At 41.6% G+C, this 57,671-nt stretch carries 51 protein-coding genes (1 of these 51 running past the window's edge); 25 read left to right on the top strand and 26 right to left on the bottom strand.

Translation table 11 applies throughout. The features are described from left to right. A protein-coding gene (locus ACM0OX_RS02550; RefSeq protein ID WP_335007588.1) for a CbtB domain-containing protein crosses the window boundary here: on the bottom strand, positions 1 to 30 show its beginning. 162 nt of this gene lie to the left of the window's left edge; only the first 30 of its 192 coding nucleotides appear in the window; its start codon is at positions 28 to 30; its stop codon lies beyond the left edge, outside the window. Positions 31 to 733: 703 nt separating this feature from the next. Here ACM0OX_RS02550 and ACM0OX_RS02545 point away from each other — a divergent pair. The 4 genes from ACM0OX_RS02545 (at position 734) to ACM0OX_RS02530 (ending at position 4,702) form a co-directional block, all read left to right on the top strand. Beyond that, on the top strand, positions 734 to 1,759 hold the full coding sequence (locus ACM0OX_RS02545) for a multicopper oxidase domain-containing protein (RefSeq protein WP_414512813.1): 1,026 nt from the start codon (positions 734 to 736) through the stop codon (positions 1,757 to 1,759). A gap of 171 nt (positions 1,760 to 1,930) precedes the next feature. Further along, positions 1,931 to 2,968 carry a ComEA family DNA-binding protein gene (locus ACM0OX_RS02540; RefSeq protein ID WP_414512811.1) on the top strand — a complete coding sequence of 346 codons (1,038 nt, stop codon included), beginning with the start codon at positions 1,931 to 1,933 and terminating at the stop codon, positions 2,966 to 2,968. 172 nt (positions 2,969 to 3,140) lie between these two features. Beyond that, positions 3,141 to 3,575 carry a ferritin-like domain-containing protein gene (locus ACM0OX_RS02535; protein ID WP_322663110.1) on the top strand — a complete coding sequence of 145 codons (435 nt, stop codon included), beginning with the start codon at positions 3,141 to 3,143 and terminating at the stop codon, positions 3,573 to 3,575. 158 nt (positions 3,576 to 3,733) lie between these two features. Beyond that, positions 3,734 to 4,702, top strand: coding sequence for an FTR1 family iron permease (locus ACM0OX_RS02530; RefSeq protein ID WP_414512809.1), 969 nt, complete (start codon positions 3,734 to 3,736; stop codon positions 4,700 to 4,702). Positions 4,703 to 4,808: 106 nt separating this feature from the next. On the opposite strand, the gene ACM0OX_RS02525 is transcribed toward ACM0OX_RS02530, so the two are convergent. Next, positions 4,809 to 5,744: an ABC transporter substrate-binding protein gene (locus ACM0OX_RS02525; RefSeq protein ID WP_414512807.1), complete on the bottom strand. Its 936-nt coding sequence runs from the start codon at positions 5,742 to 5,744 to the stop codon at positions 4,809 to 4,811. A 116-nt stretch (positions 5,745 to 5,860) separates the two neighbouring features. Continuing rightward, complete coding sequence (locus ACM0OX_RS02520) at positions 5,861 to 8,998, bottom strand: DNA polymerase I (protein WP_414512805.1); 3,138 nt, start codon at positions 8,996 to 8,998, stop codon at positions 5,861 to 5,863. 552 nt (positions 8,999 to 9,550) lie between these two features. Between ACM0OX_RS02520 and ACM0OX_RS02515 the strand changes: the two genes are divergently transcribed. Next, positions 9,551 to 10,258: a choice-of-anchor E domain-containing protein gene (locus ACM0OX_RS02515; protein WP_414512803.1), complete on the top strand. Its 708-nt coding sequence runs from the start codon at positions 9,551 to 9,553 to the stop codon at positions 10,256 to 10,258. A 317-nt stretch (positions 10,259 to 10,575) separates the two neighbouring features. Continuing rightward, positions 10,576 to 11,427: a Cof-type HAD-IIB family hydrolase gene (locus ACM0OX_RS02510; protein WP_414512801.1), complete on the top strand. Its 852-nt coding sequence runs from the start codon at positions 10,576 to 10,578 to the stop codon at positions 11,425 to 11,427. A gap of 180 nt (positions 11,428 to 11,607) precedes the next feature. Here ACM0OX_RS02510 and ACM0OX_RS02505 read toward each other — a convergent pair whose 3' ends face one another. Then, positions 11,608 to 12,468 (bottom strand): DALR anticodon-binding domain-containing protein, encoded by an 861-nt coding sequence (locus ACM0OX_RS02505; RefSeq protein ID WP_414512799.1) that lies wholly within the window; start codon positions 12,466 to 12,468, stop codon positions 11,608 to 11,610. A 312-nt stretch (positions 12,469 to 12,780) separates the two neighbouring features. Between ACM0OX_RS02505 and ACM0OX_RS02500 the strand changes: the two genes are divergently transcribed. Beyond that, positions 12,781 to 13,500, top strand: a complete 720-nt coding sequence (locus tag ACM0OX_RS02500) for a Crp/Fnr family transcriptional regulator (protein ID WP_012412419.1) — start codon at positions 12,781 to 12,783, stop codon at positions 13,498 to 13,500. 79 nt (positions 13,501 to 13,579) lie between these two features. On the opposite strand, the gene ACM0OX_RS02495 is transcribed toward ACM0OX_RS02500, so the two are convergent. From ACM0OX_RS02495 to ACM0OX_RS02475, 5 genes are all read right to left on the bottom strand, one after another. Next, positions 13,580 to 14,626, bottom strand: a complete 1,047-nt coding sequence (locus tag ACM0OX_RS02495; RefSeq protein ID WP_414512797.1) for a PstS family phosphate ABC transporter substrate-binding protein — start codon at positions 14,624 to 14,626, stop codon at positions 13,580 to 13,582. Positions 14,627 to 14,913: 287 nt separating this feature from the next. Then, positions 14,914 to 16,311: an ABC transporter substrate-binding protein gene (locus ACM0OX_RS02490; RefSeq protein WP_414512795.1), complete on the bottom strand. Its 1,398-nt coding sequence runs from the start codon at positions 16,309 to 16,311 to the stop codon at positions 14,914 to 14,916. A 66-nt stretch (positions 16,312 to 16,377) separates the two neighbouring features. After that, positions 16,378 to 17,424, bottom strand: coding sequence for a PstS family phosphate ABC transporter substrate-binding protein (locus tag ACM0OX_RS02485; RefSeq protein WP_414512793.1), 1,047 nt, complete (start codon positions 17,422 to 17,424; stop codon positions 16,378 to 16,380). Between the two features lie 28 nt (positions 17,425 to 17,452). After that, entirely contained in the window at positions 17,453 to 18,880 is a 1,428-nt protein-coding gene (locus tag ACM0OX_RS02480; RefSeq protein ID WP_414512791.1) for a protein kinase domain-containing protein, read from the bottom strand. Positions 18,881 to 19,185: 305 nt separating this feature from the next. Next, positions 19,186 to 20,199 carry a LysR family transcriptional regulator gene (locus ACM0OX_RS02475; protein ID WP_414512790.1) on the bottom strand — a complete coding sequence of 338 codons (1,014 nt, stop codon included), beginning with the start codon at positions 20,197 to 20,199 and terminating at the stop codon, positions 19,186 to 19,188. 212 nt (positions 20,200 to 20,411) lie between these two features. Between ACM0OX_RS02475 and ACM0OX_RS02470 the strand changes: the two genes are divergently transcribed. From ACM0OX_RS02470 to ACM0OX_RS02460, 3 genes are all read left to right on the top strand, one after another. Beyond that, positions 20,412 to 21,128, top strand: a complete 717-nt coding sequence (locus ACM0OX_RS02470; protein WP_335007606.1) for an NnrU family protein — start codon at positions 20,412 to 20,414, stop codon at positions 21,126 to 21,128. A 595-nt stretch (positions 21,129 to 21,723) separates the two neighbouring features. After that, positions 21,724 to 22,110 (top strand): thioredoxin family protein, encoded by a 387-nt coding sequence (locus ACM0OX_RS02465; RefSeq protein ID WP_414512788.1) that lies wholly within the window; start codon positions 21,724 to 21,726, stop codon positions 22,108 to 22,110. 199 nt (positions 22,111 to 22,309) lie between these two features. Next, positions 22,310 to 24,409, top strand: a complete 2,100-nt coding sequence (locus ACM0OX_RS02460; protein WP_414512786.1) for an NAD(P)H-quinone oxidoreductase subunit 5 — start codon at positions 22,310 to 22,312, stop codon at positions 24,407 to 24,409. A 40-nt stretch (positions 24,410 to 24,449) separates the two neighbouring features. Here the strand turns inward: ACM0OX_RS02460 and ACM0OX_RS02455 are convergent, their stop codons facing one another. The 3 genes from ACM0OX_RS02455 to ACM0OX_RS02445 all read right to left on the bottom strand — a co-directional run bounded on the left by ACM0OX_RS02455 (position 24,450) and on the right by ACM0OX_RS02445 (position 27,735). Next, complete coding sequence (locus tag ACM0OX_RS02455; protein WP_414512784.1) at positions 24,450 to 27,074, bottom strand: DEAD/DEAH box helicase; 2,625 nt, start codon at positions 27,072 to 27,074, stop codon at positions 24,450 to 24,452. Positions 27,075 to 27,146: 72 nt separating this feature from the next. Beyond that, on the bottom strand, positions 27,147 to 27,473 hold the full coding sequence (locus tag ACM0OX_RS02450) for a type II toxin-antitoxin system RelE/ParE family toxin (protein ID WP_414512782.1): 327 nt from the start codon (positions 27,471 to 27,473) through the stop codon (positions 27,147 to 27,149). Between the two features lie 4 nt (positions 27,474 to 27,477). After that, a complete protein-coding gene (locus ACM0OX_RS02445) occupies positions 27,478 to 27,735 on the bottom strand; it encodes a hypothetical protein (RefSeq protein ID WP_414512780.1) in 258 nt (85 codons plus the stop codon). Between the two features lie 332 nt (positions 27,736 to 28,067). Between ACM0OX_RS02445 and ACM0OX_RS02440 the strand changes: the two genes are divergently transcribed. Then, positions 28,068 to 29,645, top strand: coding sequence for an NAD(P)H-quinone oxidoreductase subunit 4 (locus tag ACM0OX_RS02440; protein WP_414512778.1), 1,578 nt, complete (start codon positions 28,068 to 28,070; stop codon positions 29,643 to 29,645). A 182-nt stretch (positions 29,646 to 29,827) separates the two neighbouring features. Here ACM0OX_RS02440 and ACM0OX_RS02435 read toward each other — a convergent pair whose 3' ends face one another. Both ACM0OX_RS02435 and ACM0OX_RS02430 read right to left on the bottom strand, forming a co-directional pair. Then, on the bottom strand, positions 29,828 to 30,778 hold the full coding sequence (locus ACM0OX_RS02435) for a DUF4351 domain-containing protein (RefSeq protein ID WP_414512776.1): 951 nt from the start codon (positions 30,776 to 30,778) through the stop codon (positions 29,828 to 29,830). Positions 30,779 to 30,804: 26 nt separating this feature from the next. Beyond that, entirely contained in the window at positions 30,805 to 33,405 is a 2,601-nt protein-coding gene (locus ACM0OX_RS02430; RefSeq protein WP_414512774.1) for an ATP-binding protein, read from the bottom strand. A 406-nt stretch (positions 33,406 to 33,811) separates the two neighbouring features. Here ACM0OX_RS02430 and ACM0OX_RS02425 point away from each other — a divergent pair, with 406 nt between their 5' ends. From ACM0OX_RS02425 to ACM0OX_RS02415, 3 genes are all read left to right on the top strand, one after another. After that, positions 33,812 to 34,534, top strand: coding sequence for a Uma2 family endonuclease (locus ACM0OX_RS02425; protein WP_414512772.1), 723 nt, complete (start codon positions 33,812 to 33,814; stop codon positions 34,532 to 34,534). A 151-nt stretch (positions 34,535 to 34,685) separates the two neighbouring features. Then, positions 34,686 to 35,408 carry a hypothetical protein gene (locus ACM0OX_RS02420; RefSeq protein WP_414512976.1) on the top strand — a complete coding sequence of 241 codons (723 nt, stop codon included), beginning with the start codon at positions 34,686 to 34,688 and terminating at the stop codon, positions 35,406 to 35,408. A gap of 143 nt (positions 35,409 to 35,551) precedes the next feature. Then, entirely contained in the window at positions 35,552 to 35,785 is a 234-nt protein-coding gene (locus tag ACM0OX_RS02415) for a DUF433 domain-containing protein (RefSeq protein WP_414512770.1), read from the top strand. 16 nt (positions 35,786 to 35,801) lie between these two features. On the opposite strand, the gene ACM0OX_RS02410 is transcribed toward ACM0OX_RS02415, so the two are convergent. Continuing rightward, on the bottom strand, positions 35,802 to 36,062 hold the full coding sequence (locus ACM0OX_RS02410; protein WP_414512768.1) for a type II toxin-antitoxin system HicB family antitoxin: 261 nt from the start codon (positions 36,060 to 36,062) through the stop codon (positions 35,802 to 35,804). Positions 36,063 to 36,088: 26 nt separating this feature from the next. After that, on the bottom strand, positions 36,089 to 36,217 hold the full coding sequence (locus ACM0OX_RS02405) for a hypothetical protein (protein WP_414512766.1): 129 nt from the start codon (positions 36,215 to 36,217) through the stop codon (positions 36,089 to 36,091). Between the two features lie 144 nt (positions 36,218 to 36,361). Between ACM0OX_RS02405 and ACM0OX_RS02400 the strand changes: the two genes are divergently transcribed. From ACM0OX_RS02400 to ACM0OX_RS02385, 4 genes are all read left to right on the top strand, one after another. Continuing rightward, positions 36,362 to 37,336 (top strand): hypothetical protein, encoded by a 975-nt coding sequence (locus ACM0OX_RS02400; RefSeq protein WP_414512764.1) that lies wholly within the window; start codon positions 36,362 to 36,364, stop codon positions 37,334 to 37,336. A 2-nt stretch (positions 37,337 to 37,338) separates the two neighbouring features. Then, a complete protein-coding gene (locus ACM0OX_RS02395; protein ID WP_414512762.1) occupies positions 37,339 to 37,830 on the top strand; it encodes a hypothetical protein in 492 nt (163 codons plus the stop codon). A 184-nt stretch (positions 37,831 to 38,014) separates the two neighbouring features. After that, positions 38,015 to 38,257 carry a CopG family ribbon-helix-helix protein gene (locus ACM0OX_RS02390; RefSeq protein WP_335160280.1) on the top strand — a complete coding sequence of 81 codons (243 nt, stop codon included), beginning with the start codon at positions 38,015 to 38,017 and terminating at the stop codon, positions 38,255 to 38,257. Beyond that, positions 38,247 to 38,525, top strand: a complete 279-nt coding sequence (locus tag ACM0OX_RS02385; protein ID WP_414512761.1) for a type II toxin-antitoxin system RelE/ParE family toxin — start codon at positions 38,247 to 38,249, stop codon at positions 38,523 to 38,525. Before ACM0OX_RS02390 ends, ACM0OX_RS02385 begins: the two co-directional genes overlap by 11 nt. A 32-nt stretch (positions 38,526 to 38,557) precedes the next feature. Here ACM0OX_RS02385 and ACM0OX_RS02380 read toward each other — a convergent pair whose 3' ends face one another. The 4 genes from ACM0OX_RS02380 to ACM0OX_RS02365 all read right to left on the bottom strand — a co-directional run bounded on the left by ACM0OX_RS02380 (position 38,558) and on the right by ACM0OX_RS02365 (position 41,056). Then, complete coding sequence (locus ACM0OX_RS02380; protein ID WP_414512759.1) at positions 38,558 to 39,001, bottom strand: DUF29 domain-containing protein; 444 nt, start codon at positions 38,999 to 39,001, stop codon at positions 38,558 to 38,560. Continuing rightward, positions 38,998 to 39,204: a DUF433 domain-containing protein gene (locus ACM0OX_RS02375; RefSeq protein WP_414512757.1), complete on the bottom strand. Its 207-nt coding sequence runs from the start codon at positions 39,202 to 39,204 to the stop codon at positions 38,998 to 39,000. The genes ACM0OX_RS02380 and ACM0OX_RS02375 overlap by 4 nt, the downstream gene beginning before the upstream one ends. Positions 39,205 to 39,217: 13 nt before the next feature. Further along, positions 39,218 to 39,493, bottom strand: a complete 276-nt coding sequence (locus ACM0OX_RS02370; RefSeq protein WP_322650706.1) for a LapA family protein — start codon at positions 39,491 to 39,493, stop codon at positions 39,218 to 39,220. Between the two features lie 138 nt (positions 39,494 to 39,631). After that, on the bottom strand, positions 39,632 to 41,056 hold the full coding sequence (locus tag ACM0OX_RS02365; protein WP_414512754.1) for a phosphoglucomutase/phosphomannomutase family protein: 1,425 nt from the start codon (positions 41,054 to 41,056) through the stop codon (positions 39,632 to 39,634). A 146-nt stretch (positions 41,057 to 41,202) separates the two neighbouring features. Here ACM0OX_RS02365 and ACM0OX_RS02360 point away from each other — a divergent pair, with 146 nt between their 5' ends. The 3 genes from ACM0OX_RS02360 to ACM0OX_RS02350 all read left to right on the top strand — a co-directional run bounded on the left by ACM0OX_RS02360 (position 41,203) and on the right by ACM0OX_RS02350 (position 43,640). Next, positions 41,203 to 42,066 (top strand): PD-(D/E)XK nuclease family protein, encoded by an 864-nt coding sequence (locus tag ACM0OX_RS02360; protein ID WP_414512752.1) that lies wholly within the window; start codon positions 41,203 to 41,205, stop codon positions 42,064 to 42,066. 97 nt (positions 42,067 to 42,163) lie between these two features. Continuing rightward, positions 42,164 to 42,880, top strand: a complete 717-nt coding sequence (locus ACM0OX_RS02355) for a hypothetical protein (RefSeq protein WP_414512750.1) — start codon at positions 42,164 to 42,166, stop codon at positions 42,878 to 42,880. A 64-nt stretch (positions 42,881 to 42,944) separates the two neighbouring features. Further along, entirely contained in the window at positions 42,945 to 43,640 is a 696-nt protein-coding gene (locus ACM0OX_RS02350) for a hypothetical protein (protein WP_414512748.1), read from the top strand. Between the two features lie 60 nt (positions 43,641 to 43,700). On the opposite strand, the gene ACM0OX_RS02345 is transcribed toward ACM0OX_RS02350, so the two are convergent. Together ACM0OX_RS02345 and ACM0OX_RS02340 are read right to left on the bottom strand one after the other, a co-directional pair. Further along, positions 43,701 to 44,192 (bottom strand): hypothetical protein, encoded by a 492-nt coding sequence (locus tag ACM0OX_RS02345; RefSeq protein WP_414512746.1) that lies wholly within the window; start codon positions 44,190 to 44,192, stop codon positions 43,701 to 43,703. A 436-nt stretch (positions 44,193 to 44,628) separates the two neighbouring features. Further along, positions 44,629 to 46,299: a transglutaminase domain-containing protein gene (locus ACM0OX_RS02340; RefSeq protein WP_414512744.1), complete on the bottom strand. Its 1,671-nt coding sequence runs from the start codon at positions 46,297 to 46,299 to the stop codon at positions 44,629 to 44,631. Between the two features lie 438 nt (positions 46,300 to 46,737). Between ACM0OX_RS02340 and ACM0OX_RS02335 the strand changes: the two genes are divergently transcribed. Further along, a complete protein-coding gene (locus tag ACM0OX_RS02335) occupies positions 46,738 to 49,620 on the top strand; it encodes a cation-translocating P-type ATPase (RefSeq protein WP_414512974.1) in 2,883 nt (960 codons plus the stop codon). Positions 49,621 to 49,763: 143 nt separating this feature from the next. Next, positions 49,764 to 50,885: a DNA replication/repair protein RecF gene (recF, locus tag ACM0OX_RS02330; protein ID WP_414512742.1), complete on the top strand. Its 1,122-nt coding sequence runs from the start codon at positions 49,764 to 49,766 to the stop codon at positions 50,883 to 50,885. 62 nt (positions 50,886 to 50,947) lie between these two features. On the opposite strand, the gene ACM0OX_RS02325 is transcribed toward recF, so the two are convergent. Further along, positions 50,948 to 51,418 carry an MgtC/SapB family protein gene (locus tag ACM0OX_RS02325; protein WP_414512740.1) on the bottom strand — a complete coding sequence of 157 codons (471 nt, stop codon included), beginning with the start codon at positions 51,416 to 51,418 and terminating at the stop codon, positions 50,948 to 50,950. 684 nt (positions 51,419 to 52,102) lie between these two features. On the opposite strand from ACM0OX_RS02325, the gene ACM0OX_RS02320 reads away from it, so the two are divergent. After that, positions 52,103 to 54,451 (top strand): putative PEP-binding protein, encoded by a 2,349-nt coding sequence (locus ACM0OX_RS02320; RefSeq protein ID WP_414512739.1) that lies wholly within the window; start codon positions 52,103 to 52,105, stop codon positions 54,449 to 54,451. Positions 54,452 to 54,621: 170 nt separating this feature from the next. After that, positions 54,622 to 54,786, top strand: coding sequence for a hypothetical protein (locus ACM0OX_RS02315; protein WP_414512737.1), 165 nt, complete (start codon positions 54,622 to 54,624; stop codon positions 54,784 to 54,786). A gap of 255 nt (positions 54,787 to 55,041) precedes the next feature. Here the strand turns inward: ACM0OX_RS02315 and ACM0OX_RS02310 are convergent, their stop codons facing one another. From ACM0OX_RS02310 to ACM0OX_RS02300, 3 genes are all read right to left on the bottom strand, one after another. Next, entirely contained in the window at positions 55,042 to 56,214 is a 1,173-nt protein-coding gene (locus ACM0OX_RS02310) for a hypothetical protein (protein WP_414512735.1), read from the bottom strand. Between the two features lie 229 nt (positions 56,215 to 56,443). After that, positions 56,444 to 57,100 (bottom strand): DUF1361 domain-containing protein, encoded by a 657-nt coding sequence (locus tag ACM0OX_RS02305; protein ID WP_334835254.1) that lies wholly within the window; start codon positions 57,098 to 57,100, stop codon positions 56,444 to 56,446. Between the two features lie 185 nt (positions 57,101 to 57,285). Continuing rightward, a complete protein-coding gene (locus ACM0OX_RS02300; protein ID WP_334895740.1) occupies positions 57,286 to 57,510 on the bottom strand; it encodes a hypothetical protein in 225 nt (74 codons plus the stop codon). Positions 57,511 to 57,671 lie beyond the last annotated feature (161 nt).

Genomic DNA, 57,671 nt, shown 5'->3' with positions numbered 1-57,671 from the left:
CAATAGTGAAATATGAGAAAAACTAGTCATTTTTGACCTCCTAATAATAAATTTCGGTAGTTCATCAATCAAAGGGCATAACGCCGCTTGATTGCAAAAAGATATACCATCAACTTTGTATTTGACAAGTGTGTATCAAATGTCTTGTGTAATTCGACTTTAGTGAATACTATACTATCCTTTGACATCGGCCGATCGCGATGCAGAAATCTACACATAAAGTCCATACAAATAACAAAAGAATGACACATGATTTTGAGTGACGGCATTTTCAGCGCTGCTAACACGAAGGTAACAGATAAAAATTAAAAATTAAAAGTTCTTACGTTGCCAAGCATTCAAAAATTCTTGAATAAAGGTAACTTATGTTATCTCTAAACCAATTCAATACACTAGAGATTAGCAATAGTTTTTTGCTTGTGTCCATATTCAAGGTGTTATTATACTCATTGTTTATACTGTAAGTATTGCTGAAGCAATAAGTATATCAGGAATATGTATGAAACAGCTAGTTTTGTGTGAAGGTTATTTATACATAACTAAGCGTATAACTACAGTTAAAATCACGAAAATATTGCGATAGTTTTTAGAGTTCGCTCTAGATTTAACAACTTAACTGGCAATTTAGAAGTACTGAAAAATTATTGACAATAATTATTAATTCCTCTAATATCTAAAAGCAATTGCAAATCTTTTGCAATTCTTTTTTAGCGGTAACTGTAACTAAAATGTCATGCCCAACAACTTCGCTCTAGGTAACGGAAAACCTTGGAGCCGCCGTCAATTGTTGAAGCTGGGCCTAGCAGGTGCTGGAATAACTGGTGCAGCTGGACTTTGGCAGATGCTAAATCTACAAAGTAAGTCAATCGTTAAAGTGCCACCATTCGATAGGTCAGCACCAGACGATGTTACTAACCCAATGAAGATGTTGAGAGATTTTGATTATGGGACGGTAAAGCAAGAAAATGGGCGGACTATCCGGGAATTTCAGTTAACTGCTGGTTCATCCATCATAAAACTCAATAGTGCTGTCTCTTACAACATCTGGGATTTAAACGGTCGCATACCAGGGCCAACGCTACGGGCAAAACAGGGCGATCGCATCCGGGTACTATTTCTCAACAACGCTGGACATTCTCACTCTTTGCATTTTCATGGCGTTCATCCAGCAGAAATGGATGGTGTTCGTCCAATCAGCAATGGTAATGCCACAATCTACGAATTTGATGCTGAACCCTATGGCGTTCATTTATACCACTGCCATATTGAACCAGTCACCCGCCACATTGCCAAGGGGCTATACGGAATGTTTATCATCGATCCACCTACTCCCCGTCCCCCGGCTGATGAAATCGTACTAGTGATGGGTGGGTATGACGTGAATGATGATAGCCATAATGATTATTACGCCTTCAATGGTCTGCCCCACTATTACATGCATCATCCCATTGGCATTTACAAAGATCAGTTGATTCGGCTGTATGTCCTCAACATCATTGAATACGATCCGGCAGTGACGTTTCATCTCCACGCCAACTTCTTTGATGTCTATCGCTCTGGCATGACTATGACTCCTAGCGAGAAAGCAGATGTGATTACGATGGGTGTCGCAGAAAGGCACATCTTAGAATTTGCTTTTCGTTACCCAGGTAAGTATATGTTCCATCCCCATCAAGATGCGATCGCAGAAAACGGTTGCATGGGTCAATTTGAAGTACTTGCTGAGAGTAACTCTCAAAATAATGTTAAACATTCCTGACAATATTCTTAGTAATTTGTAATTAATTTATTAAAATTTTAGCAAACTAGTTGATAAAAAATCTCATTATATGCAACAGTAAAATCTATGACAATCTGTCAAACAAACTACTTTCTAGTAATAGTTTGAAATGTTTCAATTAATACCTTTTAATTAGTGTGAGGAGCAAAAATGATAAAACTTCGTTATATATGTTTAGCAGCAGCAGCAGCGGTAATAGTTACCTTGAGTTCCTGTAGTAATACCCCAACCGCAGAAAATCCATCAGCACCAGTTGCTAGCACTCCCGCTACAGAGGCAGTAAGTAATAACAGTCATAGTGGTCACGGTAGTAAAGAAAAAATTAACATTAATAGTGCTATCTTGTCAGAATTAGATAAGTTTGAAGCCAAGCTAGGTATCCCGGCTTTATCAAACAAAATCCAGGCAAATCGTCCCTACGGTAGCCCAGAAGATTTAGTTACTAAAAAAGTAATTACTCAAGAACAGTTCGACCAAATTAAAGACCAGGTTGGCGTTCAGGAAGTAGTACTCACAGGTGAAGCAAAAGATGTTGATTATATGTCTAAATTAGGCTTGATGAAAGGGCATCTTTTGGTAGCCAAAGAACTGCTAGATCAGAATCAACCGAAACAGGCAGAACCTCATATTGGACATCCAGTTGAAGAGATTTACGTTGATGTAGAAGATCAACTTAATGAACGCAAAGTTAAAGAATTTAAGACAACTTTGGTAAGTTTGCAAGATTTAGTGAAATCTAGTCCAAAGGATAGCAAAGTTAAAACTAATTTTGCTTCTTCAGTGCAAGCAGTTGATGGAGCGATCGCAGCTTTGCCAGAAGCTCAACGCTCAAAACCAGGATTTACGCTACAGGTAATTAACGAACTACTAGATTCAGCCAACTCCGAATATGGCGCGGCGATCGCAAATGGTAAAGTAACCGCGCCAATTGAGTATCAAGACTCTCGTGGTTTTGTCTTTTACGCCAATGAATTATACAAAGGAATTTCTAGTCAAGTAGCTCAAGCAGATCCCGAAGCACACAAAGCGATCGATACTAGTTTCGCTGAACTCATAAAAGTTTGGCCCGCCGCCATCCCACCAGCAAAAGCAGTCAAAACACCTAATGATGTTACCAAACTGGTGAAAACCATTGAGGAAAACTCTCAAAAAGTGGTTGATAAATCAAATACCCAAGCACAGCGATAACACTTTAATTTAATGGAAAGTATAGGTTAAGGAGTTTAAAATAGTTAGGAGTTAAGAGTTATGAATTATGAGTTATGAGTTATGAATCCAAAACTACTAACTCCTAACTTTTAACTCCTAACTTCTAACTCCTAACTAATTACACTCCCTTCGTTACTTTAACTAACAACTGATGCAAGAACTTGACCATAAAAAGACTATTGACCTGCTGAACGCCATCATGGAATTTGAACTAGCAGGAGTAGTACGCTACACACATTATTCTTTGATGGTAACTGGCCCTAACCGGATTCCAATTGTGGCTTTTTTCAAAGCACAGGCAAGTGAATCTTTACTTCATGCCGAACAAGTGGGAGAAATTCTCACTGGTTTAGATGGGCATCCTTCGCTGAAAATTGCCCCAATGGAAGAAACCTACCAGCATAAAGTCAAGGATATCTTGGAAGAAAGTTTGTCCCATGAAAAAAAAGCATTGGATCTGTATAAAAAATTGCTCGAAACTGTCACCAATGCCAGCATTTACCTTGAAGAATTCGCTCGCGGTATGATTGGACAAGAAGAGATGCATAATCTCGAACTGAAAAAGATGCTACGCGATTTTGGTTAATAGTCATTAGTCATTAGACATCTGTGAAAAAAAATGTAGAGACGTAGCACTGCTACGTCTCTACAACAGTTCTGTATAAAGCATCATTAATTTCTGGAGATATCTATTGGTTATTGGCTAGAGACTAATGACAAAGGACAAAAGACAAAGGACAAAAGATGAATTTTAGTACTGCTCTACCTACTTTTGTAATAACACTTCGAGAAGGAGTGGAAGCTGCCCTTGTTGTTGGGATTGTGCTAGCTTTGCTAAAAAAAGCTAAACAATCCCGACTTAACTCTTGGGTATATGCTGGTGTTGGCGTTGGGATTGTCGTCAGTGCCTTAATAGGCGTGTTATTCAGTTGGATAATTCAAGTACTGGGAGCCGCGAATCCTCAATACACCACTGTCGTTGAGCCAGCGTTAGAGGGTGTGTTTAGTGTATTAGCGATCGCAATGCTCAGTTGGATGCTAATCTGGATGACTAAACAAGCCAGATTCATGAAAGCGACAGTTGAGGGAGCAGTAACAGAAGCGCTGACACAAAACTCAAATGCTGGCTGGGGTGTTTTTACTTTAATTTTAATTGCCGTTGTCCGCGAAGGCTTTGAAACTGTTCTCTTCGTTGCAGCTAATTTTCAACAGGGATTAATGCCAGCGTTGGGCGCTATTGCTGGTTTAGTAGCTGCATCTGCCATTGGAGTGCTGCTATTTAAATGGGGTGTCAAAATTAACATCCGCCAGTTTTTCCAGGTAATGGGCATTTTATTAGTGTTGATTGTCGCTGGGTTGGTAGTTTCAGCCTTGAAACACTTTGACGAAGCAGTAGCTAACCTTGCCCTTAGCAGTCGTGCCACAGAAAGCCTTTGTTTCTATTACGAACGTTTTACAAAAGTCCACTCCTGTATTTTGGGGCCTATGGTTTCCAATACTTCCACAACCTTACCTGACGAACAGTTTCCTGGGATTATTCTCAAATCTTTATTTGGCTATAGAGACAATCTCTATCTTGTACAAGCAGTGGGATACGTGGGATTTTTACTCACCATTGGAGGATTGTATTTCCGCAGCCTTGGCGGTGCTTCTCCTGAAGGTAGAAAAAATATCCGTTTTGCTCAAAAACCAATTAGTTCTGCAAAAGATTAAAAGTCAACTTAACGTGCCTTGTTCCCAGTCTCAGACTGGGAATCCCTATTGGGAGGCTCCGCCTCCCCTTGATATTTATTTATCAAAATTTATTCAACTCACCTACTTAAGTGCCCTGTGCTGTAAACAACGCTTGCTTAAGCTGCTGACAAGCCTTTTCAATTGCATCTATACTACCTGGATTCACCAAACCAAAATAATCAAACACATAGACTCGGTTATTTTTAGTTGCTCGCAGTTGCTGCCAAAAAGCTTCCTTTTTCAACGAATCTAAAAGCGCCGCTTCCGAATTTCCTTGTGGAGGATTAACTAAAATTATCACTTCTGGATTTGCTTCTAAAACTTTCTCCGCCGAAAGTGTCACATAGCCACCAACTGGACTTTTACCTTGTAAATCTGCTGCTATATTTTTCGCCTGAAACTTCGCCAGCAAATCCCCTGCCCAACTATTTTTGTTTGGCGCTAAAATTGGTTGACGACTGACCAGTGCTAGAGTAGAAGGACTCTGAGTTGGCTTATTTGGCAAGAAAGTTTTATAACGATTTAACAAAGGCTGAGGATCGGCATTAATTGACTGAGCCAGTTTTTTAGTAAGTTCTTGTAGAGATTCCCAGCTATTCACCTTAGTAAGCAAAGTTTGAATACCTAGCTGCTGAAGTTTTTGAATTGGAATGTTAGAAAAACCTTCAGCACCAATAACTAAATCTGGTTTGAGTGCTACTACTTTCTCTAAATTTGGCGGACTTTGACCTTCGCTAACGCGAGGAATATCCTTGAATCTTGAGTCATTTTTAAATAATTTACTACCAGTGATTCCAACAATTTTTGTTTCATCGAGTCGAGAGATAATATCAGCAGAAAGAGAAGAAAGAGCAACCACTCTTTTTGCCGATCCTTTTGGTAATTGCTGAGAGTTCGTGTTAGTCGCCTCAGTGGTATTTTCCACTTGGGTTTGTGGTTGCTGAGTATTTGCAGTGGTGCAAGCAACTAAAACTATACTCAACAAAATTGCTAAAGCAGATAAGAGCCAACGGCGATGCATATTAAAATTCCTTCTGGGGTAAGAATAGTATAAGATTGATATCGAGTCAGGCTGTAGTAACTACTAACACAGATATACGCCTATCCCAATGTAATAGTCCTAATCCCCAGTTAAACTTACTTTGTCTCCATCCAATTGTCACCGACACGCGCATCCACCAACAACGGCACACTCAACTGCACTGCATTTTCCATCACCGACTTAATTTGCAGTTGTAATTCTTCCCACTCATTAGGGGGGATTTCAAACACTAATTCATCGTGAACTTGCAACAATAAACGCGCCTGATAGTTCTTCAAAACCTCATGTAATCTCACCATTGCAATTTTGATAATATCAGCGTTAGAACCTTGAATTGGTGCATTAGCCGCGGAGCGTAACAAACCTGCATCAAAAGCACCCAAATTCTTCAATTTACTCAGATCGATATCTTCTGGGTTACTGCCTTTTAATTTGCGTAAACTGTTATTAGTAAATTCAAAATAACGACGACGACCGAAAATAGTTTCTACATAACCAAGAGCGATCGCTTCTTTTTTCACTCGCTCCAAATATGCAAATACTTTCGGATATCGTTCATTAAACCGCTTAATGAACTCGTTGGCAATGGTCTTATCTATCCCAGTTGAGCGCGAAAATCTGAGAGAACCCATTCCATAAATCACGCCAAAATTGATAGTTTTGGCTAACCTTCGTTCATCTGGTGTTACATCTTCTTTTTCAAACACTAACCGCGCCGTAACAGTGTGAACATCTTTATTTTGCTGATATGCTTCCACTAATATCGGCTCTTGACTCAAATGAGCCAAAATCCGCAACTCAATTTGTGAATAATCAGCCGCTACCATTAACCAGCCTGGTTCCGGTAAAAATGCCTTACGAATTTGGCGACTAAAAGTCGTACCGATAGGAATATTTTGCAAATTCGGATTAGAAGAAGACAGACGGCCAGTATCTGTCACAGTCTGATTAAAATCTGTGTGCAATCGCTGCGTGTCTGAACGTACTAGCTTGGGAATAGCTTTCACATAGGTAGAATAAAGTTTGTGCAAGGTACGATATTCTAGGAGGGCATCGATAAAGGGGTGATCTCCTTGCATATTTTCTAGTATGTCAGCAGCGGTAGAGTAATAACCCTTACTAGATGTTTTGCGGGACTTTTTGCTATTTAGCCCAAGTATGTCAAATAGTAATTCACTTAACTGTTCAGGTGAGTTTAAATTGACGATATCACTTGGTAAGACATCAGTAATTCTCTGCTTAATATCAAGCAAATCTATTTTTGGCAATTCTTTGAGTATTTTTTGGAAATAGGCTTTTAAGATTGGACTAGGTAAAGTATCGTATTTTTTTTGTTTAATAGATACTAAATCAGGTTGATTTTGATCCCATATAGTTTCAAAATAGCCTTTTAACTCAGAAGCAGGTATAGAACCATAGGCTATTTGCTCAATCTGTGCTAAATCATTTTCTAACTGAACCGAAAATTTGTGCAGATAAGGTAAATCAATACGAACGCCTGTGTATTCCATTTCGGCTAAAACTGCTTCTAGTGGCTGTTCCACTTCCACTAATAGTTTAGACAAAGTTGGAAATTGATCCAGTTCTTCACGCAATTTCGACACTAAACCAAAAGTAGAATAAGCATCCATACCGCAGTAATCTGCTACCGCAGGAATATCTATATCAGCGATGGTTTTACCTGTAGGAACTAAATCTGAGTAACTTTTGGCCGTCAATCCCAAATATTTATTTGCCAAATCCATTAAATTATGGCTAGAAGCTGGATTTAGAATGTAACTTGCCAACATGGGATCAAAGACGACTCCCGCCAAATTAATTCCTTGACATCTGAGAACTAAGCGGTCAAATTTGGCATTTTGTAAAGCTTTGGGATAATCGACACTTTCGAGAATTGGGCGTAATGCTTCTAGCACAAAATCTTTATGCAAATTTTCCCCAGTTTTGTGCCCCACAGGAATATAGGCTACTTCATCTGGTTGCATTCCCCAACAGCAACCGATACCTACTAACTCAGCGTCTCTTGGTTCTAAATCAGTGGTTTCAGTGTCCCAAGCAACCGGTGTTTCTGGATTAGTGAATTTTTGCAAAAGTTTCACTAACTCAGTTAATTTTGCTTCGGTATTAATGATGCGTGGTGTAATTGGAGAAGTAGATTGTTGTGGAACTGCGGCTGTATCACTGGCACTGAAAAACCACAAATCATTATCTTCATCAGCGCTGAATTCTAAGTTATTAGAGTTGGGATTATTTGCGTCTGTTTTGGTTTCTTGATTTTCTTCAATTTTCCCACCAAAACGTTGCTGAAGGTCGTTGATCCTGCCTAAAAAAGACTTAAATTCTAATTTTTCTAAAATTGGTGATAAGACGCTTGTATCAAACCCTTTTAATTTGCATTCTTCTAAATCAAATTCTATAGGAACATCTAAAACGATGGTTGCCAAATAGCGAGACTTCTCGGCATCTTCTTTACCGACTGCAAGTTTTTTCTGAGTTGCGCCTTTAATTTCATCTAACGCAGCATAAACATTCTCAAGTGAACCATAGGTATTCAGCAGCTGCACTGCTGTTTTTTCCCCAATTCCCTTGACACCAGGAATATTATCCGATTTATCACCACAAAGAGCTTTGAAATCAACAATTTGTGAAGGTAAAACGCCCATCTTCTCTTTGACTTGTTCTGCTTCAAATTCCGTGATGCTATTTGTAGAGCGCTTTAGGGCATCTGGACTAAAATTTAGAACAGTGATTTCTTTCTCAGAGTCGATTAGTTGAAATAAATCGCGATCGCCAGTCAGAATCTTCACTTTATACCCAGCAGCAGTTACTCGTTGTGCTAAGGTTCCCAAAACATCATCAGCCTCAAAACCAGGGGCAGTGAAAAAGGGTAGATTGAAGCCATTCAGCAACTCATGCAGGTTTTCTAAGTCGGGAATGAAGTCTTCTGGCGTTTCTGGGCGATCGGCTTTATAAGTCTCGTCTGCTTCGTGGCGAAAAGTTGCCTCAGCCAAATCAAAAGCGATCGCCATTGCTTGAGGCTGTTGTGTTGCCATTACCTCCAACAGGCACTTCACAAAACCAAAACATATACTCGTAGGAATCCCTGCTTTAGTACGCAGTCCTCCATCTCGCCCTTTGGCGAAAGCAAAGTATGAACGATAAGCCAGCGAGTGCCCATCTACGAGGATGAACGTGGGGCGTGTTGCAGTTGCAGAAGTGAAAGTTTCAGACATAGCCCTATTTTAGCCAGAAGCTTTGTCACATAGTTAGCAATTTCAGATGCTTGTTCTGCTTGGCTTTGGTGACAATAGCCCAGTTTTTGCGTACCAATTGCTCTTGAGTATGATTTTAGACAAATTTATATTTACGCATTTGCAACTTTAGTACGGAAGGCAAGTAGAACCAACTTTTGGCAGAGATACCAGCTCAATTAAGTACGTGAGTATAAGCATAGTAACCGGATAGTAACTCAATCCTCAACTTATCACCAGAAGCCGGGAATCTATCTCCTGAGCGTTTTATGTTTAATTAGGTTGACCTAGCTTACATCTCAGGAACCAACAAAAACTAGCTTAATATTTCGACATAATATTACTACCATCAAAACCTCTTGCCTTAATAAAACTTTATATGTACCAATCAAAAAGTCTATTTATCGAAGGAATTTGAACATAATAACTTTACATAAAGTTACGTGTATTTATCAAGACTACAAGCAAAGTTTCAGAGTTAGAAATAGGTTAGTAATCCCGTAATGATTCGTTTCAGAAAAGCATATTCTATCCATGACAACAAAACTATTCAACACTCTAGCTGCTGCCACAACCTTGGCAGGAATTGTTGCAACATCTGGAGCAGCTAATGCAGCTTCTCTCTCCTACGCTAGTTCCACTAATTACGATTTCACAAATATCATTGATGCACCTCTGAGCGTCCAAAAATTTAACTCATCTCTGGGTACACTCAAGGGTGTAACGATAAGTTTTACTGGCGACATACTTGGAAATGCAGGTTTTGAAAACAGGAGTCCAACCCCGACTCAGGTGACAGTAAATCTTGCTAGTCAACTCAGCTTAAAACTAAATAATCAGTCTCTGTTTGCGCTCAATCCACAAGATATATCGAGTTATCAAGCTGCTAAATATGATGGTACTACTGATTATAGTGGCACCTCTGGAAAGACTATTTCTAACTTAACTGCCACACAATCTGCAACTCAGTCTTTCACCAATACCCAATTCTTGCAGTCTTTCACTGGTAATGGCGACATAGACTTTTTGTTCTCAGCTTTAGCCAATTCAGTAGTTACGGGTTCGGGCAACATGAGATCCTATATTGATACTTATGCCAAAGCAGGTATCAAAGTAACTTATGACTACGATGAAGTGAAATCAGTACCTGAATCCTCTGCCACACTTGGAATTGGTTTAATTGCTGGGCTTTGTCTATTGTCACAACGCAAAAAAAGCTGGATCAAGGTATCCAATTCATAGACTTTCTTGAATATGTAGGTTTTTCCCATTTTATCTATCGATCAGGCTATCTAATTTAAATAAAAAAACCCGATTATCGAAAAAATCGGGTTTTTTATTGCGCTATTAGCCATAGTTTTTAAACCTTTTTAAATAAATCCAAAATCCTCAAAGCAAGTGTATTGCTCGCTGGGGTCAATCTAAAATCTAAAATTGTGTAAGTCAACATCCTCACGGTAAGGAAATTAGATTGACTAGAGATGCCAATTTTTTCTACTACTCCCCACTGGTCACTAGAGCCTGTTAACCTCTTACTGGAACTTAAAATCTAGGAAATCATGCAGAAAGCATCTACTGACAATCAGGCTGCTGCAAAAGACATTAAGCTACTAGTTTTGGATATAGATGGCACGATCGCAGGACACTCTAATACCATTAGCGAACCTGTAAAGCAAACAATCTTTGCAGCGCAAGCACGAGGAATTCAAGTGGCGATCGCTACAGGTAGAATGTATCGTTCAGCCTTGCGCTTCCACCAAGATATCGGCTCTACGCTACCATTAATGGCCTATCAAGGAGCCTGGATTCAAGACCCAATCACCCAAAAAATTCATCGCCATTGGGTTGTTTCCAGAGAAATCGCCCACCAGTTACTCGACTATTTTGAAAAGCCTGAGTTGCGATCGCTTCTATCTGTTCACTTTTACATCAACGATCAACTATACGTCCGTGAGTTAACCAGAGAAACCAAAATTTATGCAGAACGTTCTGATATTATTGCGATTCCTGTAGGTGATTTGCGTCAAGCCTTAACGAATGAACCGACAAAAATTCTTGCTTTATCTGATGACACTGACCTAATCGATAAGTTATTGGGAAATTTGCGCCGCCAATACACACCCGCTGAACTTTATATGACAACCTCTGTTGCTACCTTTTTTGAAGCAACTAACGCCTCTGTAAATAAGGGGACTGCTATACGTTACCTAGCCGAAGAATTGCTGGGATTACAGTTAGCCAACGTTATGGCGATTGGCGATAACTTTAATGATGTGGAAATGCTGGAGTATGCCGGACTTGGTGTAGCTATGGGCAACGCACCAGCAGGAGTGCAAGCGATCGCTAAGTGGGTAGCTCCTAGCGTAGAAGAAGATGGGGCAGCAGTAGCAATTGAAAAGTTTTTGCTGTAGTGAGGGCACTTTTTAAAATCTAACCCATACAAATCAGAAAGGACACCGACGACTGGCCGTGTTTCGTCTCGGTGCCCTAGCTGGTTCGCTCCTCACACACCTGCTAATGTATCCGAGGTGGTGCATTGAGTCAATAGCTATATAAAAAGTTTTTATTTTTGCCTAAGCGACATTACCGATTTATAGCTCCAAAGGCGCAAAAACCCCCAGATTTTCCTCTAGGACAAATTTTAATACTGACTGAGTAGCCATGAGCAATCCGAGTCTAGCTTGGGCCCGCTCTGGTGACGTAATTTTCACCTCACCCCAAATCCGGCAATTAGACCAAAACTTTTCAAAAGCTTGGCTCAAATTCAGCGCTACTTTTTCCCATTTCACAGAACCGCTAACATCAGGGCATTCTATGTTGTCTACCACTTGTATTAATTCGCCAATTAGACGACGCTCATCTGGGTGATTGAGTTGTAGTGTTCCGTCGCAATTAAGCCAAGGTAGTGGGTTAGGAGAGATAACATCCCAAAAAGCTGGACTAGTATTTGGAACTGGTTCTCTAAGTTTAATCAACCCCTCTCGATGAGCCAGCAGCACCAACGAACAGCAGCGTGCATGAGCATATTCAACAGCAAACAATGAATTAAGCATTGGGGATTGGCCATCAATTGTCTCCTCTGCTCTCCCTAAACTCCCCACTACGAGACTTTGTAACCAAGTCGCTAAGGTTGAGTGAGTTAATTCAAAATTTATCCAACCAGGGGGAACTATTTGGATGCTAAAAACGCCATCACAAGTCCCTGATAAATCTGAAGCGATCGCACTAGCAAGCTCCATCGCTTTTCGATTCTGAGATTTTGATAGTCGCAGAGACACACTTGAGGTATAGAAAACTCTATTGTCATCTCTACCTTTATATAGAGGAATTTTTTCCCCTTTTGTGCATATATTTTCTGGATTATAAGTATCAATGCTTATCGATTTTATTAGATAACTATATAATAGCTGTTTGATTGACGTATACTTGCTAACTGGTAATTTAGAATGCACGTAATATTATTTAAATAGTCATGTAAGATATATTTGTTACATTTCTGTCATCTGTCTTGCGGTATAAATTTAATTTAGATGAAGAAAAATGAGAAGAGGATAAAATTTGATGAATAATCGATGAATAGTAAGTAAACTTTACTACCACCATTGTACAGTAGGAAGTATAACAAAAGAGTAGAGAGTAATTTGCTTTCTATTCTTTGGATTGGCTGGCGCTGTTAGGCGTTAAGCCTGCCTCGTCAACACAAAGACACTCCTTGCACCCTTTTATTTACGTCTTTGTCTTCAGCCGAACGCTCTTTGTTACCTATGCAATCTCCATCCTCCTTTTCTGAGGCATCACGGCCTTTTTTGACTTGGCAACGCATTCTTGACTGGGCTCAAGAACACTATCGCTGCCGCACCTTTAGCAAAGATGAGCGCATTCCAGCCCGGCCTGGATTGCTGTATTTGGTGCAAAGGGGTGCGATCCGCATGGTAGGAACCGCCCAAGTTAGTGCGACTGCTAGTCAGCTAACGTCTCGACGAATCAACAGAACTCCAGAAGAAGCGTTCTTGGGTTTTGTAGGAGCGGGACAGCCATTTGAAATTGTTGCCCAATCACCATTCACACTCCAGGCTTACGCCCATGTGGATCAAACTGCGGTGCTGTGGATGTACTGGCACGATTTAGACAATTGGCCTCACTTCCGTCGCGAAGTTATGGATGCCTTTAGGTATCAGCACCAGCGTAAGCTGCTGTGGTTGAGTGCCTTGGGACAACGCCGCACAATTGACCGACTTTTAGGATTTCTCACATTGTTAATTGAGGAATATGGAGAGCCAGCAATGAGCGACACCGATCCTGATGTGATTCGCGGTTATTGTCTGCCCTTTCCCCTCACTCATGCCCAAATTGGTAGCGCGATTGGTTCCACTCGTGTCACCGTCACCCGCTTGATGGGTAAGCTGCGTCAACGTGGTTTAATCTTGACTCAAGGGGATAATCTCATTTGCTTGCCAGCAGAGTCGATTAATAGAGCTGGTTAAGGTACAGTTCAGAGCGGCGATTTCCGCCACTCTGTCTTGAGTGCGATGGGCTACGCCCCGCCACAGGCGATCGCAGGTGTCAGCGAATTTTGACAAATCCCGCTTGGGTAATCAGTTGCTGTCCCTGCTCAGTCAGCAGTAAGTTGGCGTAAGCGACACCTGCTTGCTGCTCATTCTGACCATTCTGTTTGACCACCACAAACAGATTGCGGGTAATCGGGTATTTTCCTGATTGGAAGGACTCAATGTTCAACTTGTTCCGTTTACCAGGACATTCAGACGGGAGGACAGAAGGTTCTTGGTATGGAGCAATGTATTGTCCTTGTGTGCGCCCCAACGGCAAGGCCTTGATTGAGCATTGAGGAATCACCTCTGGGGCAGAAGCGTAATAGATGCTACCAGGACTATCAGCCAATTTTTGCAAGGCTTGGGTGGTTGTGGAGATAAATTCTACATTGGAGCTGAAAGCTTGACCACCCAAGATGTCTTGGACAAAAAGTTCGACAGTACCGCCATCAGCAATGCGGCGGGAATAGGGCTTGATCGGGATATTGGGGCCGCCCACCTGGCTCCAATTATTGATTTTGCCTGTGTAAATTGACTTTAACTGTTCTACTGTTAGTCCTGGAATATTCAGGTTGGGGTTAACTGCAACCGCTAAACCATCAATTGCCACAGGAATTTGTTTCAAACTGAACCCACGCTGTTGGGCACGGCTTAATTCCTGATCTAGAACTGGTCGGGAGGACTGGGCAAAAGCTAGTTGACCGTCTATCAAGGACTGAATGCCAGTACCAGAACCAGGCGATGCATTGCTGGGTTCTACATAGCGCAGCCGTAACTCTGGCCGTGCGGCTTGAATTGCTGGATCGACTACTAGTCGAATCGGTGCCCAAGATGTACTGCCTCCGTAATTAAATAATCCTGTAGGAACATCCTTTACTGAAGTGAAAGTATTACCAGTGGGTTGTTCTGAGACAGTTTGGGGCGTTTTGGTGTTACCAGAATTAATTGTATTTAGATCGACACCAGATTTTCTAGTAAACCACCAAAAACCGCCAGCTATTAGCCCGACGGTAATGAAGATAGATAATACAAGAATGGTTGTTTCATTTTTTTGAGACATAGTATAATTACCCGTGCGTCCATTCAATATAAGTGCCTGACTTGACAAGTGCTTGCTACTTGAGATTGTATTTGGAGGACGGGGATTTTGTTAGCAAATCCTAACTTCTGGGTAATTTAGAAGTCAAGGTATAATAAATTTCATTTGGATTATTCGTCTCTTATCTCAAGGTTTGAGTGGTGGTAAGAATAAATTGACAGTAAGATTTTTCCCCATAAAGCTCAATTTCCCATCTTGAGAGGTTTTCCAGGTTAAGTATTGGTTAATTTTTAATTTTTTATTGCTGATTAACGCACTGGTTCAAAGTCATAACCAGTGCGGGAGCGAGAACCAGGAACAATTTTTACAAGTTGAACTGGCGCATTGCGATCGCCTGATGCTAAAAACCGAATTGTACCAGAAGCACCACTGCTAGAAAAGTCAGAGGACGTTAATGCTTGTTGGACTCCATCTCGTGTAGGATTACGTTCTAATGCCGCAATTAGAGCTACAGTGGCATCATAACTAAGGGCGCTTCGCCAACTCACATCACCGCCCCATAACTGCCGCGATTTCTGGGGAAAATCTAACTTAGGATCGCTATCAATATGCCAGGGAACTGCTACTACCATCCCCACAGCTTGTTCTCTGCCAATTTCCAAAGTTTTAGCAGTGTAAACATCATCTCCTGCCAACAAAGTTAACTTTTTTTGATTAATTTGAATTACTTGCAGCGCTTTATCGAGAGTTTCAGTGTTAGCAGCTAACATCAAAACTTCTGCACCTTGTTTAGTTGCTTGTTCTAGACTTTTAGCTGCACTAAAATCCGCCTTGGATAAGTCAAATTCGCTGGCTACCTGTCCACCCTCTAGGGAAACTGATGAAACAAACTCCGACTTTAAAGACTGGCTATAGTTACTCTGAGAATTAAAGAAAACCACTGCATTTTTTTTCTGCAAGGTTCTCACCATGTAGTTGGCTAAACTTCTCGCAGCCATAAAATCACTGGGAACTGTGCGAAAAACGTAGCGGCTAAAGTTAGAAATTTTGACAGACGTACTAGTGGGAGATATGGCTACAAGTTGTCCAGAAGTATAGATAGTACCTGCGGCTAAGGTGGAATCGCTAGTATTCGGCCCGACTACACCCAATACTTCGGAATTGCTGACTAGGTTGGAGGCGATTTGCTTGGCTATTTCTGGATTGTCGTCATCACTAGCTATCCCTACCCTTAAAGGTACTTCCTTGATTCCTCCAGAGCTATTAACTTGATTTTGAGCTTGAGCTATCCCACGTAAAATTTCTAAAGAAGTATTGGGGTCAGTGCCAAATGGTACAGAAGCCACGATGGTATAGCTTTTGGAAGAACCGATTCGGGCATTATTAAGAAAAATTAACGTTTCTGGATCGTTACGGTTGAGTTTTAGAGCAGCTGTGAAATTGGCGATCGCTTTATCATAACTTTTAGCTGCGATCGCCTCTATTCCTTCTTTTTTTACTGGAGAAATATCACCTGGAGTAAAAGATTTTTCCCCAAAACTAATACGGTCTTGCAAGGATGAATTGTTGCCTGGTTGTTGATTTTGAATGTTGGTATTACCAATTCTGACCCCATTGTTAGTAAACCACCAAAAACCACCGCCAACAATGCCAACTGTCAGCAGCAGGGCCAAAGCTAAAATTGTGGTTTCATTCTTTTGTGACATGAACAAGTTTAAATAAAGTAAAAATATTTATATATTTGATTATTTGGCTAAATATAACCATTTTGCTCATTTAATTCTAACGAATCCAGCTTTTTCGATCAGTTCTTGACCTTGAGGTGTCAGCAGCCAATTTGCATAAGCTTCGCCAGCTTGCTGATCTGTTTGACCATTCTGTTTAACGATTACAAATAAATTGCGGGTAATTGCATAGTCTCCACTACGAAATGCTTGACTATTCAACTGGTTACGTTTGCTGGGACATTCAGATGGAGATACAACAGGTTGTTGGTAAGGAGGCACAAATTGACCGCTGATTCGCCCTAATGGTAGCGACTTAATAGTACATTGTGGTACAACCTCTGGGGCAGAAGCATAATAAATTGCGCCACTATTCGCGGCTACTTTTCGTACTGCTTCTGTGGTTGTGCCAACATAACTAACGTTAGTACCAAAATTTTCTTTATTTAAAACATTTTCGATAAAGAATTCTACTGTACCGCCAGCTTCTTTGTTGCGAGAATAGATTTTAATTGGTAAATTTGGCCCACCCACTTGTTGCCAATTAGTAAGCTTGCCAGTGTAGATGTCTTTAAGTTGGGCGACGGTTAAACCAGGGATATTGAGATTGTAGTTAACCGCGATCGCAATACCATCAATCGCCACAGGAATTTCTTTCAAACTAAATTCTTTTTGTTTAGCTTCGGTATTTTCTTCAGCTTTAACTGAGCGGGAAGATTGAGAAAAAGCTAATTGATTATCTATCAACATCCTAATACCAGTTCCAGATCCTGCTTGACCTGAAGCAGGTTGAGTATAGCGTAAAGTAAATTGAGGACAAAGGCTTGCTAGTACGGAGTCTACGTCTTTACGGATGGGTGCCCAGGTTGTACTACCACCATAGTTGAATGTTCCTTTTGGAAGGTTTGGGACGTTACATCTGTTGTTGACAAACTGGTTTATGGGATTACCTGTGTTACCATTCTCAGAAGTTTTAGGAACAGTTCCAGTTAATTGCGCCCACCGTTCCATAAGAAACCATAGACCACCAAAGATTAAACCAATAGTGGTGACAACGGCTAAAAAAAGACTAAGTGTTTCGTTTTTCTGAGACATTTATGTCGCTGTTAGCACCAGAAGTTTTTTAAAGTAAGAGAGATAATAATTTATAAATAAGTCGAAATACAGCTGTTAATGAAATAGCTACTAACCCTGCTCCAACTGCTAAAATCACCACTGACGGAAGGTCAAGTCCTCCCCGTAAAAAGGGAATAAAAAAAATAATTGCAAAAGTAATTATGGGAATAATTAATAAATCGAACTTTTCAATCCACCGCCTGGTTTGAGCAAAAATTAGTATACCTAAAATCAGGGCGGAAGTAGTCAAAGTAACTATTGGTGATTTTACTAGACTGAAGAGGGCGATCGCGATCAATGCACCCTGAAATCCACTAAATGCCGCCCCACCCAATAATTCCAATGTCGAAAACGCTGGTTGAGTTGGTGGACGACGGGGAACAACAGGGCTAGAACCTTGGGGTGGTTGTGGCGGGAGGGTTACAGAGGGCGAATTAAGTTGTGTAGCGGCTTGAGCCGCCTGTGAGTTAAGTGCGCGTAGAACCTCCTGAGCTGACTGGAAGCGCTGATTAGCCGCAGGTAGCAGCATCTTGTCTAAAATGTCAGCAAGGTGAGGGTTGACAGTCACTTGCGTTGGCGAAGCCTGCACTACGTGCATTCGCCATTTCCACTGGTTACTGTAAGCATCAAATAGTTGAATTGCTTCCTTATTTGTTAACAAGGTAATCAGAGTTACAGCTAAAGCGTATAAATCTGTAGATGGAAATACTTGGCCCCCAGCCATCTGTTCAGGCGGTGCAAATCCCATAGAATAAATTCCTGTGGAAGAAGCAGCAGAACCAAGTGCAGCATTGGTTACTTGCTTGACTGCGCCAAAGTCTAGTAAGAAAAGTTTACCATCACGACGACGCATAATGTTTGAAGGTTTGATATCTCTGTGGATAATGCCTCTGTCATGGACAAACTCTAGTACCCTCAAAATTCCTTGTAATACTTCTAATACTTGTTGTTCAGAAAATTTGCCTTGTTGAGCTAATTCTTCTTCTAGGGTTTGCCCATCAATGTATTCTTGCACCAAGTAGAAAAATTGGTCTTGCTCTCCTGGTTGCAAACTATTAACTATCACTGGAAAGAAGGCAAACAAGTCAGGAATTTGCTCGTGATCGTTACCAAGTTGTGCTAAAACTTCTGCCTCTCTCTCAAACATCAACTGTGCTTGTTGCAGTTGATTTAAGGTTAAATTTCCTGCTGGTTGAAACTGCTTAACCACGCATTGACGCATTCCCGGTATTCGGCGATCGCGTGCCAAAAATGCTGCTCCAAACCCGCCTCTTCCCAGCAGTTTACTTGGCACATATCGACCATCTAGCATCAATGGCATACCACAGGTAGTGCAATACTTTTGCTGGGTTGTTTTTAGTGTCGTAACATCATCTAAATCGACAAAATAGTTTTGTGGGCGTGGACAACGCGGACGAGTGCAGTAAACTTCCATTTTCGTGATTAGTCAAAATAATTCGTAATTGATAATACTCGCCTTCTCTACGAGATGCTACGTGAATGGCAAGAAGCAAGCTACGTAATTCGTAATTAGTTCAGGTTACAGAGAAACTAAATTTGTTAATGGGGAACACGAAACTTTTTTCCTGATGTCAAACCTTTGGTTTACCTACAGCACCCTGCACGAACACAATGGGTTCATAATTACGAATTAAGTTAGCGACAGAGGAGCGTGATTACGAATTATTTGGTCATTTACAAAAAACGAAGGACAAATGACAAGGGACTAATAACCTGATTTTAGTCTTCGCCAGATGACGTGGGTGTTGCTACCTCCAATGTAGTTAACACTAGACTTTTTTGTGTCAATTTTAACACATCTTGATTCCATCCTGGGTTAGCAAACTGGGGCAAAATTTCTTGACTAAAGGCTTCTGCGGCCTTGGATCTATAGCGATTGGGATTACAAATCAGCCACAGCGTCCGTTTGACGACAACGCCTTCAATGGGAGTACGGTGCAAAACGCCCATTTGTAACTCTTTAGCGATCGCACTAGTTGAAACAAAGGCAGCCCCTAAACCAGACTGCACAGCATTTTTAATCGCTTCAATGGAATTCAACTCCATTTCAACTTTAAAACGTCTGGTATCAATCTCGCAGCGTCCTAGCACTTGGTCTATTACTTTGCGGATAGTCGATTGGGAATCTAGGGCAATGAATTGTAATTTATATAGGTCTTCTTTCTGGATTTTTTCAAGTTTGGTAAAAGGATGAAAAACAGGTAAAATCAGCGCTAGCTCGTCCTCAGCGTAAGGAATAACTTCTAAAGATTCTGACAGTTCGCCGGGAATTTCACCACCGATAATTGCCAGATCGACTTGTCCGTTAGCGACACTCCAAGCAGTCCGCCGGGTAGAGTGGACGTGTAATTGCACTGCCACATCTGGATATTTTTGTCGGAACATACCGATCATTCTGGGCAAAAGATAAGTGCCGGTGGTTTGAGAAGCACCGACAATCAAAGTACCACCTTGGAGATTTTGTAAATCCTCGATCGCGCGGCAAGTTTCTTGACAGAGACTGAGGATTTTTTCACCGTAGTTTAAGAGTAGATGCCCGGCTTCGGTTAATTGGGCGCGTCGTCCTCCGCGATCGAATAAGGGGACATCGAGCTGCCGTTCGAGATTTTGGACTTGCAAACTAACAGCGGGCTGGGAAACGTAAAGACTATCAGCGGCACGCTTGAAGCTTCCTTCTTGAGCGATCGCTTTCAGGATACGTAACTGATCTAAAGTGAAAGGAAGGTCAGACATAAGGCTCAACCCACAAACTTTTAAAGGAGCAGATGCACGTAATAAATCCGGTTTGGCAGCAATCAGCCGGACATGATTTGTTGCATATTAAACTTGAAGGCTTGACTCGAAAAAGACAGTAGCACAACATCTTGACTAAAGTCCCCTTTTGAATACTTTGTGGTATTGGTTGTACTGAATTCAGTTTTCTTTAAATTACTTCACCTGTGTATATGCTGCTGATTTCTTGGTTGACACCCAGTCATTTTGTCATACTGGGGTTACAAATAGTTTTTGCGATCGCTCACAGTGGAGGCGCTGCTTTACGCCCTTGGGCAGAAAAATATATTGGCCCAAGGTTTTATCGCATTCTCTTTGCATTAGTCAGCCTACCGTTGGCTGTGATATTAATTATTTACTTTTTTGGGCACCGTTATGATGGTTTGCAAATTTGGCAGGTACAAGGGGTGCCAGGAGTCCGAGAATTTGTTTGGCTGCTATCAGCAATCTCGTTCTTGTTTTTATATCCTGCTACCTTCAATCTACTAGAAATTGCTGCTATTCAAAAGCCCCAAGTTCATCTCTACGAAACAGGAATTATTCGGATTACCCGTCATCCCCAGATGGTGGGACAAATAATTTGGTGTGTTGCCCACACTCTCTGGCTGGGTACTACCTTTACCCTTGTGACTTCCATTGGATTGATATTGCATCACTTGTTTGGGGTTTGGCACGGGGATCGCCGCTTGAGCGATCGTTATGGGGAAGCTTTTGAAATTGCTAAACAGCGGACTTCAATTATTCCCTTTAAAGCAATTATTGACGGGCGTCAATCTCTCAAATGGCAGGAATTTCTCCGCCCTGCTTATTTGGGAGTTGCCATTTTTATAGCTTTGCTTTGGTGGTCGCACCCTCTGTTACTGGAAGCAACTAGTAGGATAGGATGGTAACTTTAGACGATCCCCAGTGTCAGCAGAAAATCCGAAATAGATGGAAATTTCAGCTTATCAATTGCCCCAAATCAATGTAGGATAAATTCAAACATATATTCAGTGGAGGGTGCGTTCAGCCAGCTTGAGATTTTATATTGGTAGTCATTGGTCAGTTGCCTTTCCTTGAAAGAAAGTGGCAGATTAAGTCAAATCCCTAGGCGGTCAAGGCAATCAAGAGTTTAACATCCAAAAAAGCCAACGCGACTTCTAAGGTAGCTTTTCTGTCAGAGACACATTAACGCGCTCAATTTTTGCCAATTATTCTGTGTCCTGAATATTTGTGTCCTGAATGCATCTATCGGCAGTTACTGACTTGCCAATCCTCCACTGAAGCAGTAGCTGAGTTCTGAGTAAAAGCAACTTAGTATTCATTGCTTGGCAATTAGTCCCAATCCCCGCTTTACTCTAAGAAAAAAAAGAAACGAGTTCCTCATTCAATCCGCTAACTTTAGTTATGGACTTCTACTCAGCAACCAGAACTCGGAACTCAGCACTACTCAATTCAGTACTGATAGCTAGTTTGATATAAAAACCTTATAATCCAAGAGGCGTCATGGTGTTGTCGGTTAGTGAGCGGACATTTACTCAAGAAGTTTTAGAATCTCCTATTCCTGTTTTAGTTAACTTTGAGGCACCTTGGTGTGGCTTGTGTCGAGTTATCCACCCGCTATTGTTGCAATTTCAAGCCCAGTGCGGGGATGAAATTAAATTAGTTGGGGTTAACGCCGATCAAAATTTTAAATTGTCTACTACCTATAGGCTAAAATCACTACCCACTTTACTATTGATTGAAAATGGCACTATTCGCCATCGCTTGGAATGCTTTCGTGGCAGAGAAGATTTGCGTCTAGCTTTAGAAGAGATTAAAGCCAGCTACAGCAATTACCCCAAAATCCACAAAAATTCAAAAATAGTGGACTTAGAATGTCGATCTGCCTGATGGATATTGGGTATGGGGCATGGGGCATTGGACAAATGACCAATGACTAATGACCAATGACTAACGACCAAATCTAAAACCATGCTTAATACCCCACCCAATCAGTCTTGGGTGGGTTATTTTATCCTAAAGGGTGTGTGTCACAATTATTAACAGTTTCGACACGCTAAATCAAGAATTCTAAAAGTAGGCGTCAGTGATGGAAGTAATCTATCAGTATGCCTGGCTGATTCCGGTGTTCCCTCTTTTTGGGGCGATGCTGGTCGGTCTAGGGTTAATCTCGTTGAATCAGGTGACAAACCGCCTACGGCAGCTTAACGCTGTGGTGATTATCTCCATGATGGCAGCAGCTATGGGGCTGTCGTTTGCCTTGTTATGGAGTCAAATTCAAGGACACGCGCCTTATCTCCGCACCTTTGAGTGGGCGGCAGCAGGTAATTTTCACCTGAGCATGGGCTACACTATTGACCACCTGACAGCCCTTATGCTGGTGATTGTCACAACGGTAGCCTGTTTAGTCATGGTTTACACCGATGGCTACATGGCTCACGATCCCGGCTACGTGAGGTTTTATGCCTATCTAAGTTTGTTTGGCTCCTCAATGTTAGGTCTGGTGGTCAGCCCCAACCTAGTACAGATTTATATATTCTGGGAACTAGTCGGGATGTGTTCCTACTTGCTGGTCGGCTTTTGGTACGATCGCAAGTCAGCAGCCGATGCCGCTCAAAAAGCGTTTGTGACCAACCGCGTAGGCGACTTTGGTTTGTTACTCGGCATTTTGGGGCTGTTCTGGGCAACAGGAAGCTTTGATTTTAATATCATGGGCGATCGCCTTGCCCAACTTGTCGAATCAGGTTCTATCAGCAATTTTCTCGCTGTCCTGTTTGCGATTTTAGTTTTCTTAGGCCCAGTAGCAAAATCAGCCCAATTCCCCCTCCACGTCTGGCTACCAGATGCGATGGAAGGCCCCACCCCCATTTCTGCCTTGATTCACGCGGCAACAATGGTGGCGGCTGGTGTTTTCCTCATTGCCCGGATGTACCCAGTATTTGAAGGCGTTCCAGCCGCAATGAATGTCATTGCTTTTACTGGAGCGTTTACGGCGTTTTTGGGGGCAACCATTGCCATTACCCAAAACGACATCAAAAAGGGCTTGGCTTACTCCACCATTTCCCAACTTGGTTACATGGTGATGGCAATGGGAATAGGTTCCTACAGTGCTGGACTATTCCACCTGATGACCCACGCCTATTTTAAGGCGATGCTGTTCTTGGGTTCAGGTTCAGTAATTCACGGTATGGAAGGTGTCGTTGGACACGACCCCGCCTTAGCTCAAGATATGCGCTTGATGGGTGGACTACGAAAGTATATGCCTGTCACAGCAACTACTTTTTTGATTGGTTGCTTGGCAATTTCTGGTATTCCACCCTTTGCTGGTTTCTGGTCAAAAGATGAAATTCTAGGGAAGGCTTTTGAGGCTAATCCACTCCTCTGGTTCATCGGCTGGCTAACTGCCGGGATTACTGCTTTCTATATGTTTAGAATGTATTTCTCGACATTTGAAGGCAAATTCCGGGGTACTGACGAGAAAATCAAGGAAAAACTTAAGAAGGCGGCGACAATTGTTCTGGAGTTAGAGTCAGAAGAACTAGCCCCGAATTTTGGGCCTGGGGCAATGAAGAAAGGAGAATTGGCTGCCACTGGTGAACACCATGACTCTCATGACTCCCACGGACATCACAGCGACTCGCCTCACGAATCGCCGTGGACAATGACTCTGCCATTAGTATTTTTGGCTGTGCCTTCGATTTTCATTGGTTTGGTGGGAACTCCCTACGCCAATTATTTTGAAGAGTTTATCTTTCCTCCTAGCGAAACTCTCACCGAAGTTCTAGAAAAGGCTTCCGAGTTCAATCCGACGGAATTCTACATTATGGCAGGTGCCTCAGTGGGAATTTCCTTGGTTGCGATTACCTTAGCTTCGCTGATGTATTTGCGCCGTAAAATTGACCCGGCTGCGATCGCTGCTAAAATCCAACCACTTTACGAGTTATCCCTCAACAAGTGGTACTTTGATGACATTTACCATCGGGTTTTTGTCCTTGGCTTGCGTCGCCTAGCCAGACAAGTTATGGAAGTTGACTTCCGCGTTGTAGATGGTGCTGTTAACCTCACAGGCTTTTTCACCCTTGTTAGCGGTGAAGGTCTGAAGTACCTAGAAAACGGTCGCGCTCAATTCTATGCCTTGATTGTGTTTGGGGCGGTTTTGGGCTTAGTGATTGTTTTTGGTGTTACCTGATTTTCATAGGGGTGGGCGATCGTCCACCCCTACCTCTCAACTATCCACTAATTGGGAGATTAGCTAATTTATGATCGCGTAAATTTTTTGCTAAGGATGCTGGGTCAAGACGATTATCTTGATAAGCTTGCATAGCACGTTTTCTCCATTCCAAGTTAGCTTCACCAGGAAAACTACGTTTTAGCTCACGTACTACATTGATTGCTTTTTCAGCCCAGGCTTGGAATTTCTGCTGATTCCAATAACACACATCTTGTGTATGATTTTCTGCACCACTGGTGATACTTTTACAAGGTGTAACCACAACAGGTATGATTTCTGATTCTTTGCGAAGTAACGGAATATTCTTTTTAATCCAGTTAGGATGTGAAGCGGCTTGTCTAACTTTATTTGCTCCTAGCGGATTTCCATGATTATCAGTTGAATGGTCTTCAAATACAATACAAAAGTCATCATAAGCAATCCACCAGGGATCTGGATCAGCATCTCCGTTTGAATTTGCAGCTTGATAACCCAATAAACGCCCTAATTTTTCATGACCATTTTCAAAGGCTTTGGAGTCTTGCTGAGTATCTTTCACTCTCTGGAGATTCTCAAGAATTACTTTTACCTCTACTTCAAATTTTTTATCGTTGAAATTGCCATATAGTGACAATTGTGATTCTAGTCCTTCAATAACAGAAGTCAGCCTCAATTTATCAGCTTGATTTTCTTGATCTTCTTGCATACTCAACTTAGAGAGTTGATAAAGCCAACTAACTCCTTCAGTAGTAGAGGCAGCACGCTTAAAGAAATCACGTGCTACTCCTTCCATAGAATCAGTACCACGTTGTGCTGCTATCCAGGCTGCACTTCCAGCAAGGTAGCACCAAAAAGCTCTATATCCTTTAACATCATCTCCACTAAGTGAACTTAATACAGAACGACATTCTTCAACTGCCTTTTCAAAATTGCCGCTCCAAAGTGCATTTTGATATCTAACTTCATGAGCAACAGATGCCTGTAATTTTTCTATGCCTGGAAGTTGAGATTGTTCTAATTTATCTCTCAAATCTATAATATCTTTCTCTGCTTCATTCCAGTCTTCTTTATGTGTTAAAAAAATTTGCAAATTCTCAATAAATCCTGATGGTTGAACATCTTTAGATTGCTCAATTCCATACTCTATTTCAGCTTGAATTTCTGGATGTAAAAATTTCCTTTTATGCTTATCTAGTAAATAATTATTCAATTCTTCTCCAATTACTACTACTGCGGAATAGTCGTTATCTGCTCTTGTACAACGGCCAATTGCCTGAACAATTCTAGTTAATACACGGTTATTAAAAAGAATATTTGCCGGCATTCGCGTCACAAGAAATTTTTCTTGAAGATTTGTTACTTTTTGCATACCTTTTATTATTAATAGACGACATTCATCGCCTCCCAAATCAATACCATCATATCGGTTTGCAACTATAGCTACTGCTTTTGATTCAGATATAAAAGTCTGCTTTGAATTCTCGATTTCCCTAGCATTGAATATTTTATAACTAGTTGTTGTAGATATCTGTGTTGCAAGTTTCTTTGCAGTAGGATCATCTGGGACAAGGACGAGTGTTCTTGGTGTTTCTTTGATCATATCTATAGCTACCTTGAGTGCAGCTTCTTCATTAAGTGATCTTTCTGGAAAAAAGAAAAAGCGACGCCCAATGCCCTGTTGATCCCATCCATCTGGAACTGGTAAACGAACTATTTTTTCTGTACCTGCAAGTCTTTCTAGTTCGCCTCCTTCTCCTAATGTAGCAGACATATATATGCGTTGTTTCGGAGTAGAAAATGGTTGATGAGTACGAGTAGGTGGTAAAATAGGTCGAATTAATATAAAGTTATAGCTGCTGTATATATGGCATGAAAATAAATGATCCTTTATGACAGACCAAGAATATTTTAAATCCTTTATATCATTAATATGTGTATCCAGTATTGTAGTTATTTCTTCAAGTCTTTCATACATGGACGGAGTAGGTATCTTTTGAACCCATTGGAGGTCTCCTAAATCAGGAGAAGAGTTAGACATCAACCTAGAGTAGTTTGGATCGAGAACAATCTCACGCATAACCGCTACTAAAACTTTAAAAAGAGTGCTGTGTTCGGGATTATTGCGCTCAATTGAAAGAGACCAATATTTTGCTATGTAATTTTCAGCAGAATGGGCATCATCAAGAATTATTATGTCGGCGTTCTTAAAGAAAGGATTTGTGTTAAATAAACTACTATAAGTAGTGACAGCAATAGTTTCTGCATTAGTATACTCAGCCTTGATAGTAGGGGCATATTCGGTCTGTTGACCTGTAAAAGCATTTGCTTTTATTCCAAAAATAGTTGATGATTGCTCAACTACCTGATTCACAAGCTGAACAGTAGGGCATAGATACACTACTTTTTCATTAAAACGGCAACGCCGCCATTCTGCAATCAAAAGCCCGACTCCTGTCTTACCACTACCTGTTGGAAGTTGTAAGGCAACATCTGGTAGATTGAGAGTTTCTGGCTGACAGTATTTTCTAAGTATGTCAGCTTGGTGAGAAATCAAACCTTGAGATTTTTTATTTTTAATATCTCGGAAAAGTGCTTCAGGGGTTTCGGCAGAGGTGTGAGAATGACTAACTTTTTTGAGTGCCATGTCTTTGAGATGCTTAGTATCTGGTGATCACACTGTTGTAACATAAACGAAATGCTCCCAGAATATGATTTTTTATGTCTTTTTAATTGCATCTTCAATCTCTTCTAAGCTCACATCTGCCTGATCCGATTTTGCATAAATTAGTAGAAGTAAGACGCATTCAGGCGAGACAACCCGATAAATCACCCGATATCCACCACTTTTACCCGTCGGGATATCACTGTTTTTTGCTCTAATTTTAAAAACAGTCAAGTCTATCCCAGAAATTTGATCGCCGATAAAATTCCCAGCCTGTAGCTGATCAATAATGAGTTGAATGTCAATTTGAATTTGCCGATAGCGTTTAGTCAGAGTCTTGAGACGGCGTTTGAAGGGAGGTGTAAAGCGAACTTCTGCCATAAATCTAGGCTTCGATATCGTCCCAAAGCTCTGAAACTGGGAAAGTTTCTCCTGCTGCTGCTTGTCGCACGGACTCTTGCAAATCGGCTAATATTTGTGCTTTTGGCTCTTGTTCATCAATCCAAGCTAAACCACTGACGTTATCAGAATTTATGGAACTTATAAGCTGTTGCCAAAGTTCTACAGGGACGAGTACATCTGTTGTATCTCCATTTACGTTGGTCACATAACGAATCTGACTTTCAATTTGTGCGATTATCATTATGTTTAGTTCTCCTGTGATGATTTTTTGTAGCAAATCGCTTTTTTCAACAACCATCAAACAGCATTTTGTATTTTTAGGGTTGGACTACGCGATCGCACCGCTAAAATTCTAGTTTACCAACTTTTTTAGGGTAAATTGTTGACTTCACTGGGAGTATCACAACCCACATTCCGCACACCCAAAGGTCAAAAGAGACTCCCAACAGCAGAAACGGGGGATTGCCAATTTAATTAAATCAACCTAACGAGGAAGACGAAATCCCCAAAAAGCTGTTACTTAATAACTAGTGACTTTTTGCCAAACATGATTTTGATAGCAGACGAATTGTGATGAATATAGCTAATTTTCCGTGGCTGACGACGATTATTCTGTTTCCGATAGCCGCGTCGCTACTTCTTCCCGTCATTCCTGATAAAGAAGGCAAAACAGTGCGCTGGTACTCCCTTATCGTGGGGCTGATAGATTTTGCACTAATTGTTTATGCTTTTTATACTGGGTATGATTTCTCCAATCCAGATTTGCAGTTGGTGGAAAGTTACCCTTGGGTACCACAATTGGGTTTGAATTGGTCAGTAGGGGCTGATGGCTTGTCCATGCCCCTAATTATTTTGACTGGATTCATTACCACGCTGGCGATTTTAGCAGCTTGGCCTGTCACCTTCAAGCCCAAGCTATTTTACTTCTTGATTTTGGCGATGTATGGCGGTCAGATTGCCGTGTTCGCTGTCCAGGATATGCTGTTATTTTTCCTGGTGTGGGAACTGGAACTAGTACCGATATACTTTCTGCTGTCGATTTGGGGAGGCAAAAGGCGGCAGTATGCAGCGACTAAATTCATTTTATACACCGCCGGCGGTTCCCTGTTTATTTTGCTGTCTGCCCTGACAATGGGATTTTACGGCGATACGGTGACGTTTGACATGAGAGCGATCGCCCTCAAAGATTTCGCCCTGAATTTCCAACTAGCGCTTTATGCTGGCTTCCTGATTGCCTACGCCGTCAAGTTGCCGATTATTCCTTTGCACACCTGGCTACCTGATGCCCACGGTGAAGCTACAGCCCCCGTACACATGTTATTGGCAGGTATTCTCCTGAAAATGGGCGGTTATGCCTTAGTTCGGATGAATGCCCAAATGCTCCCCGATGCCCACGCTTATTTTGCACCAGTTTTGGTGGTTTTGGGGGTAGTTAATATCATCTACGCTGCCTTGACATCCTTTGCCCAGCGCAACCTAAAGCGAAAAATTGCCTACTCCTCAATTTCTCACATGGGCTTTGTGATGATTGGTATTGCCTCCTTCACCGATTTGGGATTGAGTGGGGCAGTATTGCAAATGGTTTCCCACGGGTTAATTGGGGCGAGTTTGTTCTTCCTTGTAGGGGCAACTTACGATCGCACGCACACCCTGATGTTGGATGAAATGGGCGGTGTCGCTAAGAGAATGCCGAAGATTTTCGCCATGTTCACCACCTGTTCAATGGCTTCTTTAGCATTGCCAGGGATGAGCGGTTTCGTGGCAGAATTGATGGTGTTTGTGGGCTTTGCTACTAGCGATGCTTATAGCTCTACCTTCAAAGTGATCGTGGTGTTCTTGATGGCAGTGGGAGTGATTTTAACTCCGATTTATCTGCTGTCGATGTTGCGAGAAATTTTCTACGGTAAAGAGAACGAGGAATTAGTTTCTCACCAAGCTTTGATAGATGCCGAACCCCGTGAAGTATTTATCATTGCTTGTTTGTTAATTCCAATTATTGGTATTGGTTTCTATCCCAAATTGCTGACTCAAATGTACGACGCTACAACTGTACAATTGACGGCAAGATTGCGTGATTCCGTGCCGACATTAGCACAGCAACAAGACGACGCACTGAAGGTTTCTTTGAGTGCGCCCCAAATTGGTAATTAAGTTGCGATCGCTAGTTTAGTTTAAATATTGATTACTTTGAGGGCGGGTTTTGTACCTGCCCTTTTTGTTACTCACTCGTAACTTTTTATTTGGTAATGTAATAAATCATTGAACTAAGTTAAAAAAATCCTGTCTCGCCAAGTGAGTAGATGTATTTTTTACATTTTTAATAAAAATAGATTTTAAGCTGATTGATTTTGCAACCAGTTCAGCAAATCTTCCATAGCAGTAAAATCTAACAAAGCTTCGCCAAGGGTTTCTAATTGATTTAAAGAAAGAGATTTGATGCGCTCTTGCAATTCTGGTGATAATTCTCCCATTCGTCTTTGTAGTAACCTTAAAATAAGCTGTTGTTCACCTTCTTGTTTTCCGCGCTCGTAGCCGATGCGCTCACCTGTAGTTACATATCTCATAGTTCGCTCCTGCTCAAATTGTTTAAACTCTTCCCAAAACTGATTTTCTAATGCCTTTGGTAATATCATAACCCAATCGATAAATCGATACAGGTTGCGAATATCCTGCTCTCCTAAGCCCAAATCATATAGTCTGCGAATTAAGCTGAATTTCCATATTTTGCGTTGTTCGGGTGAAGAGCGCGTCTGCTGCGTTTTCAAATGCGCCATGACGACAGTTGCAAATGGATTATCGCTATTTTCTAACTCGTGAAAGCGATTTTCGTAATCCAAAAGTTTAATACTGCCAAATTCAAAAGTTAAGCGAGTATTGGGATAATTATAGCTGTAATTGCTTGGTCGCCATTCGCGGTTTGGATCGCAGAGAATTGCAAGGCTTATTGCTGGCCGATCGAAGCGGTCAAATATGCGAAAGTTGTAGGTAAACATCCGCTTAGGAAAATTATCTTCTTTTTGTGCCTGAATTTCAACATGGACTAATAACCAAAGTTCTTCCCCTTGGGTTTGCCAAACTTTGACTAATTGATCGGCATATCGCTTACCCTGTTCAGCTTCACGAGCTATCTGTTGAAGTTCTTTATCTAGAAATTCATAAGGACGTTCCCAATCAATTAATGCAGAAGTTTCTGGAAAAAAGAAATGCATTGCTTGGGGAAAATAAGCTTCTATAATTTCTTTCCAAGGGCTATCAAAATCAGCGCGTTCGCTATAATTAGTCATATCATTTTCCATTCTCCAGAGTAGCATCAAATTCTGGATAGAGTCGCAGTACTTGCAGTCGCTAGTTTAGAATTTTGCTTAATCGGAATCTCAACCCAAAATTCTGCTCCCTGTCTAGGCTCGGAAATACACCAAATAGATCCGTTGTGTTTTTCTGTGACTATCTGAGCGCTAATTGCTAATCCTAATCCAGTGCCTTTACCTGCCGCTTTTGTGGTAAAGAAAGGGTCAAATAATCGTTGCTTAACTGCTTCGGTCATACCAGGGCCATTATCTGCAATTTTTACAGTTATCCGATCCAAGTTACGTAACTCAGTACGAATTACAATCTGGCTGGGGTTAGTTTCTATCTCCTCCAGAGTTCGCTTACTGTTATAACTATCCAGGGCATCAATGGCATTACCAATCAGATTCATAAATACTTGATTTAATTGTCCGGCATAGCATTCTACTAAGGGAATATCACCATATTCCTTGACTATTTCAATTCCGGCATTTCCAGGCGTTTGTTTGAAGCGATTTTGTAAAATCAGTAGTGTGCTATCAATACCTTCATGAATATTGACAGGTTTCATATCTGCTTCGTCAAGTCGAGAAAAATTCCGCAAGGAGAGAACTATTTCACGAATGCGATTAGCTCCCATTTTCATTGAAACTAATATTTTAGGTAAATCTTCAGCCATAAAGTCAAGGTCGATCGCTTCGATATGAGCTTGTACTTCAGGTGTTGAATGAGCATTAGACTGTTGATAAAGTTCTACTAGTTCCAACAAACCCAGTGTATATTCACTTACATGGGTCAAATTGCCGTAGATAAAGTTAACTGGGTTATTGATTTCATGAGCTACTCCAGCCACTAATTGACCTAAACTCGACATTTTTTCGGTCTGAATCAGTTGGGCTTGGGTTTCTTTGAGATTGTGCAGAACTTGGTTGAGTTGTTCTGCCTGAATAGTAGCAGCAGCAGTAGCAGCGCGGCTTTGATTATACAATTGGGCTTGGTCAATGGCGATCGCTAACTGGTCAGCCACGCCTCGAATAATTTCCACCTCATCATCATTCCAGGGGCGAAGCTCTCTACTATGTTCGCAGACAATCACACCCAAGTGACCCGACTGAGTTTGAACTGAAACTGTTAGTAGAGATTTAAAACCCAATGTCACCAGTAAATTCCGACTCTTGAAATCAAGCCACGAATCTGACGCAATGTCATCAAAGCAAAGCAAATTTCCTTGCATAACAGCTTCACTCAAGGCTTCCACATTCTGGATAGGAGAACAGCCTAAAGGTTCTGTTAAGTCGGGAGCGCAAGCTTGCTGACTCAGTTCCAAGCTAGTAGATTCATCTTCTTGATGACACCAAAAAAATTGGCATCGATCGATTTGTAGCAGTTCCCGAACTTCAATTACTACTGTACTCAAAATCGTATTTAGATCCAGCGAGTTGCGAATTTGACTAGATAGACGAGTTTTAAGTATTTTTTCCCGTTCAACTAGCTTTCGCAATTCAACTTCAGATTGCCTTAACTCTAGCTGGGCCATATTACGATTTACGCTAGCTCTTGCTAGTAGCCAAGAACCAATGCCAATTAATCCTACTAACCCAGCATATAGCAGTAGCAATTGACTCAAAAATCGATTTGATTTGGTTGTCAAAGTTTCTGGCGATACCCGCGAGACAATTTTCCAGTGATAGGATTTAGTATCAATTTGATTTTGGCTTGGTGCAAAAGCTTGTCCTGCTCCCGTACTAGATTTTTGCCCTTCGACAAGTGGGTAAACTGTGGTAAAAGTGAACATTCCCTCAGCAGTTTGGAATTGTCCCGATTCTTGTTGAGAAATCTGCTGCCATGCTTGAGGAAATGCTGTGCCAAAAGTGCGGTTTTTGCGTTCGGGAAACATAAATCCCCATTCATCTTCAGGCTTCGCCCCTTTTAACCAGTAGCCATCAGCATTCAGTAGCATTCCTTGGCTAGAGGCGTTAGCAAAAGCTTGATTAAAATTGTCCAGCAGTTTTGCGCCGAAATAATTTAACACCACAATGCCCCGTTTCTGTCCACGGCGATCGAAAACGGGAGTGCCAAAGCGGATCATTGGCTTTAAGGGTTGTTCAACCTGACCTCGTTCGATGTTGAGGTCAAGGGGAGAGACAAATACTTGTCCTTGGTTCAGCCGCAAAGTGTCATTAAACCAGTAGCGCTTGGCTTGAACTTGTAGTTTTTCTTCAGGGACAATTGCTGGTTCACCCTGGTTAAAGTTGACTCTGACAACTTCCTTACCCGATCGATCCAAAAAGCGAATTTGGTCGTAAAGTTTTTTATATCCAGAAAATAATAAAAATTCTTGAGAAAGTGCCTGTTGTTGCCCATCCACCCCATCTAAAATTTTTTCTAGCTCGTTTTGTTTAGAGATAACCATCAAATCTGAGACAACCGAGTGAAAGTCTCCGCTGATGACTTTAGTTTGTAAATCTACCTTACGGAGTTCATTTGTTTTGAGCAGAACTTTCTCGGTTTGTACCTGTTGGTAGTAGATAGTCCCAATAACAACCCCAACTAACGCTGACAACGGCAAAAAAACCGTTAGGAAGTTTTTGATTAAAACTCGTGAATGGATCTGTGGTGACATATTTGATACTTAGGTACAACTCAAAAATTGGGCTGAAAATTAGCTAATTTCCAGCTACGCCACGTTTTCTGAGTCAAGGTTGAGAAAAGACTTTTTCTCCTGGTAGGTATAGCTAATCAGCCCAGCTACCAAATTCACCATGAAATTGAATACTCTGCGACTTCTGGAATGTTCTAGTTGAACAAAGTTCCGCCCTTTTTTGCTATTGTCAGTTAGACACTCTGATAATCAGTACCGAAAAACCACGAATCTGATGTCAGGATTTTACACTTATAAGTATTTTGATACTGAGAAGAGAGATAGAAGGTGATATCTACGCTAAAAATGGTTTTTCATTCTTGTGCTGCGATCGCACATCAATAGATTACGTACAATCTATCTAGAATCAGATTTGGCAAAACCGCTCATGTTAAACTACAATCCACTGCATTGTTTGCCATCTTCCGAAGAATTACCCGACTCAGATGATACTGCTGTGGATAATGAACTCCAAAATTTAATTCCCGGCTTGCTAAAAACGATACTAGCTTTGGTTTGGTGCGATCGCTGGGATTGGTTTTTTGGTGTTGATATGGGTATTTATTATCACCCTGACAAACCAGCTATTGTCCCTGATGGGTTTCTCAGCTTAGGAGTTAAACGCTTCGTTGATGAGGATTTACGCCTAAGTTATGTGCTGTGGGAAGAAAAGCAACTGCCAATTTTAGCGCTAGAAGTTGTTTCTCAAATATATCGAGAAGAATATAGCACCAAGAAAGAATTTTATGCCAAAGAATTAGGAATTTTGTACTACGTTGTGTATAGTCCCCTGCGGCGTAAAAAGTCGCCTTTGGAAGTGTATCGCTTAGTCGATGGGGAATATATCTTAATGTCAGGAAATCCCGTTTGGCTACCAGAAATTGGTTTAGGAATTGGGCGAGAACGAGGAATTTATCAAGGTATAGTGCGGGAGTGGCTCTACTGGTATGACGAAGAAGGGCAAAGATTGCTGACACCAGAAGAACGCATTAGGGAAGCGGAAGAACGCACAGCTTTTGAAGAACAGCGACGAGTGGAAGCAGAACAACAAGTGAAAATGTTAATTGAAAGGTTAAATGCGCTAGGTGTCGATCCAGAAACTTTGTTATAGATTCACCAGATTTTGTAATTTTCGCTGCTTTAATGTTAATTAGCTTCCTGGCTAGGGAATTATATTTGTAAAGCAACTAATAGCTATGACGGTACAAATCGTCATGCCTGGTTGCTCAATAAATATATTTACCAAAACCTTCATCAAAAATATGGAAGTTAAATTAGGATTTGGAGCAGTCCCAAAACCTCAATATGTCTTTGTCAGTAAAGAATCCGATCATTGTTGGTATATGCTTGCTGAAGATGAAAAACGCATCCCAATATATGATAGAGCTTTGACTGGGGTAATTACAGAGATAGAAGTTAATAAAAAGGTTGAAACTAAATTCGGGCCAGTTGAAAAGAACGATTTATATATTTTGGCAGACAAACCTTATATTATCCGTTCAGGTAGCGACTCCTTCTTTTCCAAAAGTTTATTGTTATCTTTAGATGCCCTTACTTGTAAAGAATTGTGTAATCCACTAACGATAGCCGTTAGCCCTGGAGAGAGTAATGTAGTTTTTTGCAAAATTTACGATCCAATAACTTATCGTTCTGTAGGTGTTAGTTGGGATGGACATAAGGAATTAGATTGGCAAGCTTTAGGACAAAGACTAAGTTTAAAGATTAATAATATTCATAATTTTAATCAAGGTAAAAATCAATCTCAATCAGAAGCAAGTGACAATATAAAAATGCCTGAACCGCGTGATGTTTTTATAGCTAAAACTGACACATATTTAGCTCAATTAAATTGGACTCCAGAGCAGGGAAGGGAGTGTTTGCAGCAGAAATATGGTAAGCGATCGCGTCTACAACTCACTGATACAGAAATTCTGGATTTCATTGATTACCTGAAGCTACAACTAACCCAAAACTGCTCAACTTAGGTGCTGTTGGGTTAGTGTGCGATAACTGCGTAGGCGTAGCCCGTCGTAGACATCGCCTTTTTGCTACACTGAGATGCTAGGCTGGAATAATTGCGATCGCAGAATTAGAGTTAAATAAAAGTACCTGATATTAAAATACTTGCATGAACTCAAGGGTTGATTTGTTGACTCGCATTACTCAAACTCCTGGTCAGTGTGGTGGTCGTCCTTGTATTCGAGGTATGAGGATTCGTGTGAGTGACATTTTAGAAATGTTGGCTGAAAATGTCAGTGTTTCTGAGATTTTAGAGGGTTTTCCCGATCTCGAACTCGAAGATATCCAAGCCTGTCTATTGTTTGCAGCACGGCGAACAGACTTTCCTCGATTGACAGCATGAAAATTTGGATTGATGCTCAGTTGCCTCCTACATTAGCACTTTGGCTGACTGTCTCTTCACTTTCAGGGAAAATTGAAGCTGCGTAATGTAACGAGAATGATGCTAAATCAAGCTGATCTTCGCGTTGGCTAGCAACTTCTAAGCAGACTTGAATCGCATCTTGCAGCATTTCTAATAAATGTTCATAGCTGTCTCCCCAAGTGTGGCATCCTGGTAGGGCAGGTACAGAAGCACACCACACATCGTCTTCTTGCCAGATAACTGCTTTAATTTTCATTACCAATCATCTCTACAAGATTGCGACTAATATTCTAGCGTCAAGCCGAGTGCGATCGCCGAATAGCCCGTCGTAGAAATCGCTTGTCCATTGCATTGAGGTGTTAGCCTCCCACCGGTGCGATCGCACTCAACACAAAAATGATTGACAACCACATTAATCGCAGTCTCAAATTTACACCTTGTGAATGTTCATTAGTTGGTATCTCCGGGAAATATAAGTATAAGGTGATGCTTATTTTTTCTGTGTAACCCGTAGGTAAGTACTAATCAAATACTAATCATAATCAGGAGTATTTCATGATTCCACTGATTTTGGGTGCTGCTGCTTTGGCTACTGGAGCCTTCGGAGCGCTAAAAGGTGCTGAAGGCATTGGCAATATGAATCAGGCAAAGGAAATTGGTGAACAGGCTCAACAAAAATACGAAAGTAGCTTGCAAAACTTAAAAGCAGCCTGGGAAATTACCAACCAGTCAGCAGAAGTTTATGGTCAGATGCAGCTTCGTATCAAACAGAGTACAATTTCAAACTTTATAGCTTTTATTGAAAGAATTGGTCAGCGAGCTTCCCAAAACAATCTGGACATTCTAACTGGATTAGACATCTCCACTCAGCAAATTCAGGAGTACAAAAAAGAAGTTATCAAAGCTGAACAGTGGGTACAAGGTGGTGTGTCAGCAGCCGTGGCAGCCTCAGCAGCAGGCTCTGCTGCAATTACCTTAGCAAGGAATGTAGGTACTGTTACTGTTTCCAGGTTTTTTGGATTGTGGGCTAGTGAAGTAGCTATCTCACAAGTTGGTGGTGCTGCGGCTTGGACTGGAGCCATAACTTGGTTAGGTGGCGGTACTAGTATGGCAGTTGGTGGCGCTGTATTGGGAGGTATTACACTCGGCCCGGCGTTAATGGTTGGGGGTTTTCAACTTGCTGGTAAGGGTGAGGAAGCTTTGACTAAAGCGCGAGAGTATGAAGCTAATGTCAATGTAGAGATTGCCAATATTGAAGCAGCTCAAGATTTTCTCTTACAGGTTAAACGGCGAACAGTGGAACTAGCTAATTTAGTGTGTAATTTAAACAACCGTGCTAAATCTGCACTTCAAGAGCTTGAAGCCCAACCTTTTAATCGCGATCGCGATGCTAGGAAGTTTCAAGAAGTAGCACTTTTAATTAAAGCACTTGCAGAAATTATGAAAATTCCTATTTTAGATAATGAAGGGCTATTAAACCCTTCTACTTTAACCATCCAAGCTAAATACAAAACTCTGGGAGGTATTTAGCAATGGTTTTACCAAGTATCGGTACAATATGTACTGCGGTTAACGCCACAAAATCGTTAGTAACCATTGTTTCCAGTTACAAGCAAATTGGAGAGCAAGAACGGACTAAAAGGCGTGAGATAGCAGCTTTAGAAAAAACACAATGTGTTGAAATAGTTTCTTCAGCTTATGGTGAATATAAAATAATTGCCGAACAAGAACAGACAAAGAGACGAGAGATCGATGCTTGGGAAAAAGAAGCAATCACCAAGATTAACGCCCAGCGAGATTTGCTGATGGCGTATCTAGATCGCTCTTTTGATGAACGTGCAGAAAACTTTCGCGCTTTATTTGCTGTCGTTGATAATGCGATCGCATCCGGCAATAATGAACAACTAGCCCTTACCTTAAATTCAATCACAGAAATAGCTAAATCAAGCCCTTTCAAAGACCTTGCAAATTTAGCTTCTGTTCGCGCTGCCCTAGATGATCCAAATCACGAATGGACATTTTGATTTTATAACAGCGCGATCGCTCTCCCAAAATCTTTCAAAAAAGCCTACCAACGTAGGCTTTTTTCATGTACTACTAGGCTGACGGGCTACAAACGTTTTGAGAATAATAGCGATCGCCACTATAATCACATTGCATTGCAATATCTTGCAATATAATATATTGCAAGACAATTTTCACAAGACGATGAGCAAAGAAAATATTACGTTTCGGATAGATAGCGATCAGAAGGCTGCACTTGATGCGATCGCAGCAGGAATGAATCGCGATCGCAGCTACGTACTTAATGAGGCGGTAGCCACTTATCTAGAAATGTATCAGTGGCAAATCGAAGAGATTCAAAAGGGGATTGCTGAAGCGGATGCTGGAGATTTTGCCAGTGATGAAGAAGTAAAAGCGACTTTTGCAAGGCTTACCAATGCAGATTAAGTGGCTGCGTCGTGCGCTTCGTAATTTGGAACAAGCACATAGCTACATCCTCAAAGAGAATCCACAAGCAGCGCAGGAAGTGATATTGAAGATTCAACTTGCTGCCAGTCAACTTGAGAATTATCCTTTTATGGGGCGAACTGGACGTATAGAAGGTACAAGAGAGCTAGTAATTTCTAGTACGCCATACATTGTTATTTACCGTGTCAAAGAAGAGTCGGTAGAAATTCTTCGGGTTTTCCACACGTCAAAGCGTTATCCAGATTAGCGCCACTACCCACACAGTGACAAATAAAGTTATTAAATATCGCTTGCTTCCGGTAGCCAGTCTTCATCCAACACTAACTCTAGAGAATATGGGCACTCTTCTGGAAACACTGATAAAAGTATCCCTGTTTGCTTGGCTGCTTGCCGACGCGCCCTTTGATAACTTTCCTCAAGTTGCTCTGTAGGATAACTCTTAAGACTAGGACTATCTTCTATCGCTAACTCAATTTGGGTGCGAGAATCAGTGATGGAATCGAGCCAACTATCTGAGCGACGCTGGGGTTGATATTGCCACTTCAGCAGATGCAAGAGTAAGCGAGTTAGTTGACTTGCAATAGCCCGCCTTTCACTTTTGCCCAAGCCTTCAACCTCTTCAATCAGATGTTCTACATCAACTTCATGCCAGCGATGCGATCGCAATAGTTGGGCTGTCTGTTCAATCCACAAATTAAAATCTGCTTTATAAGTTGCGCTCATAGCCGTTCTCGATCGGTTACATAGCTTAGGCAAGCCAAAATATCCTCTTGTGTCAAATAAGGAAAGTCATCAAGCACTTCCTCGTAGGTCATCCCAGAGGCAAGATAAGATAAAACATCGTATACAGTAATTCGCATTCCTCGAATACAAGGCTTACCGCCTCGTTTTCCTGGTTCGATTGTAATAATGTTTTGATACTGCACAGCTATTCAACCCTCAAAAGTCTTCATCGTCAACAAAAAATTCTGCATCGTCTTCCAATCGAGAATTACCCTGCCCAATACCAGCAAGCCCCCACAGAGGTTGCAGCAGTGCCATACCAATTAACCCGACAACGGCACTAAAAGCTAGCACTAAACCCATTGGTATCTGAATCGATTGGAATGTTAAGAATTTTAACGATACGGGTGTGGCATTTTGAACTGAAATAATTGCGATCGCAATTACCCAAACTGCTACAACTAGAGATGTCAAAAAAGGAGCGATTTTCATAGTTTGCTCGAAATGAGAAGTTAGAAGTTAGGAGTTATATTTTGCTCAAAATTAGAAACGAGGAGTTAAGAATTGTAAATTTACAACTCTTAACTCCTAATTCATAACTCTTAACTTGTAATTCCTAACTCTGACAAATTAAACTGCTACTGCCTCTAGTTTAGCAATGGCACTCTCTAACTCTTGGGCGATTTGGGTGAGTTTTTCGGGAGTGTTGGTTTCTAGGTAGACGCGCACCAGTGGTTCTGTACCGGAAGGACGCAGTAGAACCCAGCTACCTTCTTCTAAATACAGCTTAATTCCGTCTTTACGTCCCACTTCCTTGACTTTAATTCCTGCTACCTCTGTAGGTGGATTTTTGGTAAAGGAGTCGATGACTGCGGTTTTGTGCGCTTCTGTGAGGTGCAAGTCTAGGCGGTTGTTGTAAAGTGGGCCATCGGCTTCAGCGATCGCTTCTTTGACAAGTTGACTTAGCGGTTTGCCTTCATAGGCGATCGCTTCTGCCACCAGCATATCGGCCAATACCCCGTCTTTTTCGGGAATATGCCCAATAATACTCAAACCACCTGATTCCTCTCCACCGATTAACACGGCAGTTTCGCGCATTTTTTCACCGATGTATTTAAAACCAACTGCTGTTTCGTAAATTTGCAGCCCATTTTTAGCAGCAAAATTATCCAGCAGGTGGGTTGTAGCCACAGTGCGGACTATCGCGCCGGTTTTACCTTTGTTTTTGATTAAATGACGTGCTAGAAGTAGCAGCACAGTATTCGGAGTGAGGACGTTTCCTTGTTCATCAACGATACCAAAGCGATCGCTATCTCCATCCGTTGCCAAGCCCAAATCAGCTCGATCTCGAACTACTGCTTCCACTAATTCAACTAATTGTTCTCCTTTGGGTTCTGGCATTCCACCCCCAAATAAAACATCTCTCCAATCGTGGAAACTTTCTAATTGAACGCCACTATGTTGCAAAACTTCATCTAAATAGCCGCGAGAGGTAGAATACAAAGCATCGTACTTTACCTTTAAATTAGCGCTTCTGATCTTTTCTACATCAAGTAAAGTGTAGATAAATTTCAGATAATCTGGTTTCGGATCGAAAATTGAAATTGAACCTGATGGGTTGCTCCCAGGCAACTCATCCGATGCACCTTCTATATTTGCCACAATAGTATCAGTAATCTCTGGAGTGGCAGGCCCAGCATAATCGGGTATATATTTAATTCCACAGTAGGGTGCTGGATTATGACTAGCAGTAAACATTAACGCCCCAGCGGAATTTAGGTGACGGGCATTGTAGGCAATTACTGGTGTAGGGCAATCCCGATCGGTAATTTTCACAGTCCAACCCAAATCTGCTAATACTTGGGCCGCTGTTTGGGCAAACTGGTCAGCTAAAAAGCGAGTATCGTAGGCAATAAGTACTGGTCTATCTTTTGTGTAGGCTGTTTCTAAGTAAGTGGCGATTGCCCTTGTCACTTTCCGCACATTGGGGAAAGTAAAGTCATCGGCAATAATCCCTCGCCATCCATCGGTACCAAATTTTATCTTGCTAGACATTTTTGCCACTTGCTCCGGTACATTATCAGTACTATAAAAGCTTCCCGCAAAGCGTGTGTAGCAGCAAGTATCCTCCGAAGTTCTTTTCTAAGCAAGCCTTAGCTTAAACTTCTCCCCACCGTATTTTCTCTCACTGTTTCTGAGCAATGTCAACCCCCGATCGACCTTTTGCCAGTTATCACCTTTGGTCTCTAGTTGCCCCAGCGACTGGGCAAGAACGCTGGCATTGCCAGATGAGACGGGGGTTTATCAAAGCACGGCAACACGAACCACAAGTCAAAGCGCTTTTAACGCAAGCCACCGCGCCCCAGCGGATTGGCATACTAGCTCAAAAAGGCGTTTACGAGTTTCATCATCACACGCATCTGTTGAAGCAAGCAGATGGTGTAGAAAGAGTTGCCCAGCTACTAAAATTAGGCAACTCAAGCGTTCAAGTCCAGCAACGCGTGCTGCAAATTTTGCAAAAATATCACGATTCGCCGTTGCTTTTGGATAAAGATATTATCCAATTAACTCCGGGTGATGAAGGCTTTCCCAAACCGATAGTAGTTGAACAAGAAGATTATTGTTTTCGCTTATACGCGGCTATGGACTGCGTTTTCATTGAGTCTGATAGCACTTTACATATTTTGGATTTCAAAACTGGTAAGTCGGCTTTTGACCAACGACAGGCATTAGTTTACTTGTTAGCTGCTCGTTATCTTTACCCCGGGCGAGAAGCTGTTGCATCATTTTATAATTTAGAAATATCTAAAAAATCAGATTTAATTAGCATTAATAATAGTGAATTAGAATCCTTAAAATTTGAGTTAGCGAATATTGCTCATAAACATCAGCACGATTTGCAAAAATATCAGGAAGAAAATACTAATTTTAGTAAAATATTCCCTCCTAATCCTGGCTCTCACTGCCGCTTTTGCCCATTCAATTCTATCTGTGAGTTTGCCGATTTTAAGCAGCATCAATCATATCCACTGCCTAGTTTAAGAAGTTTAAGAATTAATAGCTAATTAGTTTATTTATTTACCTTAGTTCGATTTTCAAAAAAATCTACTAAATACTCGTATTTTTACTGGACTGATTTTCTTCTCCTATCAGACAACCTAGATGTCAGATACACCGATTTTTATCTTTGGTTGTAAGGAGTTAAGACTAGTGCGATTAACCGTAAATCAATCCGTATTTAGATTAGTAGGAATTTGGACGTTTCTTTTACTTCTAATATTTAAGGGGATTTTACCTCAAACTGTTTATGCATTGCTGTCGTCTCTAGACGCTTGTGCTGTTCAAGCTGAATGTGCAGCTGCTGGCTCGGAATTAGCTTCTACTGCTAAGGCTGCAATTAGCACAACAAAAGCTCAAAATGAGCAGGTTCCAAATAAAGCTCAGGAGAGATATTGTTCTTTTTATCCACTCAATTTAGTTTGTGGGCCACAAGGTCAATCTTCAGTTCTTTATAATTACAAATTTCACCAAACAGTACATTACAGGAGGTCTGGTTCTCCTGACAAATTTGTAACTCATCATTTTCAAAGTTGGCGACCTGTGCCAGGGGCGATTAGAAGTTTAGCTCAACCTCCAGGTATTGAATTTGGTGGTGGTTATCCTCCATCTGGTGATTATGTAACCTGGATTCGTTTAAATGATGGAGATGGTAATAATCAAACTCGTGGAGTCGTTTATGAATATTCAACTGGCGACACCATGACATGGGATGATTATGCAAATTATTCTAACAATAATGTTGAGGGAGAATGGATTAGCGATGTGGTTCGTGCTGATACAGTGCCAAATAATTCATCCCCTCGTGATAGAAAAGATTGACTTCAATAAAAATGCGATGTGGCTGTTAAATTAATCAATCTTCATCAAATTAGAGTTTGCTGGCATGAAAGAGCTTTTTACGCTTCTCCAAAAGATTAAAGAAAATCCAGTTATTTACATAGACAAGCCATCAATTACTTGTCTTCATTCATTCTTAATTGGGTATATAGATAGTTTAATTACACTAGGATTTACTAACATAAGCTCTTGTGGAATGGAAGGGTTTCAAGAGTGGGTACAAGAAAGAGCAAAAACTAATACGACTCAATCTTGGGCTGGGATAATTCTCTCTTGTTCTGGAAGTGAACAAGCTGCTTTTAATAGGTTTTTTGAAGAATTTGAGCAGTTCTTAAAGCAGAAAAATGATTCAAAAATTCAAAAAAGTGAAGATATTTCAAGGCTTAGTGAGGAGATGAGTTTTCCTCGGTTTGATATTTACAACGAGATTCCAAGTAATATAAAGAAAAGACCAGGAATGTTTTTAGGCAGAAGTTCAATTACTAGACTTGATATGCTTCTGCGAGGATATAGTCTGGCTCGAAGAGAAGTTGGCGTACCTCCAACTGAGCCAGAAAGGGAATTTGAAGGTTTTCAATCATGGGTTGAAGAAAAATATGGAATTAACTCAGGTCAGTCATGGGCTAAGATAATCCTTTTCTATTCTGTAGATGAGCATGAAGCACTACAGAAATTTTTTGAATTGTTTGAAGAATATTTGAATAGAAATAAGAGTTTAGAGCTAGATGAAAATTGTGGTTAAGCAGAGAGTATTAAGGTGCGTTAGCCTATGGCATAACACACCCTACTCCCTGGAATACTTTTAAGCTAAAACCTCTGTTTGTAGTAGCGCCTTACGTAATGCTGTTACTGCTTCTTCTGTTTCTATCAATCTATTGAGAGCAAGCGCAACATCATCTTCAACCTTCAGCAGTTTAGCTGCTTTTTTTACAGCCTTTTGCTCTTCAATTGAGTAATCATTATCGGCACGGGACATTTGAATTGCATGATACAACAATGACCTGGATTTCGACCAAGTAGAAACATCAACTGTAATCTTACTCAGCAGGTTTTCTAAGTCAGCATTTTTGTAGTTAAATGTTTTGTATTTTTCTATTAGTTCTTCAGGAGCACCAACTAGACGCTGATGATTTAGTAACCAATTAAGTTCGGCTTCTGAAACCTCTCCATCAGCTCCAGCAATAGCAAGCAGTGCATATCCGTAGTTAAGGTACGCTTCAGTAGGAGCTTCTGAAATACCTAAGTTCTTTTTCATAAATTCTGAAGCAGGTATTGCTTCTTTAAGATTGCTCATGAATTACCTCTTTGATTGTTTTGAGAATTTACTATTTGGCAAATGCTATCTATAAAATTTAAGAATTATTATCTAGGTTTTTAATTAGTGTTTACCAATTAAATTCCTCGATAAAATTGTTGATATCTTACTATTTTTATAGATGCCTTTAGATATTCTCACCATCAAATTAAAAATGCAAGGACAGTTAAGACAGTTAAGACAGTTAAGAAAATTACTTGACTAATTTTCTTACAAGCAGCTAAAAATATAGCCTCTGGTAAAAGAGGCGAGCAACGCAATTTTGTCAAGTGCTAATATCAAAAACGAAAATACACTATTTCGAGATGCATAGGCACAGCCAAACCCAGGCATTGCAACGAAAAAACCTGGCTTTATTGATAATTTCGTAATGTAATTGATAATTCAACCCTGGACTAATGCCCAATGCCCTAATTTAAAAAGGCGGTAGTTCTTTAAGAATTGTGAACCGGATATGATTAATCGCTAAATCACCGATGGGGATATCTTCTTTGGTTAGCCGTTCACCTTGACTTGTAACCGTTTCAAAGGTGATACCTTTGCCAATTTCAATGTGATACCAGCATAAGCCCATAAAAAAGCGCGTCGGATAAGGGCCACCTTCACCTATATCGTCAGGATTTGATTCCATTGGCAACCAGCCAAAATTTGGGACGTAGAATTCTAGCCAAACATGATTAAAGTCTGGTTGTAGCGGTACTCCTATGAAGTCACTATGGGGAGGACATTTGTACCTACCTACGGTACGGCAGGGGATGCCATTTAAACGGGATAAAGCAAGTAAAACGCCGACATATTCGCCACAAGAACCAACACCCCGCTCTAAAACCGTATCTGGTGTGTCAATGTAAGGTTTAATACCGTAGGATAACTCATCATAAACGTAGTTGCGGATGCTGTGCATTTTCCGCAGCACATTGGTTTCAGAACCAATCGCTTCTCTGGCGGCACGGCGAACAATGGTAGTATCCATTGCTAAATCGTCGTCATCCACTAAGTAGCGTGTTTGCAATTCTGGCGACAGTTCAGGAACGTCTTCTACATCTCTAGGTGTAATCCGATATTTAATTCCTCGAACTTCTAAAAGTGCTTTCCAGCCAAATATATGCCGTTCGCCTGGGGCAAGAGAATCAAATTTAAAGACTGCTACACGTTGCCCTTCTATCACTTCTTCGGTGAAGGGTATACCAATGGGTTCAACGTGTTTCACCTTTTGACGCTCAGTTTCCGATGGTAGGGCGATGCGCCATTCGACATCGGGCAAATAAACTTCGTCTAGAGGTGCAATTTCCTCAGCATAAGACATTTCAATCAGATAGCCATTAGAGAGGGCATAGCGCTTATCTGGCTGGTAATGATAATACAGAGGATGAATAAAAGTGCGATCGCGGAATGTTAATTCATGACTCGGATCGGCATTGGGGTTATCCCGGATATAAGGCTCCTCTGAGGCGTAGGCGACATAAATACTTTCTTTACCTGTTTCGTCATTTTTATGGATTGCTATGCCTGTAGGGCATTCAAAGGGTGTCAGAACGCTGAATTGCAACTCTCCTGTGGCTCTGTCCATCGCGTAAACTGATTGTTCGGTGCGATCGCAAATCCATAGGATTTCTTGGTTGACTGCCAAATTCTCTATCCCAACTCCAGGGGCATAAAATCTGGTAATCTCTTTTCGCGTTTCGCGGTCAAAAACCAGAATGTAGCCCAGCCTTTGGCAACTAACATAAACTGTTGTTTCCCAAACAGCAACGCCATCAGCCGGATAAGGCAATGTTACAAAATGTTCTAGACCCAAAGCATCGAGCTTGCACAAATAAACACTATTTTCTCGGCTCACCCACAGGGTATCATCCCACGCCGCTAAACCAGTGACATCGGTAAATTCTTCAACTTGATGGGAATTGAGAATTTTACTGTTGTCAGAGGTGGGATCGATCTCCAGTAGATGCCCTTTAATACTGTCAATAGCAATCAATCTATCTTTGATGAAAGTAATGCCACACAGGGCAGCAGCAGTAAGCGGTCGAATTGTTTTTTGCCCAAACATCTGGCTAACGGTCAAAGTGGGGAGTGCAAAACTCATAAAACCTTGTGGTAAGTGTAAAAAACCCTCACCTTTAGGTAGGGGAGGAAACATGGCTCAAGCGGTTTTACCGCCGTCACACCAATTGCTTGAGATGGAAAATCCTAGTCGAGCAATGGCTCCCCCGATCGGGGTGGATGAAGAGTGCTGAGTTAAAAGAATGCCCACAATGGGCGTTGCTCTTACCAAGTACATCAATTAGTGGTTTTCGATCGCCACGTTTACAGCGGGGTACTAATAATTATCGGTACAATGTGTTCCGATAAACTCTTTCGTGAGAAATAATACTATGTCAAAACGGGAGGAATTTACAAATGTTAAGAATTACATATACACTCATACAACTGGGCGATCGCCTTAATGTAACTTTAGGAGATGGAATTCCTGCCATCACTAAATTATGATCGAATTTTGTAACCATTTGCTGTGACCTACACGATGTCTGCTAATTCTCTGCCTGAAGGTGCCGCCGTTTGGCATAGTTTAGAAGTTGATAAAGCGCTAGACCTGCTTGATAGTAATGCAGACAGTGGCTTAACACCCCAAGAAATTCAACAGAGATTGCAAAAATACGGCCCCAACGAACTTGAAGAAACGGCTGGCCGTAGTGCTTGGGAAATTCTGCTGGATCAGTTCAAGAACATTATGTTGTTGATGCTGATTGGCGTAGCTCTAATTTCTGGGTTTTTAGACCTGATGGCTTTGCGGGAGGGCAGATTAAAGCCCGGTGAAGTGCCATTTAAAGATACGATCGCGATTTTAGCAATTGTCATCCTCAATGGCATACTCGGCTACGTCCAAGAAAGCCGCGCCGAAAAAGCCCTGGCTGCGTTGAAAAAAATGACTTCTCCCTTAGTGCGGGTGCTCCGCGACGCCAGACTGGTGGAGATAGCAGCTAAAGAACTAGTTCCAGGGGATGTAATGCTGCTAGAAGCGGGGATGCAGATAGCCGCAGATGGACGCTTGATCGAACAGTCTAATTTACAAGTGCGTGAGTCGGCATTGACTGGTGAAGCCGAAGCGGTGAATAAACAGGCATCACTAAAATTGCCGGAGGACACATCATTAGGCGATCGCCTCAATGTCGTGTATCAAGGAACTGAAGTAGTCCAAGGACGCGGCAAGGTTCTGGTGACAAACACCGGCATGACTACAGAACTGGGTAAAATTGCTGCAATGTTGCAGGCGGTGGAAAGTGAACCTACGCCTTTACAGCAGCGGATGACTCAACTGGGTAATGTCCTAGTTACAGGTTCTTTAATACTTGTGGCGATCGTCGTCGTTGGCGGTGTCATCAAGGACGGAGGTTTTAAAAATATTCAAGAACTCTTGGAAGTTTCCTTGAGTATGGCGGTTGCTGTAGTTCCAGAAGGTTTACCAGCTGTAATTACCGTCACCTTGGCATTGGGAACCCAGCGAATGGTGCGCCAAAATGCCTTGATTCGCAAATTGCCAGCAGTGGAAACGTTGGGTTCTGTAACGACCATCTGTTCTGATAAAACTGGCACTCTGACCCAAAATAAAATGGTGGTGCAATCCATTTCCACCAACAACAAAACTTTTCGCGTCAGCGGCGAAGGTTATGCACCCACAGGAGACTTTCAGTTAAATGGTCAAAAAATTTCCCTGGAGGAATCTCCAGAAATTTCCGCGTTAGCAGTAGCCTGTGCTGTTTGCAATGATTCAGTATTGCAAAAAGAACAAGGTGAATGGGCAATTTTAGGAGATCCGACAGAGGGAGCATTACTCACCCTGGCGGGAAAAGCCGGAATCGAAAAAGACCAGTGGAACAGTAAGTTACCTCGCGTTGCGGAGTTCCCCTTTTCTTCGGAACGGAAGCGGATGAGCGTGATTTCTCAGGTGGAGGGAGTCGCCACAGGTGAAGCATCTTCAAGAGGTGTTGACCCAGCGATCGCTGGTTTTCTCCAATCGGAACCTTATTTAATGTTTACCAAAGGTTCTCCAGAGTTAACTTTGGCGCGTTGCACTCAGATTCATTTGGGTAATGACACGGGTACTTTCACCGAAGAACAACGCCAGAAAATTTTGGCAGAAAATGACCTGATGGCGAGTAAAGGTTTACGGGTGCTAGGTTTTGCCTACAAACCTTTGATGGAGATTCCACCGGAAGGTTCAGACGAGATATCCGAGCAAGATTTAGTATGGCTGGGATTGGTGGGAATGCTAGATGCGCCACGCCCAGAAGTCAGGGCAGCGGTGCAAGAGTGTCGAGAAGCAGGTATTCGCCCAGTGATGATTACTGGCGACCACCAATTAACAGCACGAGCGATCGCTACCGATTTAGGAATTGCCCAAGAAGGCGATGCCTCCGGCAACCCCTCCGGTGTACGCGTTCTCACCGGTCAAGAATTGCAACGGATGACTGACCAGGAATTAGAGCAAAACGTTGACCTGGTGAGCATCTATGCCAGAGTTTCCCCAGAACACAAACTGCGAATTGTCCAAGCACTGCAACGCCGGGGTAGATTTGTGGCGATGACCGGCGATGGTGTTAACGATGCCCCAGCCCTCAAACAAGCCGACATCGGTATTGCAATGGGTATTACTGGCACTGATGTCAGTAAAGAAGCCAGCGACATGGTGTTACTTGATGACAACTTTGCCACTATTGTCAGCGCCACCAAGGAAGGTAGAGTTGTTTATACCAACATCCGCCGCTTTATTAAATACATCTTGGGCAGTAACATTGGTGAAGTTCTGACAATTGCAGCCGCACCCTTAATTGGTTTGGGAGGCGTTCCCCTGACTCCTTTACAAATTTTGTGGATGAATTTGGTGACAGACGGTTTACCAGCCTTGGCATTAGCTGTGGAACCTCCAGAACCGGATGTCATGCAACGTCCGCCTTTTAGTCCCCGCGAAAGTATTTTCGCTAGGGGATTGGGTTCTTATATGATTCGCATTGGCATCATCTTTGCCATTATCACCATTGCCTTGATGTGGTGGGCTTATCAACATACCCATGCTGCTGGGTATCAGGGAAATCCTGAAGCTTGGAAAACAATGGTATTTACCACCTTGTGTATTGCCCAAATGGGTCATGCGATCGCTATTCGCTCCAACAACCGACTGACCATTGAGATGAATCCCTTCTCTAATATCTTTGTACTAGCGGCTGTTGTCGTTACCACGATTTTGCAGTTGATGCTAGTTTATGTCCCACCCCTGCGAGATTTCTTTGGTACTCATTACCTGAATATGCAAGAATTGGGGGTTTGTATTGGCTTCAGTGCCTTAATGTTTGTCTGGATTGAAGCGGAAAAGATATTTTTGCGGATTATGGGCAAGAAGGCTGTTTGAAAAAGTGAGGAGTTGGGAGTTAGGAGTTGGGAGTTAGGAGTTATGAGTTGAAGAACATTTTGCATTCACAACTCATAACTTAAAATTCCTCACTCATCACTCATAATTTCTAACTTTTAACTCCTCACTCCTCACTTTTCGTTATGTACCTAAAAACTCTAAACCTCCGACAATTTCGCAATTATCAAGACCAAAAGGTTGAGTTTACTGCTGCCAAAACAATTTTGGTAGGTAATAACGCTCAGGGAAAATCGAATTTGTTGGAGGCGGTGGAGTTGCTAGCGACATTGCGATCGCACCGCATGAGCCGCGATCGCGATTTAGTTCAAGAAGGGGAAGCCATAGCCCAAATTGATGCCACCCTTGAGCGACAAACAGGTGTTAGTGACCTGACCTTAACCTTGCGCCGTAATGGTCGCCGTAGCGTTGCTCTCAATGGCGAATCTATCCGCCGTCAAATGGATTTTCTCGGCGTTCTCAATGCAGTCCAATTTTCCAGCTTAGATTTAGAACTAGTACGCGGCGGCCCGGAAGGTCGCCGCAACTGGTTAGATACACTATTAATTCAACTAGAACCAGTTTATGCTCACATTTTGCAGCAGTATAACCATGTGTTACGCCAGCGCAATGCCTTTTTAAAAAAAACTCAAGACTCAGCACTGGATACAGAGCAATCAGAACTAGCGGTGTGGGATGCACAGTTAGCGACCACAGGAACCAGGGTAATTAGACGACGCGATCGCGCTATCCAAAGATTAGCTCCCATTGCTACCACCTGGCACGGCAGTATTAGCGGCAGTACAGAAGTTCTACAAATCAAGTACGTGCCGAATATTCCTTTAGAGGATAACCAGCCAGAAGAAGTGCAGCAAGCTTTTTTAGCAAAAATTCAGCAGCGAGCCGTTGCTGAAATGCACCAAGGCACGACTCTTGTCGGCCCGCATCGAGACGAAATAGAATTAACTATTAACCAGACACCCGCTCGTCAATATGGTTCTCAAGGTCAACAACGAACCCTGGTTCTAGCTTTAAAATTAGCCGAATTACAATTAATTGAAGAAGTCGTCAAAGAGCCACCATTACTATTACTAGATGATGTTCTTGCCGAACTAGATTTATCCCGCCAAAATCAATTACTTGATGCCATTCAAGACCGCTTTCAAACGCTGATTACTACCACTCACTTGGGTTCCTTTGATTCCCAATGGTTGAAGTCATCCCAAATTCTTTTGGTGAAAGCAGGAGAGCTAACAATTAAAAATTAAAAATTAAAAATTTATTTAAAGACATTTTCATCTGGGGATTTATAGCGTCTATACTGTATGCTCTACTCTGATTTTTTGTGATGTTTTTCTAACCTTTTAAAAACATTGAGAACCAAAAAAGTCAGCGTGGCACTGATTAATCCTAACTGCCATAAACCACAGCCAGCAGCAATTCCCAATGCAGACGAAACCCAAATAGCCGCTGCTGAGGTGAGTCCATGAATTTCAAGTTGCTGTGACTCTTGGGAAGATTGGCGCACAATTTCTCCAGCACCGAGAAATCCTACACCAGCTGCAATCCCTTGAATAACGCGGCTAAGTGCATCAGGACTAGCTTGTAGTCCTCCTGTTTGCATGATTATCAAGGTAAATAAGGCTGAACCTAAACTCACCAGCATGTGAGTTCTTAAACCAGCTGGTTTGTGCCTAATTTGACGTTCTAAGCCGATGATTGCTCCAATAAGCAATGCAATACATAGCCGGAAGCTGATATTCAGCCAATCATTAGTTGCAAGGTAGTAAGTATTTGACAATGTTTAGTCTGATATGGAGAATTCTATATACTAGGTTAAATCGTAATATTTTTATAAAAATAGTACAAAACTATTCTAATGTTTTATTAATGGAGTTTAATCCAATGGGTGTAGTGCAATAGCCTACCTCAATATTCGGAATCTATCAATTTAGGAATGGTTTTGAAACGGAGAATTAATATTTTCCATTATTAGGATTATTTTTCAACAAGATAATATTATTCTGGTCAATAAATGGAGATTTGCATTGTTAAATTGTGGCAACGATAGTCATATGGGCAAACTACATGAATTTTAAGTTTATTAAAATGACTGAGCCACAAAATTATACCTTAAATTGTTAGATTTAACCTATATACTCAACAATTAAATACGATCCGACCATGTATAAGTAGAGCAAATCAGCTATACAGCGTATTTAAAGTTACTGAAGTACACAACGATTCGCCTCAAAGCCAGCTATCAAGCCTGTTTTAATTCTGATTTCTGACTCCTGTTAGCGCAGCAGGGCGTAGCCCATTCCGAATTCTCCTCTATCCTGCTTCAAAACCCGTAACTTTGTAATTTATGCAAAAGAAAACTGCTATAAGTCCTGAGTACTTTTTATTCAGAAGTCAGTGGATTAACCTGATAACATACCAAAAAGAAATGGCTGTGGCTACAAATAGACAACTAACAAATTGAGTGAATAAACTCTACTGGCTAGATCAAATTAAACTACAAGACCGTGCCAAAGTAGGTGACAAAGCCTTTTACTTGAGCAAAATTATCCAGCGTGGCTATCCGGTGATGCCTGGTTTTGTAGTTTCGGCAGAAATTTTGCGGCAATTTCTCGAAAATCTCAATAGTTCAGAATCATTAGTGGCTGACTTACCCCATTCTTCGCTACACCTTGATGTCACTAATTGGCGTCAACTTCAGCAGGTGGCAAGTCGCTTGCGCCAAGAAATTCTGACTGCGACTGTAACCCAGGAGTGGGTGAGTACAATTTTCCAAGCCGCTAGAGAATGGCAAACTAGCTGTTTGATTCTTCGACCTTCTTTGGCAGTATCAACTGCTATTCCAGGTATAAACAACAATATATCGGGTTTACTGGAGTCGGTATTTTGCCAGTGCGAACCGGAAGCGATCGCTTTGGCTCTAAAGCGTACCTGGAGTCAAATATTTCGGGCCCGGAGTCTATTATATTGGCAGCACTTAGGGATTAATCTGCAACAAATTAATCTCGCAGTTTTGGTACAACCTGTTGAAAATGCGATCGCCAGTGGCTCGCTCACAACCAACTCCTCTGGGTGGGAAATTGAGGCTACATGGGGATTAGGAATTGCGATCGCACAAGGCGAAATCCAGCCAGATGTTTACTACATTCAACCAGAAACTGGGGTTGTGCTTGAGCAACAACTGGGCAATAAAATGCTGGCTTATGGTGTTGATGATGCAGCATCTAAAGTTTTTTCGCAACTCGTGCCGAACTCAGCGTTAACACCAGATCGCACCTGTCTGATTACCTATATGCTTCCAGAAGCTCAACAAAAACAGTACTCTTTACAAGAAGAATACTTACAACAAATAATTGCTCTGGGAACTCAACTGGTAAGTGAACTAGGTAAAACTTTTACCATTAAATGGACTCTCGCTGGGAAAACTACATCTGGCAAGCTCTACATAACACAAGTGAGTCCTTCAAAATTAATTTCCCACACACACTTCATTCGGGGGCTAGGGGCAGCCGGGGGACGTGTTTCAGCCACTGCCTTGGTAATTAATAATCCCCAACAGAAACCCGAACAACTACCTAAAGGAGTAATTTTAGTAGTACCCACGATTACACCTGATTGGTTGCCATTATTGCAACAAGTTGGTGGTATTATCACAGAACAAGGGGGATTAACCAGTCACGCGGCAATTCTGGCTAGAGAATTAGGTATCACAGCAGTAGTAAATGCAACATCTGCCACAACTTTAATCAAAACTGGCGAACGATTGCTGCTTGATGGTGACAGAGGAGAAGTTTATCGCATCAAAGGAGACTCAAAGGAAGAGATGGAGAGAGGGAGAGAAGAAAATCTTCTTCCCTCCCATCACCCCAACCCGAAAGCGCCTCATCCTGCTGTTACGTCTCATGTACCTATGATTGCTACCCAACTGCTGGTTAACTTGAGTCAATCGACTTTAATAGAACAAGTGCAAAACCTGCCTGTGGATGGAGTGGGATTGTTGCGTTCCGAATTGATGGTACTAAATATATTAAACGGGCAACATCCTAATAGTTGGATTTTAAGCGGGCGCCAGGCAGAATTGTTAGAGCTATGGTCTGAGCAAATTATGCAGTTTGCCCGTGCCTTTGCCCCAAGACCAGTTTTTTATCGTTCTTTAGATTGGCGATCGCAAGATTTACCATCATTGCGTGATAGCTTAGAATCTTCGCCACAATCGATGTTAGGTGAACGCGGCACTTTTAGCTATTTACGAAATCCCGCAGTATTTGAGTTAGAACTAAAAGCTTTGGCAAGCGTACAGGAAGCTGGTTACAGCAATGTTAATCTACTGTTGCCTTTTGTGCGGACTGTAGAAGAATTTGTCTTTTGCCGTCGCAAAGTTGAGCAAGCTTTTTTAACCGAGGTGGCGCAGTTTCAATTGTGGATGATGGCAGAAGTACCAAGTGTTTTGTTTTTATTACCAGAATATGTGAAAGCAGGTGTAGCCGGAATTTCCATTGGTACAAATGACCTGACCCAATTATTGCTAGGAGTGGATCGAGAACAAGGACAGCTAGCAAAAGTATTTAATGAACGTCATCCAGCGGTTATGAGTGCGATCGCTCAACTGATCCAAATGGCTAAAAGTGCCGGTATACCTTGTTCAATCTGCGGTCAAGCACCAGCCCTCTATCCAGAAATCATTGATCGCTTAGTGGAATGGGGTATAACTTCCATTTCTGTGGAACCAGAAGCAGTCGAGCGAACATATCAAGCGATCGCTCGTGCTGAACAACGTTTAATTTTAGCAGCAGCACGACGTGAATTAAAGTAATCCTATTAAATAGCAATACAGTTCAGATAAGACCAAAACTCTTGTAGAGACGGCGATTTATCGCGTCTCAAAAACCCAAAATTTTTGCCACTAGCCCTTAACCCAAGCGTATTGTATTAAATTAGGATCAGTTTCGCGCAAAAACTACTGTATAAATACGATCAACAATCATGAGTTTGGCGCATCGAACTAGTCAAGAAATGGCTCAATCTCTACTTCCTGAAGTGGATTGGCGCGGAGGTGATGAATATGAAAATGAACCTTACAAAGCTTTGATTAACACCCAACTTGCGAAAGAAGTCCTTCAGTGGGTTCCCCGCTACAAATGGCGGTAATGAAGCAAGGCTTCAGCAATACAATAAATCGCCATGTTGAAGCTTTCAGGAGTGTCAATTTTTAACGATATTAGGACTTACGCACAGGTAACGGAAAATCGAACCACAGAGGCACAGAGAACACGGAGGAATAAGAGTTTGAGAGGTATTTTGCGTAAGTCCTGGATATTACAAAAGACCCCACCTCAATATACTCATTTGGTGGGGTAGCGATGTCTACGACGGGCTACGCCTACGCGTGAAAAACCGAAATCATTAATATCGATAAATTGCCGCAACGGCTGTGCTATATGGAATCTCTTCAAAGGGAACAGCGTAAACTGTGCCGCCGTTTAATAAAGTATGAGCAGCAACAAAATCCAACAAATCCTCATCACCAGCTTCTTTTTCTGGGTGCAAATAAACCGTTTCAGAAGTTGGATCGAATAAACCCCACTGTTGCTGACCAACTGCAACTAGTAATGAATCCACTCGTTGGTAATAAGCTGCTGATACAACTTCTTCGAGGTTGTTAGATGCTTTACCAGTATCACCACCAAACAGTTCGTGAAATTGCTCCAAAACTGCTTGCTGCGACTTTTGGAAATCAGCCTCGACAATCGGCCAAGCTTGATCGTGTAACCCTTGGGCGCTAAGAATTTCTGGATTACCGGTAATAGCTTCATCCATTAAATGCTGGTAAGTATTTGCCTGTCTATACAAAGGCAAGAGATACTCTACCCCAGCCAGCACCAAAGGCGCTTTTTGTAATTTCAGTTTTTCGTATAATGCGCGATCGACAATTTGAAAGAATTGGAGAATGTCTTCTTGATGTTTATCCCTATCAGGGCTTCCTTGTCCGTGAAACGTACCCGGCTGTGAAAAAGGATTAGAGGTTCCCCCTTTTGGTGTTGCAATGCGAAACTGGCCTTCTTTAGCAGTCTCGTCTCTTTGCAAAGCTTCATCTAGACTTTTAGGGAGATTTTCTACTTCCACTTTATTGATGCTGTAGCGTGTTCCTTCAAAAAACCTGACATCTTGTTGGCTCAAAGCCAGTATATAAAAGCGACCATTGCCATTTAAAATTGGCAGCAGTGGTTTGATGTGAAATCGGTCTGTAACCACGACCAACTCTTGAAAATCAATTGGCAGGGGATAATAGCGAAAAATATTGTCAGAAATAAAAATTGCCAGCCCTTGCTCTCCTATTTGCTCCCAAAACTCTTGGGTATCAATTTCTTGGGATTTTTCCAACAATGCGATCGCATCTTCCTGTGTCAAACCCGCATCAATTAAACGAGCCTCTGCTTCCCTGACCAAATTTTTAAAGCGAATTGGGTCTTGTCGCACTTCTGGCCCGGCTGGGTGCGTTGGCATATAAATGGAAACACAATTTCCTTTTGGCTGTTCTATTAATGTCTTGATTTCCTCTTTCGAGATTAATTGCATATTATATCCCTCCTATCAACATGACTAGATACATCAGAGCAGACCATCGATATTCAAGGATCTGATCGGACGTTATTTTCAGGTGATGGCGGTTGAAGTTCAACCGTTTGCTTCTGAGTTTATTTCACCTCAAGGAGGGTTTAGTTGCATCTTTCTTTTGATAGGCAATATTCATCAAAGAAATTACTAATTAAAACCCCAAAATTAAGAGCCAAAATTGCCACGTCGATCAAATGTTTGGCGTATTAGAGTTTGTGCGTCCTGAGTTTATCCCTATTCTGCCATTTGATTGGCTAAGACCTAAAGTTACTCGTTTCATAATCCAGTACAAACCTGCAAGTACCACAAAGGTGATAGCAATAATCACCAGGGGCTGTTTTCCCAGAATTTCTTCTACCCCCTTGGTAATTACGGCATCGGGTTGAGTAATAAAATCCCAACTGTTGAAACGCAAAAATCGCCCCCAATAAACACCAACAGCACAGAGAAAATGTGTAATCGTCTCAACGCGCCAAATCCATTGGCTCTTACCGATGCGATGTAAGTAGTGACCCCAATTAATTAACGATATTACATAAGCTTCAAATCCACCGAGAATTACTAGCAAATACACAGGAATAAGTACTAAAGTAATCATCCACACCGATTGAATCGTGCGGATATCATCTATCAAGTGAATTACATCAGTCAACAAATATGGTGCATTTGGTAAGAAAGCATAGAAAACTAAGAATCCTAGCCACCAAAGCCAAGTACCACCGCGCCTCATGCGAAATAGCCAGACACTCAAAGCCAAAGGTATAAAAGCCAGAAACAAATTCCAAGTCATCCAACTCATATTAATTCGCAAGACTTGCACGACTCTGGCTATCAATTCTTCTTTCATAGGTGCTTACTCGGAAGATATTTGATTGATGTAGATTCACTCTGTAGTGTTAGTGTTAACCTTAGCGATCGAGTTTTTGTAGCCTCCAAGAAAATTAATTTTCTCCAAGATCGGACAAGATTTTTATGTCAGTTAAAAGTAAATGCATACTGATATATGTCCAAAACTTAGAGTTTTTGTATATTTTATGCTGGAGGATGAAATTTATCAATCAATCGGCTTAAGTCTACTAGTATAGCCAGAAAATCATCAGGGTAAAACACACTACCGAAAGGTAGTCTGAGCAACGAAAACGCTACGAATAAGTGATGGTGGACTTTTTTAATTGCAATGTATGCCTCTGTGCTAACTATTATATTGATTTCATTTTGCCCTGCTAGAGTTCCAGAAGCATTCAAAATTTTGGTCAAGTTAGCCTTTGCTTAGGGGTGGGCGAGACGCCATTGGTGTCAAGTTAACGTGAAACCCGCTTGGTGACAACGCTTTGCCCTCACCCCCAACCCCTCTCCCCAAGGGAGCTACGGTGTACACACAAGTCTTCTAGAGTTGCACCACAGCCTTTTGATCCCCC

It is taken from the genome of Nostoc sp. PCC 9305 (assembly GCF_963920915.1).
Classification (GTDB): domain Bacteria; phylum Cyanobacteriota; class Cyanobacteriia; order Cyanobacteriales; family Nostocaceae; genus Nostoc.
The sequence above is the reverse complement of the archived record's forward strand: the minus strand, read 5'-3'. Positions and strand labels throughout refer to the sequence as shown.

Bases quoted from the DNA above. Each gene is read 5' to 3' on its own strand.
- ACM0OX_RS02380 (WP_414512759.1), bottom strand. From the start codon at position 39,001: ATGAGCGCAACTTATAAAGCAGATTTTAATTTGTGGATTGAACAGACA.
- ACM0OX_RS02370 (WP_322650706.1), bottom strand. From the start codon at position 39,493: ATGAAAATCGCTCCTTTTTTGACATCTCTAGTTGTAGCAGTTTGGGTA.
- ACM0OX_RS02310 (WP_414512735.1), bottom strand. From the start codon at position 56,214: ATGCAATTAATCTCGAAAGAGGAAATCAAGACATTAATAGAACAGCCA.
- ACM0OX_RS02350 (WP_414512748.1), top strand. From the start codon at position 42,945: ATGAAAGAGCTTTTTACGCTTCTCCAAAAGATTAAAGAAAATCCAGTT.
- ACM0OX_RS02460 (WP_414512786.1), top strand. From the start codon at position 22,310: ATGGAAGTAATCTATCAGTATGCCTGGCTGATTCCGGTGTTCCCTCTT.
- ACM0OX_RS02490 (WP_414512795.1), bottom strand. From the start codon at position 16,311: ATGTCACAAAAGAATGAAACCACAATTTTAGCTTTGGCCCTGCTGCTG.
- ACM0OX_RS02450 (WP_414512782.1), bottom strand. From the start codon at position 27,473: ATGGCAGAAGTTCGCTTTACACCTCCCTTCAAACGCCGTCTCAAGACT.
- ACM0OX_RS02410 (WP_414512768.1), bottom strand. From the start codon at position 36,062: ATGAAAATTAAAGCAGTTATCTGGCAAGAAGACGATGTGTGGTGTGCT.
- ACM0OX_RS02430 (WP_414512774.1), bottom strand. From the start codon at position 33,405: ATGTCACCACAGATCCATTCACGAGTTTTAATCAAAAACTTCCTAACG.
- ACM0OX_RS02305 (WP_334835254.1), bottom strand. From the start codon at position 57,100: ATGAAAGAAGAATTGATAGCCAGAGTCGTGCAAGTCTTGCGAATTAAT.
- ACM0OX_RS02485 (WP_414512793.1), bottom strand. From the start codon at position 17,424: ATGTCTCAGAAAAACGAAACACTTAGTCTTTTTTTAGCCGTTGTCACC.
- ACM0OX_RS02495 (WP_414512797.1), bottom strand. From the start codon at position 14,626: ATGTCTCAAAAAAATGAAACAACCATTCTTGTATTATCTATCTTCATT.
- ACM0OX_RS02440 (WP_414512778.1), top strand. From the start codon at position 28,068: ATGAATATAGCTAATTTTCCGTGGCTGACGACGATTATTCTGTTTCCG.
- ACM0OX_RS02335 (WP_414512974.1), top strand. From the start codon at position 46,738: ATGTCTGCTAATTCTCTGCCTGAAGGTGCCGCCGTTTGGCATAGTTTA.
- ACM0OX_RS02480 (WP_414512791.1), bottom strand. From the start codon at position 18,880: ATGGAAGTTTACTGCACTCGTCCGCGTTGTCCACGCCCACAAAACTAT.
- ACM0OX_RS02475 (WP_414512790.1), bottom strand. From the start codon at position 20,199: ATGTCTGACCTTCCTTTCACTTTAGATCAGTTACGTATCCTGAAAGCG.
- ACM0OX_RS02360 (WP_414512752.1), top strand. From the start codon at position 41,203: ATGTCAACCCCCGATCGACCTTTTGCCAGTTATCACCTTTGGTCTCTA.
- ACM0OX_RS02520 (WP_414512805.1), bottom strand. From the start codon at position 8,998: ATGTCTGAAACTTTCACTTCTGCAACTGCAACACGCCCCACGTTCATC.
- ACM0OX_RS02315 (WP_414512737.1), top strand. From the start codon at position 54,622: ATGAGTTTGGCGCATCGAACTAGTCAAGAAATGGCTCAATCTCTACTT.
- ACM0OX_RS02420 (WP_414512976.1), top strand. From the start codon at position 34,686: ATGGAAGTTAAATTAGGATTTGGAGCAGTCCCAAAACCTCAATATGTC.
- ACM0OX_RS02545 (WP_414512813.1), top strand. From the start codon at position 734: ATGCCCAACAACTTCGCTCTAGGTAACGGAAAACCTTGGAGCCGCCGT.
- ACM0OX_RS02530 (WP_414512809.1), top strand. From the start codon at position 3,734: ATGAATTTTAGTACTGCTCTACCTACTTTTGTAATAACACTTCGAGAA.
- ACM0OX_RS02525 (WP_414512807.1), bottom strand. From the start codon at position 5,744: ATGCATCGCCGTTGGCTCTTATCTGCTTTAGCAATTTTGTTGAGTATA.
- ACM0OX_RS02470 (WP_335007606.1), top strand. From the start codon at position 20,412: ATGCTGCTGATTTCTTGGTTGACACCCAGTCATTTTGTCATACTGGGG.
- ACM0OX_RS02355 (WP_414512750.1), top strand. From the start codon at position 42,164: ATGTCAGATACACCGATTTTTATCTTTGGTTGTAAGGAGTTAAGACTA.
- ACM0OX_RS02385 (WP_414512761.1), top strand. From the start codon at position 38,247: ATGCAGATTAAGTGGCTGCGTCGTGCGCTTCGTAATTTGGAACAAGCA.
- ACM0OX_RS02465 (WP_414512788.1), top strand. From the start codon at position 21,724: ATGGTGTTGTCGGTTAGTGAGCGGACATTTACTCAAGAAGTTTTAGAA.
- ACM0OX_RS02445 (WP_414512780.1), bottom strand. From the start codon at position 27,735: ATGATAATCGCACAAATTGAAAGTCAGATTCGTTATGTGACCAACGTA.
- ACM0OX_RS02390 (WP_335160280.1), top strand. From the start codon at position 38,015: ATGAGCAAAGAAAATATTACGTTTCGGATAGATAGCGATCAGAAGGCT.
- ACM0OX_RS02500 (WP_012412419.1), top strand. From the start codon at position 12,781: ATGCAATCTCCATCCTCCTTTTCTGAGGCATCACGGCCTTTTTTGACT.
- ACM0OX_RS02435 (WP_414512776.1), bottom strand. From the start codon at position 30,778: ATGACTAATTATAGCGAACGCGCTGATTTTGATAGCCCTTGGAAAGAA.
- ACM0OX_RS02415 (WP_414512770.1), top strand. From the start codon at position 35,552: ATGAACTCAAGGGTTGATTTGTTGACTCGCATTACTCAAACTCCTGGT.
- ACM0OX_RS02540 (WP_414512811.1), top strand. From the start codon at position 1,931: ATGATAAAACTTCGTTATATATGTTTAGCAGCAGCAGCAGCGGTAATA.
- ACM0OX_RS02535 (WP_322663110.1), top strand. From the start codon at position 3,141: ATGCAAGAACTTGACCATAAAAAGACTATTGACCTGCTGAACGCCATC.
- ACM0OX_RS02455 (WP_414512784.1), bottom strand. From the start codon at position 27,074: ATGGCACTCAAAAAAGTTAGTCATTCTCACACCTCTGCCGAAACCCCT.
- ACM0OX_RS02365 (WP_414512754.1), bottom strand. From the start codon at position 41,056: ATGTCTAGCAAGATAAAATTTGGTACCGATGGATGGCGAGGGATTATT.
- ACM0OX_RS02340 (WP_414512744.1), bottom strand. From the start codon at position 46,299: ATGAGTTTTGCACTCCCCACTTTGACCGTTAGCCAGATGTTTGGGCAA.
- recF (WP_414512742.1), top strand. From the start codon at position 49,764: ATGTACCTAAAAACTCTAAACCTCCGACAATTTCGCAATTATCAAGAC.
- ACM0OX_RS02510 (WP_414512801.1), top strand. From the start codon at position 10,576: ATGCAGAAAGCATCTACTGACAATCAGGCTGCTGCAAAAGACATTAAG.
- ACM0OX_RS02400 (WP_414512764.1), top strand. From the start codon at position 36,362: ATGATTCCACTGATTTTGGGTGCTGCTGCTTTGGCTACTGGAGCCTTC.
- ACM0OX_RS02515 (WP_414512803.1), top strand. From the start codon at position 9,551: ATGACAACAAAACTATTCAACACTCTAGCTGCTGCCACAACCTTGGCA.
- ACM0OX_RS02395 (WP_414512762.1), top strand. From the start codon at position 37,339: ATGGTTTTACCAAGTATCGGTACAATATGTACTGCGGTTAACGCCACA.
- ACM0OX_RS02425 (WP_414512772.1), top strand. From the start codon at position 33,812: ATGTTAAACTACAATCCACTGCATTGTTTGCCATCTTCCGAAGAATTA.
- ACM0OX_RS02345 (WP_414512746.1), bottom strand. From the start codon at position 44,192: ATGAGCAATCTTAAAGAAGCAATACCTGCTTCAGAATTTATGAAAAAG.